The organism is Streptomyces sp. NBC_00669, assembly GCF_036226785.1.
Taxonomy (GTDB): Bacteria; Actinomycetota; Actinomycetes; order Streptomycetales; family Streptomycetaceae; genus Actinacidiphila.
The window spans coordinates 1,880,589-1,938,259 of record NZ_CP109018.1 but is presented as its reverse complement, the minus strand read 5'-3'; the positions used below and the strand labels follow the sequence as shown (position 1 = coordinate 1,938,259).

General features: G+C 73.1%; 41 protein-coding genes and 1 pseudogene (2 of these 42 cut by a window edge). 24 read left to right on the top strand and 18 right to left on the bottom strand.

Annotation, left to right across the window (positions count from 1 at the left end; translation table 11 throughout):
• Positions 1 to 346, bottom strand: the 5' portion of a protein-coding gene (locus OG896_RS07775) for a radical SAM protein (protein WP_329363649.1). 563 nt of this gene lie to the left of the window's left edge; 346 of the gene's 909 nt are visible here — the first part of the coding sequence; its start codon is at positions 344 to 346; its stop codon lies beyond the left edge, outside the window.
• Positions 347 to 1,001: 655 nt separating this feature from the next.
• Here OG896_RS07775 and OG896_RS07770 point away from each other — a divergent pair.
• The gene (locus OG896_RS07770) at positions 1,002 to 2,213 is read left to right on the top strand and encodes a helix-turn-helix transcriptional regulator (RefSeq protein WP_329363648.1); all 1,212 of its coding nucleotides are present in this window, start codon (positions 1,002 to 1,004) and stop codon (positions 2,211 to 2,213) included.
• On the opposite strand, the gene OG896_RS07765 is transcribed toward OG896_RS07770, so the two are convergent.
• Entirely contained in the window at positions 2,210 to 2,926 is a 717-nt protein-coding gene (locus tag OG896_RS07765) for a hypothetical protein (RefSeq protein ID WP_329363646.1), read from the bottom strand. The two genes, OG896_RS07770 and OG896_RS07765, sit on opposite strands and share 4 nt — an antisense overlap.
• 110 nt (positions 2,927 to 3,036) lie before the next feature.
• On the opposite strand from OG896_RS07765, the gene OG896_RS07760 reads away from it, so the two are divergent.
• The 3 genes from OG896_RS07760 (at position 3,037) to OG896_RS07750 (ending at position 5,979) form a co-directional block, all read left to right on the top strand.
• Positions 3,037 to 4,140, top strand: coding sequence for a winged helix DNA-binding domain-containing protein (locus tag OG896_RS07760; protein ID WP_329363644.1), 1,104 nt, complete (start codon positions 3,037 to 3,039; stop codon positions 4,138 to 4,140).
• Positions 4,141 to 4,292: 152 nt separating this feature from the next.
• Positions 4,293 to 5,525 carry a helix-turn-helix domain-containing protein gene (locus tag OG896_RS07755; protein ID WP_329363643.1) on the top strand — a complete coding sequence of 411 codons (1,233 nt, stop codon included), beginning with the start codon at positions 4,293 to 4,295 and terminating at the stop codon, positions 5,523 to 5,525.
• A gap of 214 nt (positions 5,526 to 5,739) precedes the next feature.
• Positions 5,740 to 5,979, top strand: coding sequence for a hypothetical protein (locus tag OG896_RS07750; RefSeq protein WP_329363642.1), 240 nt, complete (start codon positions 5,740 to 5,742; stop codon positions 5,977 to 5,979).
• A gap of 170 nt (positions 5,980 to 6,149) precedes the next feature.
• Here the strand turns inward: OG896_RS07750 and OG896_RS07745 are convergent, their stop codons facing one another.
• Complete coding sequence (locus OG896_RS07745; RefSeq protein ID WP_329363641.1) at positions 6,150 to 8,171, bottom strand: sigma-70 family RNA polymerase sigma factor; 2,022 nt, start codon at positions 8,169 to 8,171, stop codon at positions 6,150 to 6,152.
• A 453-nt stretch (positions 8,172 to 8,624) separates the two neighbouring features.
• Between OG896_RS07745 and OG896_RS07740 the strand changes: the two genes are divergently transcribed.
• A complete protein-coding gene (locus OG896_RS07740) occupies positions 8,625 to 12,761 on the top strand; it encodes a beta-galactosidase (RefSeq protein ID WP_329373797.1) in 4,137 nt (1,378 codons plus the stop codon).
• 75 nt (positions 12,762 to 12,836) lie between these two features.
• On the opposite strand, the gene OG896_RS07735 is transcribed toward OG896_RS07740, so the two are convergent.
• From OG896_RS07735 to OG896_RS07715, 5 genes are all read right to left on the bottom strand, one after another.
• Positions 12,837 to 14,300: a cellulose binding domain-containing protein gene (locus OG896_RS07735; RefSeq protein WP_443056963.1), complete on the bottom strand. Its 1,464-nt coding sequence runs from the start codon at positions 14,298 to 14,300 to the stop codon at positions 12,837 to 12,839.
• Positions 14,301 to 14,402: 102 nt separating this feature from the next.
• Positions 14,403 to 15,950 carry a beta-N-acetylhexosaminidase gene (locus OG896_RS07730; protein ID WP_329363639.1) on the bottom strand — a complete coding sequence of 516 codons (1,548 nt, stop codon included), beginning with the start codon at positions 15,948 to 15,950 and terminating at the stop codon, positions 14,403 to 14,405.
• A 126-nt stretch (positions 15,951 to 16,076) separates the two neighbouring features.
• The gene (locus OG896_RS07725; RefSeq protein WP_329363637.1) at positions 16,077 to 16,916 is read right to left on the bottom strand and encodes a carbohydrate ABC transporter permease; all 840 of its coding nucleotides are present in this window, start codon (positions 16,914 to 16,916) and stop codon (positions 16,077 to 16,079) included.
• A complete protein-coding gene (locus OG896_RS07720) occupies positions 16,913 to 17,797 on the bottom strand; it encodes a carbohydrate ABC transporter permease (RefSeq protein ID WP_329373793.1) in 885 nt (294 codons plus the stop codon). Before OG896_RS07720 ends, OG896_RS07725 begins: the two co-directional genes overlap by 4 nt.
• Positions 17,798 to 17,999: 202 nt before the next feature.
• Positions 18,000 to 19,277 (bottom strand): extracellular solute-binding protein, encoded by a 1,278-nt coding sequence (locus tag OG896_RS07715; RefSeq protein ID WP_329363635.1) that lies wholly within the window; start codon positions 19,275 to 19,277, stop codon positions 18,000 to 18,002.
• Positions 19,278 to 19,529: 252 nt separating this feature from the next.
• On the opposite strand from OG896_RS07715, the gene OG896_RS07710 reads away from it, so the two are divergent.
• Complete coding sequence (locus tag OG896_RS07710; protein ID WP_329363633.1) at positions 19,530 to 20,291, top strand: GntR family transcriptional regulator; 762 nt, start codon at positions 19,530 to 19,532, stop codon at positions 20,289 to 20,291.
• A 30-nt stretch (positions 20,292 to 20,321) separates the two neighbouring features.
• On the opposite strand, the gene OG896_RS07705 is transcribed toward OG896_RS07710, so the two are convergent.
• From OG896_RS07705 to OG896_RS07685, 5 genes are all read right to left on the bottom strand, one after another.
• Complete coding sequence (locus OG896_RS07705) at positions 20,322 to 20,726, bottom strand: SAV_915 family protein (RefSeq protein WP_329363632.1); 405 nt, start codon at positions 20,724 to 20,726, stop codon at positions 20,322 to 20,324.
• Positions 20,727 to 21,030: 304 nt separating this feature from the next.
• Positions 21,031 to 21,750: a TetR/AcrR family transcriptional regulator gene (locus tag OG896_RS07700; protein WP_329363630.1), complete on the bottom strand. Its 720-nt coding sequence runs from the start codon at positions 21,748 to 21,750 to the stop codon at positions 21,031 to 21,033.
• A gap of 805 nt (positions 21,751 to 22,555) precedes the next feature.
• Positions 22,556 to 24,097 (bottom strand): MFS transporter, encoded by a 1,542-nt coding sequence (locus OG896_RS07695; protein WP_329363629.1) that lies wholly within the window; start codon positions 24,095 to 24,097, stop codon positions 22,556 to 22,558.
• A gap of 259 nt (positions 24,098 to 24,356) precedes the next feature.
• Complete coding sequence (locus OG896_RS07690) at positions 24,357 to 25,064, bottom strand: LysE family translocator (RefSeq protein WP_329363628.1); 708 nt, start codon at positions 25,062 to 25,064, stop codon at positions 24,357 to 24,359.
• Between the two features lie 430 nt (positions 25,065 to 25,494).
• Positions 25,495 to 26,379 (bottom strand): helix-turn-helix transcriptional regulator, encoded by an 885-nt coding sequence (locus tag OG896_RS07685; protein WP_329363626.1) that lies wholly within the window; start codon positions 26,377 to 26,379, stop codon positions 25,495 to 25,497.
• Positions 26,380 to 26,464: 85 nt separating this feature from the next.
• On the opposite strand from OG896_RS07685, the gene OG896_RS07680 reads away from it, so the two are divergent.
• Both OG896_RS07680 and OG896_RS07675 read left to right on the top strand, forming a co-directional pair.
• Entirely contained in the window at positions 26,465 to 28,147 is a 1,683-nt protein-coding gene (locus OG896_RS07680; protein ID WP_329363624.1) for an AMP-binding protein, read from the top strand.
• Positions 28,148 to 28,176: 29 nt separating this feature from the next.
• Complete coding sequence (locus tag OG896_RS07675) at positions 28,177 to 29,829, top strand: AMP-binding protein (protein WP_329373790.1); 1,653 nt, start codon at positions 28,177 to 28,179, stop codon at positions 29,827 to 29,829.
• Between the two features lie 79 nt (positions 29,830 to 29,908).
• Here the strand turns inward: OG896_RS07675 and gcl are convergent.
• From gcl to OG896_RS07655, 4 genes and pseudogenes are all read right to left on the bottom strand, one after another.
• Positions 29,909 to 31,675: pseudogene (gene gcl, locus OG896_RS07670) on the bottom strand (glyoxylate carboligase); the annotation flags it as partial.
• 292 nt (positions 31,676 to 31,967) lie between these two features.
• Positions 31,968 to 32,699 (bottom strand): hypothetical protein, encoded by a 732-nt coding sequence (locus OG896_RS07665; RefSeq protein WP_329363622.1) that lies wholly within the window; start codon positions 32,697 to 32,699, stop codon positions 31,968 to 31,970.
• A 287-nt stretch (positions 32,700 to 32,986) separates the two neighbouring features.
• On the bottom strand, positions 32,987 to 33,886 hold the full coding sequence (locus tag OG896_RS07660) for a 2-hydroxy-3-oxopropionate reductase (protein WP_329363620.1): 900 nt from the start codon (positions 33,884 to 33,886) through the stop codon (positions 32,987 to 32,989).
• 142 nt (positions 33,887 to 34,028) lie between these two features.
• On the bottom strand, positions 34,029 to 34,850 hold the full coding sequence (locus tag OG896_RS07655) for a TIM barrel protein (protein ID WP_329363618.1): 822 nt from the start codon (positions 34,848 to 34,850) through the stop codon (positions 34,029 to 34,031).
• 585 nt (positions 34,851 to 35,435) lie between these two features.
• Between OG896_RS07655 and OG896_RS07650 the strand changes: the two genes are divergently transcribed.
• From OG896_RS07650 to OG896_RS07610, 9 genes are all read left to right on the top strand, one after another.
• Positions 35,436 to 36,578, top strand: a complete 1,143-nt coding sequence (locus tag OG896_RS07650; RefSeq protein ID WP_443056960.1) for an AfsR/SARP family transcriptional regulator — start codon at positions 35,436 to 35,438, stop codon at positions 36,576 to 36,578.
• Positions 36,579 to 36,583: 5 nt separating this feature from the next.
• The gene (locus OG896_RS07645; protein WP_329373788.1) at positions 36,584 to 39,046 is read left to right on the top strand and encodes a TOMM precursor leader peptide-binding protein; all 2,463 of its coding nucleotides are present in this window, start codon (positions 36,584 to 36,586) and stop codon (positions 39,044 to 39,046) included.
• Positions 39,036 to 41,018: a TOMM precursor leader peptide-binding protein gene (locus OG896_RS07640; RefSeq protein WP_329363617.1), complete on the top strand. Its 1,983-nt coding sequence runs from the start codon at positions 39,036 to 39,038 to the stop codon at positions 41,016 to 41,018. The genes OG896_RS07645 and OG896_RS07640 overlap by 11 nt, the downstream gene beginning before the upstream one ends.
• 226 nt (positions 41,019 to 41,244) lie before the next feature.
• Positions 41,245 to 42,900 carry a nitroreductase family protein gene (locus tag OG896_RS07635; protein WP_329363615.1) on the top strand — a complete coding sequence of 552 codons (1,656 nt, stop codon included), beginning with the start codon at positions 41,245 to 41,247 and terminating at the stop codon, positions 42,898 to 42,900.
• 27 nt (positions 42,901 to 42,927) lie between these two features.
• Positions 42,928 to 45,999 carry a lantibiotic dehydratase gene (locus OG896_RS07630; RefSeq protein ID WP_329363614.1) on the top strand — a complete coding sequence of 1,024 codons (3,072 nt, stop codon included), beginning with the start codon at positions 42,928 to 42,930 and terminating at the stop codon, positions 45,997 to 45,999.
• Positions 45,996 to 47,150, top strand: a complete 1,155-nt coding sequence (locus OG896_RS07625; RefSeq protein ID WP_329363613.1) for a lantibiotic dehydratase C-terminal domain-containing protein — start codon at positions 45,996 to 45,998, stop codon at positions 47,148 to 47,150. The genes OG896_RS07630 and OG896_RS07625 overlap by 4 nt, the downstream gene beginning before the upstream one ends.
• Before the next feature lie 1,382 nt (positions 47,151 to 48,532).
• Positions 48,533 to 49,462 (top strand): ABC transporter ATP-binding protein, encoded by a 930-nt coding sequence (locus tag OG896_RS07620; RefSeq protein WP_329373787.1) that lies wholly within the window; start codon positions 48,533 to 48,535, stop codon positions 49,460 to 49,462.
• Positions 49,459 to 50,379, top strand: a complete 921-nt coding sequence (locus OG896_RS07615) for an ABC transporter permease (RefSeq protein WP_329363611.1) — start codon at positions 49,459 to 49,461, stop codon at positions 50,377 to 50,379. The genes OG896_RS07620 and OG896_RS07615 overlap by 4 nt, the downstream gene beginning before the upstream one ends.
• Positions 50,376 to 52,382: a TOMM precursor leader peptide-binding protein gene (locus tag OG896_RS07610; RefSeq protein ID WP_329363609.1), complete on the top strand. Its 2,007-nt coding sequence runs from the start codon at positions 50,376 to 50,378 to the stop codon at positions 52,380 to 52,382. Before OG896_RS07615 ends, OG896_RS07610 begins: the two co-directional genes overlap by 4 nt.
• Before the next feature lie 121 nt (positions 52,383 to 52,503).
• On the opposite strand, the gene OG896_RS07605 is transcribed toward OG896_RS07610, so the two are convergent.
• A complete protein-coding gene (locus OG896_RS07605) occupies positions 52,504 to 52,692 on the bottom strand; it encodes a thiazolylpeptide-type bacteriocin (RefSeq protein WP_093711265.1) in 189 nt (62 codons plus the stop codon).
• A 216-nt stretch (positions 52,693 to 52,908) separates the two neighbouring features.
• On the opposite strand from OG896_RS07605, the gene OG896_RS07600 reads away from it, so the two are divergent.
• The 7 genes from OG896_RS07600 to OG896_RS07570 all read left to right on the top strand — a co-directional run.
• Complete coding sequence (locus OG896_RS07600; RefSeq protein WP_443056957.1) at positions 52,909 to 54,195, top strand: amidohydrolase; 1,287 nt, start codon at positions 52,909 to 52,911, stop codon at positions 54,193 to 54,195.
• A gap of 65 nt (positions 54,196 to 54,260) precedes the next feature.
• Positions 54,261 to 54,512 (top strand): hypothetical protein, encoded by a 252-nt coding sequence (locus tag OG896_RS07595; protein ID WP_329363605.1) that lies wholly within the window; start codon positions 54,261 to 54,263, stop codon positions 54,510 to 54,512.
• Positions 54,513 to 54,568: 56 nt separating this feature from the next.
• Positions 54,569 to 54,889, top strand: a complete 321-nt coding sequence (locus tag OG896_RS07590; RefSeq protein WP_329373783.1) for a helix-turn-helix domain-containing protein — start codon at positions 54,569 to 54,571, stop codon at positions 54,887 to 54,889.
• 82 nt (positions 54,890 to 54,971) lie between these two features.
• A complete protein-coding gene (gene uraD / locus OG896_RS07585) occupies positions 54,972 to 55,475 on the top strand; it encodes a 2-oxo-4-hydroxy-4-carboxy-5-ureidoimidazoline decarboxylase (protein ID WP_329363603.1) in 504 nt (167 codons plus the stop codon).
• Positions 55,472 to 55,951, top strand: coding sequence for a hydroxyisourate hydrolase (gene uraH / locus OG896_RS07580; protein WP_329363601.1), 480 nt, complete (start codon positions 55,472 to 55,474; stop codon positions 55,949 to 55,951). The genes uraD and uraH overlap by 4 nt, the downstream gene beginning before the upstream one ends.
• A gap of 2 nt (positions 55,952 to 55,953) precedes the next feature.
• Complete coding sequence (pucL, locus tag OG896_RS07575; protein WP_329363599.1) at positions 55,954 to 56,862, top strand: factor-independent urate hydroxylase; 909 nt, start codon at positions 55,954 to 55,956, stop codon at positions 56,860 to 56,862.
• Positions 56,863 to 56,876: 14 nt separating this feature from the next.
• A protein-coding gene (locus OG896_RS07570; RefSeq protein WP_329363598.1) for an 8-oxoguanine deaminase crosses the window boundary here: on the top strand, positions 56,877 to 57,671 show its 5' portion. Its footprint extends 600 nt past the window's final position; only the first 795 of its 1,395 coding nucleotides appear in the window; it begins with the start codon at positions 56,877 to 56,879; its stop codon lies beyond the right edge, outside the window.

Sequence of the window (57,671 nt, the reverse complement as noted above, 5' to 3'; positions counted from 1 at the left end):
AGTAGTACGACGTGGCGAGTTTGACCCCGCAGTCCGTGAAGGTCTCCCACAGTTCCGGCCGGATGTGGGTCATGTTCGAGAACACTTCCACGGACAGCCCGGAACCGTGCGTGTGCCGGATCAGCTCCGGAAGGTGCGGGTACAGCGTCGGCTCTCCGCCGATGAACTGAACGTCAAGCGCGCCCATGCCCGAAAGCTGGTCGATTACCCGCGTCCAGTCCTGCACGGTCATGGTGCCGTGCGTTCCCTTCGGTGACGAGTCCGCGTAGCAGTGATCGCAGAACTCGTTACACAGGCCCGTCACCTCCAACCATGCAAATTTCAGCGCGCTTTGAGCAGCACCCATCCCACGACTCCCTACCATCGGATTGGCTCTCTATCGCCGCCCGCACAGACCGGGCATGACACCTTGCACGTGTTCTTGCATGTCTCGCACCCGAAAAAGCCGTAACAGTCGGGGCACCAGATGTCGCGCCATCCAGCGCAGCATCCGCAATAGGTCTCGGCCTTCTCCGCCTTCGCGCTGGCGGTCACGGCCTCTCCAGATGTCGCCTGATCGCGTCGGCCAACTCTTCGGCGCGCCTAGCTAACTCCTCAAGGGAAGGCAGCGGTTCTTTCTGGCCTCCCTCTTCCTTCGGCGCTTGTGTAGGGCTGTCCGCGCTCACAGCGTCTTCGCCTCTTTGTCCGGGCATTTGGGGCTACCGCGCTGACACTTCGGCCACTTGGGAACGTCCCCCGGGAGGGATGGTGACTCCGGCCGCAGCGCGACCACAAGACCCTTTCCCACGCTGACGAAAAACCGCCCTGCCCCTCCCGCCCCGTTACCAACGTTGCCCAGCGCCCGTCTACTATTCGCCATGGCTGCCTGCCCAATCAGGTGGTCCATGCCCCCGGGCCGGTCGCACGGTCGCGGGGGTCTTGCGTGCATCTCCCAACGTCCCCTTGACCTGGGTTGGCGCATAGCGGCCACCTGTCGGCCAACCGTCGGCCAGACTGGACCCATGGGGACGAACATCGGGGCCAACATCCGGCGAGAGCGAGACCGGCTCGGGTGGAGTCAGTCACGGCTAGCACGCGAAGTGTGCCGGGCCGCTGGCATTCCCGGTGATCCGGTCGGCCGTCAGGAGATCAGCCGATGGGAGACAGGGAAGCGCACGCCCCGCGAATGGCTGCCCTTCCTCGCTACGGCTCTTGGCGTCCCCGTGGAAGCCCTCACGGGGCCGTCTACGCCCGCTGAGCCGCCCTTGCCGACCCTGGCTGACTTCCTGCCCGAAGAGGACCTGCTGAGCCCCCTAGAAGGCCGTACGGTGAGGCGCGTCGGAATGGGCACTGTGGATGAACTACAGCAGCGGGTACATGGGCTCAGGTTGGCTGATGACGTGCTGGCAGGCGGGGACCTAATCCGCCCGGCACTTCGGGACCTTCGGCGCGTTGTGAAGCTGTACCGAGAGAGCACACACACGGGCGAGGTAGGGCGGCAACTCCTACGGCAGATTGGGGAACTGGCACAGATTGCCGGATGGATTGCCAGCGATGCCGGACAGCATGAAGAGGCAGAGCGCATATACCGGCTGGGGATCAGCGCCGCACGGCAGGCGGAAGACCTCACCCTTGCCGGGAATCTCGCCGGATCACTCGCCTACCAGATGAGCAACACAGGACGCGAAGGCGAAGGGCTCATCTTGGCTCAGGCAGCGTTCCGCGACTCACAGGCAGAAGCACCCCCGAAAGCCCGCGCGCTGTATCTGGACCGTGTGGCATGGGCTCACACGAAGGCAGGGGGAACAGAGAACGGGCAACAGGCCATGCGCGCGCTGGGGGAAGCTGGGCAGGCGCTTAGCGAAGACACCCCAGGCACGGAATCACCTGCCTATCTGTACTGGGTGGACGCAGGGGAACTCAGGGTCATGGAATCCCGGGTCTACACGGAGCTTCACAGGCCCTTGCGCGCAGTGCCGTTGCTCCGAGAAGTCCTCAGCGCCTATGACGCCACGCATACCCGTGAGATGGCGCTGTATCTCTCATGGCTAGCCGTGGCGCTGGCGGATGCCAACGAACCAGAAGAGGCAGCCGCAGTAGCGGAACGGGTCATTTCTCTGGGAGCTGACACACCGTCAGAACGGGTGGCTGAACGGGTGCGCGTAATCCTCGGCCGGTTGCAGGGATATGCGAGCGTACCGGAGGTGCGATCGATCCTCGATAGTGCAGCTTAAAATCTTCGCGCCGGCGGCTCGTAGAGCCCGGTGCCGAGGGCGCAACGGGCCGCGGTGGCGAACGGATCGTCGCGCACCAGCACGTCGTCCACGTCGTAGGGCAGGTCGAGCAGGGCCCGCAGCCGGCTCAGGCATGCCTCGGGCTCGTCGAGACGGGACGGCCGGCCGGGCGCCCGGACCATGGAGCGGCAGCCCGTACGGACGGCGAGCGCGGCACGCACATACCGCAGGAAGGGCCCGCGCTCGCTCTCCGGCAACTCCTCCAGCGCGGCGAGCGGCAGTTGCAGGGCCCGCTCCCCGTGCGCCCACGGTCCGTACGGACGTGGGCCGTTGCCCACGTTCCCCAGCGCGAGCGCGAACAACTCGTGCACCTGCCCGGGCGACCACCCGCAGCGTGTCGCCGCCAGCGCCCGCCCCACGTACCACTCGACGTCGTCGGCCTCCAGGCCGGCGCGCTCCTGCTGTAGCCGCAGCGCGATCCGGCGCCGCTCGTCCTCGGCGAGCCCGGCCACCAGTGCCGCGCAGTGGTCGAAAGGCGGCAGCGAATCGCCACGCACCTTCAACGGCTGCCGCTGCCAGGCCCGTTCGTCCTTCCTGGAGGCTCTGACCAGCGCCCGGGACAGGCTGCGCGGCCGCAGCGGTTCGCCCGATCCACGGTTCCAGGACCGTGGGAAGTGCCGACCGCTGTACGGGCGGCCTCCGCGGCTCCACATCGCCCTCACCTCGCCTTCCCGTGAACGCCCGGTCGGGTCCCTCGGCCGCGCGCCGCGCCGACCCGCCTTGCGGACCGTGACTGTCCGCAAGGCGCCGTACCGTAACGACCATGGTCATCGAACCGGTCACCCGGCGCACCCTGAACCGGACTCTGCTGTCCCGCCAACTCCTTTTGCAGCGGGCGGACATGAGCCCGGCGGACGCCGTCACGCACCTGTTGGGTCTCCAGTCGCAGAACGCCACCTCCGTCTACCCGGGGCTGTGGACCCGGCTGGCCGGCTTCGACTTCGCCGCGTTCGGCCGCCTCCTCGCCGAACGCCGCGTCGTACGACTGGCGTTGATGCGCAACACCGTGCATCTGGTGACGGCGGCGGACGCGCTGCGGTTGCGGCCGTGGCTGCAACCCGCCCTCGACCGGGGGCTGCGCTCCTCCGCGTGGGCCGCGGGGATCGCCGGGGTTGGCCGGGACGCGCTGCTCGCCGCCGGGCGCGAGGCGCTGGCCGAACAGCCGCTCGGGCCCTCCGAGTTGCGCACCATGCTCGGTGCGCGGTTCCCCGCCGCCGACCCGGCCTCGCTGGTCAACGTGCTACGGACCTGGGCACCGCTCGTGCAGGTGCCACCGCGCGGCGTGTGGGGCGTACCCTGCGGCGTCCGGTACGCCTTCGCCGACGACTGGCTCGGCGCGCCGCTCGCCGCCGACCCCGACCCGGCCGGGCTCGTCCGCCGCTACCTCGCCGCGTTCGGCCCCGCCGGTCCCGCCGACATGCAGAAGTGGTCCGGAGCCACCGGCCTCAAGCGGCTGTTCGCCGATCTCGACCTGCGGACGTACGCCGCCGAGGACGGGCAGGTCCTTTACGACCTGCCCGACGCCGAACTCACCGACCCCGACACCCCCGTGTCCGCGCGCTTCGTCGCCGACTTCGACAACCTCCTGCTCTCGCACGCCGACCGCACCCGCATCCTCGGCGACGTGCCCAAGTCCCGGGTGATCTCCGTCAACGGGATCGTCAGCGGCACGATCCTCCTGGACGGGTTCGTCGGGGGGACCTGGCGGTTCGAGCGGGCCAAGGGTGCCGCGGCGGTCGTCGTCACCCCGTTCGCGCCCCTACGGGCGCCCGACCGCGACACCCTTGAGGCGGAGGGACTCCGCCTCCTCGCCACCGCGTACGAGGGCGCCCCCGAGGTCCGCGGGGTCCGCTTCGCGCGTGCGTAGTCCGAGTGACGCCCCCGGGTGCGCCGTACCCTGGAACCGAGGGCGGCCCGGGTGGTTTGCCTGTTGGAGTGGGCGGTGGCGAGGCCGGTGACGGGGGGCTTGCGGCGCGTACTCTGGTGCGGGGGGCTTGACTTCGTTCCGGGAGCCGCATCGTGACTGATCCGTCCATCAACGGAGAACTGACGACCGGTGAGTTGATCCGCCATCATCGTGAGCGGCGAGGAATGTCGCGTCCGGTGCTGGCCGGGTTGGTCGGGCGGTCGTCGGACTGGTTGAAGAAGATCGAGAACGGGGACCGCGATCTGCGGTCACTGCCGATGCTCTTCCGGCTGGCGCAGGCGCTTCGGCTGGATGACGTGGCCACGCTCACGGGTGGCGATGCCACCATTCCCGTCGATCACTGGGGCAAGCTGTCACACCCGGCGGTGCCGGCGCTCAGGGACGCGGTGCACGCGTCGATCTTCCGTCGCTCCCCGTTCGAGGCGAGCAGTGTGCAGGAACTGGCCGGACGGGTGCGGCAGGCGTGGTCGACGTGGCATTCCTCGCGTCGGCAGCGGACCGAAGTAGGGGCGGTGCTTCCTGATCTGCTGACGGCATGCCACGCCGCCACCAGGGGAACCGAGGGAGCGGAACGTCGGCGCGCCTACCTGGTCACGGCGGAGGCTTACGCGCTGGCCCAGCAGTTCGCCGCGCACACCACGGAACCGGAGCTGTACTGGCTGACCGTGGACCGGGCCCGGATGGCGGCGGAGGAAGCGGACGACCCCGTTCTGCTGGCTGCCGCCGCATGGATCGTGGGCAACGGCCTCCGGGAGAACGGCCACACGGAAGAGGCACTGCGTCTGGTCGCCGAGGCGGCGGCCACCCTCCGCCCGCGCCTTGAGGACGGGCCCGACATCCTGCGCGGGACCTTCGGGGCGCTGTGCCTTCACGCGGCGGTCACCTCCGCGCGGGAGGGGCGCGACGGTGACGCCTGGCGGTGGTGGGACGAGGCGAACGCGGTCGCACAGCGCATGCCGGACTACGCCCACCCCTGGACGATGTTCGGCACGGGCAACGTGGCGGTTCACGCGGTCACCATCGGCGTCGACCTGCACACTCCCGGCGCCGCGCTCCGCCGTGTCTCGGAAACCGTCCCCGAGTCGATTCCGTCAGTGGAGCGCCGCTCTCGTCTGTTCCTGGACGCAGCCCGATCGGAGTACGCCCGCAAGGAGCCGGCCGGTGCGCTGCACTACCTTCAGCGGGCAGTGGAGACGTCGCCCGACGCGATCAGGTACGTGCCGTCAGGGCGGGCGCTGGCCGCGGACCTCGTCCGCTCCGTGCCTCGGCCGCTGCGCGCCGAGGCCGCCGAACTCGCCTCTTCCGTAGGCGTCTTGGCGGCGTAGCCGCTCCCTTGTGCAGGGGGACAGTTTGTCCCCTTTCGACCGGTGGATCGGTCCTATCGTCGTCCTCATGACGGCTGAGCACCGAGACCGAGCACCGCTGCGCCCTGACTCCCCTTTACAGCAACGGGAATCCGGCACCGTTCGACGCCTCCCGTGGCCGGGGCCGGACGGAGGTGCGTGCTACCTCCGGTCGGACGGGTGCCGTGCTTCGGCCTTGTGGCGGCTGGCCGACGAGATGGAGTCGGTGCAGCTCGGGATGGGTCGGGAACTGCTGGGCTTTGTCCGTCGGACGCTGGCGGAGTCGACGCCTTCGGACTGCGAACTCCAGGGCATGGTGGCGCACTTGTGCACGGCGCTGTCGGACGCGTTGCGGGTCGCCGACAGCCGCGGGGCGCTGCTGGGCCTGCCCGGAAGCAGGGATCAGGTGGGATCGGCGGAGAACGTCACCCTTTGATCGGGTCCGGCTTTGACGCGTGAACTCCCCCTTGTGGCTCAGCCGGTGAGAGCCCGGGCTGTGTCGCACCCTTCTTCCGTTCATGGGTGCGGGCCGGCCAGATGAGTCCGGTTCGCCGCCGGGCAACCCGTCCCGCTCCACCCCGTTCCGGCCCGCCCCCGTTCCATGGGTCAGCGGGCGCGTTCGAAGGCGCGGCCCTCGGTCGTGATCACGGGGCCGCTGTGGAAGAGGCCGGTGCTGGGGGCGCCGTCCTTCGCGGGGAGGCCGAACCAGGCGTACCGCTGGAGGTAGGGCAGGCCGTCGAGCATGGTCGCGGCGGCCGTGAGGAAGGCGGCCTGCTGCTGGTCGGTGGGGTAGCGGGCGGTGCCGCCGGAGAAGTCGGTGAGCGCGAACTCGGTGAGCCAGATGGGCTTGTGGTAGCGGTCGTGGACGGCCTGGAGGTAGGACTTGAGCTGGGCGACGGCGTCGGGCGTGGTGAAGTCGCCGCCGTACCAGTGCAGCGTGATGAAGTCGACGCGGTAGCCCTTCTGCCGCGCGCCGGTCATGAAGCGGTCGAGCCAGCCCCCGGGCGTGTCCCCGCCGTACGCGACGGCGGGACTGCCCAGCACCTTCCCGGCGGACTCCAACTTCGGCCACAGCGTGAGCGCTTGGTCGACCGTCATGTTCGACTGCCCTGACATGTCGGGCTCGTTGAAGCCCAGCAGGTACGGTCCCGCGGCCTTCGCCTGCGCGAGCGCGGCCGAACTCGCGCTGTCCGCACCCCAGATCATCGGTACGAAGCCGGGGCCGCTGATCCCGGCGTGGGTGGTGGACCAGGTGTAGTACCAGCTCGCGCCGGACTGCCGGAGCGCGGTGTTCACGCCGTCGAAGGTCCACACGCCGACGCCCTTGCGGGTGGACGTCGCCGGTGCGGCGGGCGGTGGCGGGGCCTTGACCGGGGTGGGCGTGGTCGACTTCGGAGTCGGCTTGCGGGTCGTGGGTGTGGCGGTCGAGGGCGTCGTCGGCGCAGGGTTGGTGGGTGCGGCAGCGGGGGCCGTCGCCGTGGGCGGGGCGGACGGCGCGGCCTCGGCGGCCGGCGCGGACGGGTCGGCGGCGAGGTGCACCGCCAGCAGCGCGCCCGCCGCCACGGCCGCGACCGCGCTCACCGCGGCGGCGGGCCCGGCGAACGGCCCGTGCAGCAGCCGCGGCCGAAGCCGGTGGACTCCCCGGTGCGCACCGCTCCGCTGTGGGGGGTGGGAATGCGGAGCGGTGCGCTGGGTGGGGGGCGTGGGGGGCATGGGGGAGTGGCCCGCGGGCGCGGGCGCAGAGGATGGTGCGGGTGCGGGCGTCGGCGCGTGAGTGGGCGGGGCCGGGTGGTGCGCGGCGGACGGCAGATGCCCGGGGGCGGGCGGCGGCCCAGGGTGCGGCGCCGCCAGCGAGATCGGTACGGGCAGCAGCGGCAGCCCGCTGAGCAGCCGCTCCATCGGCAGCAGCACCTTGCCGAGCCGCCCGCACGCGTCGCAGCCGCGGACATGCCGGGCGAACCGCTTGCGCCACAGCGGGCTGGGCACCCCGTCCCAGCCGGCCGTCAACTCGGCCAGCTCCGGGCAGCTTTCGACCGCGCCGAGCGCGCGCACCACGGTCCGCGACGTCTCCAACTGCTCCTTCATCCGCTGGACCTTCACCGCCGCGTGCTGCCGGGACAGCCCGAGCGCGTCGGCCAGTTCGGACCGGCCGATGTCGCCGGTCTCCTCCAGCCACCACAGCGCCAGCAGCGTGCGGTCGTCGTGGTCCAGCCAGCGGGTCGCCTCGGCGATCTCCCGGCGCTGGTCGGTCAGGCCCAGCCGCAGGATGGTCACCGACGCGAAGTCCGAGGCCGGGTCCGGTATCAACTCGGCCGCGTCCAGGCCGGTCTGATGGTGCCAGGACGCCTTCCGGGCCTGCTCGCGGTCGCGGACCTGGCGGACCGCGATCGCCACCAGCCAGGACCGGAAGGCGGCCGGGTCGCGCAGGTCGGCGAGGCCGCGGACCACCCGCAGGAGCGTCTCCTGCACCACGTCGTCCACGTCGTCGTTGCCGTCCAGGGCCCGCCCGACGATGTTGTAGACCAGCGGCAGGCACTGCGCGACGAGCAGGTCGAGCGCCTGCTCATCGCCCGCCCGCGCCGCGGTCACCATCTCCGGGTCGGGGCCGCTCCGGTCGCCTGCACGCATTCGCTCCGCCGTTCCTTCGTCGCAAGTGGCTGCGCCTACACAACAGGAGACGGTGCCCCGGGCGGGCCGATAACGGAAATCCGCGGACGGGGTCGGCGGGGGCCGTGAGCGCCGCGACGGCGGAGGTCGTGTACCGGCCCCAGCCCGGTGGCCTGCCGGTCGCGCGGTTCCCCGCGCCCCTGCACAGCCGCGGCTCCTTCCGCGGAGGCGCGGGCACCCTCCACCCGTGGGGGAACACAAACACACGGAAACGAACAGGTCGTCGCACAGCTTCCTGTGTCCGACCTATTGTGCGGCCCCGCACCCGCTCCTATTGTTCGACTTCGATTGATTCTGTTGGGAGTTGGCCCTTCGGGGAACGTGGAGGTCGCAGTGCGAAGTCATCCGACCGGTGGCGTGTCCGGCAGATCCCAGCGGCGCCGAGGGCGGTGGTGGGCGGGTCTGGCCGCGGCGATGGCGATCGCCCTGTCCGCGGGCACCACCGCACCCGCCATGGCGGCAGGCGCCGCGCACACCGCGGCCGCGAAGACGGCCGACACGGCCACGACGGACAACGCGGCCAAGGGACACGCCGGTTCGAAGCCCCACACCGTGACCTTCGACGGCTACTCCTTCCTCGTCGACGGCAAGCGCACGTACCTGTGGTCGGGCGAGTTCCACTACTTCCGGCTGCCGAGCCCGGACCTGTGGCTGGACATCTTCCAGAAGATGAAGGCCGCCGGGTTCAACTCCACCTCCCTGTACTTCGACTGGGGCTACCACTCGCCGAAGCAGGGCGTGTACGACTTCACCGGGGTGCGGGACGTCGACAAGCTGCTCGACATGGCCCAGCAGGCCGGCCTGTACGTGATTGCCCGCCCGGCGCCGTACATCAACGCGGAGGTCGACGGCGGCGGTCTGCCCGGGTGGCTGACCACCAAGGAGGAGAAGAACCGCACCGACGACCCGCAGTTCCTGAAGTACTCCGACGAGTGGCTGACCCAGATCGACCGCATCCTCGCCCGCCACCAGCTGACCAACGGCACCGGCACGGTGATCGCGTACCAGGTCGAGAACGAGTACTACAACGGCTCCGCGTCGGCCCGCGCCTACATGAAGCACCTGGAGGACAAGGCCCGCGCCGACGGCATCACCGTGCCGCTCACCGGCAACAACAACGGCACCTTCAACTCCGGTGACGGCGCCCTGGACGTGGACGGTCCGGACTCCTACCCGCAGGGCTTCAACTGCTCCAACCCCACCCAGTGGAACGGCGTCCCCGACCTCAGCTACGACCACCCGGCCGGAAAGCCGCTGTACACCCCGGAGTTCCAGGGCGGCGCCTTCGACCCCTGGGGCGGCCCCGGCTACGACAAGTGCGCCCAGCTGATCAACGACCAGTTCGCCGACGTCTTCTACAAGCAGAACATCGCCGTCGGCGCGACCGCCCAGAGCTTCTACATGACCTACGGCGGCACCAACTGGGGCTGGCTCGGCGAGCCGGAGAACTACACCTCGTACGACTACGGCGCCGCGATCCGCGAGACCCGCCAGCTCGACCCGAAGTACGACGAGGACAAGCTGATCGGGTACTTCACCCAGTCGGTGGCGCCACTGACCAAGACCGACCCGATCAAGGCGTCGCCGCCGGACGACACCGCCGTGGTCGACACCGCCCGGATGAACCCCGACACCAAGACGCAGTTCCACGTGTTGCGGCACGGGAACTCCACCTCCACGGCCACCGACAAGACCCACATCGCGCTGGACTTCAACGCGCAGCCGGTCGCCGACACCAGCTACACCTGGGACGACCCCGACTCCGCGCTGCAGTACTCGGGCAGCTGGTCGCACGTGTCGGGCCAGAGCTACACCACCGGCGACTACAAGGACACCGAGTCGTTCTCCAACACCACCGGTGACTCGGTCACCGTCCCCTTCGACGGGACCGCGGTCCGCTGGATCGGGCCGAAGACCAACAACCACGGCTACGCCGACGTCTACCTCGACGGCACCAAGGTCGCCACGGTGGACGACTCCGGCAGCGAGAACCAGGCGGTGGTCTTCCAGAAGACCGGCCTGACCGCCGGCGCGCACACCCTGAAGATCGTCGTGGACGGCACCCACAGCACGGGCTCCACGGACAACTTCGTCTCCATCGACGCCATCGACGTGCCGACCGCCGCCGACGTCCTGCCGACGTACCCCGTGGTGCCGCAGCAGCCGGGCACCGCGATCACGCTCGACGGCCGCGACTCGCACATCATCGTGGCGAACGACAGGCTCGGCGACTCGCAACTCCAGTACTCCACCTCCGAGATCATGACCACCGCGACCATCGCCGGCCGGGACGTCTCCGTGCTGTACGGGGACGCGGGCAGCGACGGCGAGACCGTGCTGCGGTACACCTCGAAGCCGACCGTGACCAGCACCGGCGGCCAGGTCGCCACGACCTGGGACGCGGCCACCGGCGACCTGCGGCTGAACTACACGCACAAGGGCCTGATCCGGATCAGCATCAGCGGCGGCGGGTCCCGCCCGAGCCTGCTGCTCGTCGGCGACAAGCCGACCGCCGAGACCTTCTGGCGGCAGGACACCGCGACCGGACCGGTCCTGGTGCGCGGCAGCCACCTGCTGCGGACGGCGACCAGCCTGGACGGCGGCCGTACGGTGGCGCTGACCGGTGACAACGGCGACGACAAGGACATTGAGGTGTTCACCTCGGCCGACCACGTCACCTGGAACGGCCGCGCGCTCGACGGCCGTACCGCCGCGGGCTCCGGCTCCGCGGGCCGGACCGGTCAGATCCCCGTCGCCGCCCCGGTGAAGCTCCCGGCGCTGACCAACTGGAAGCACGCCGAGGAGTCCCCGGAGTCGGCCCCCGGCTTCGACGACTCCAGCTGGCAGACGGCCGACAAGTCGACCACCAACAGCTCCTCCGGCGTCAACTCGCTGCCGGTGCTCTACGCCGACGACTACGGCTTCCACACCGGCAACACCTGGTACCGCGGGCGCTTCCGGGCCGGCGACGGCGAGACGGGCATCCACCTGGTCTCGGACTCCGGCGGCGGGGCGCAGGCGTTCTCCGCCTGGCTCAACGGCACCTTCCTCGGCAGTTCGACCACCGGCAGCGCCGACTTCACCTTCCCGGCCGGCGCGGTGAAGCCGACCGGCGACAACGTCATCTCCGTCCTGACGGTGAACATGGGCCACGAGGAGGACTACAACTCCTCCAACGGCAACAAGACCGCGCGCGGCCTGACCAGCGCCTCCCTGATCGGCGCACCGCTCACCCCCGTCACCTGGCGGCTGCAGGGCGTGCGGGGCGGCGAGGACCTGATCGACCCGGTCCGCGGCACCCTGTCGACCGGCGGTCTCTACGGCGAGCGGGCCGGCTGGTCGCTGCCGGGCTACCCGGACGCGAAGTGGGCGAACACCACCCTGCCGGCCACCGACACCCGGCCCGGCGTCTCGTGGTACCGCACCGACGCCAAGCTGAACCTGCCGCACGGCCAGGACACCTCACTCGGCCTGACCTTCACCGACGACCCGTCGCGCAAGTACCGGGCCGAGATCTTCGTGAACGGCTGGCAGGTCGGCAACTACGTCAACTACCTCGGCCCGCAGCACACCTTCCCGGTGCCGAACGGCATCCTGAACCCCGACGGCCACAACTCCATCGCCATCGCGGTGTGGAACCTGGACGGCAAGACCGGCGGGCTCGGCAAGGTCGCGCTGACCGACTACGGCAGCTACGCCTCCTCGCTGAAGGTGGCGCAGAACGACAGCCCCGGCTACAACCCGGTGAAGTACGCGATGCCCGCCGCGCCCGGGGTCACCACCTCCCTGGACGTGCCGAACACCGCCAAGTCCGGGCAGGCGTTCACCGCCACGTCCACGGTGCGGGTGCCGGCCGGGCAGCCGGCGGCCAGTGCGCTGACCGCCTCGCTCGCCCTGCCCGACGGCTGGACCGCGAAGGCGGCCGGCGCCGGGACGGTGGCCCGTCTCCAGCCGGGGAAGTCGGCCACCTTCAGCTGGCAGGTCCAGCCGCCGAGCGGCACTCTCGCCTCCGCCGCGGTGCTCGCCACCACGACGCACTACGTCCAGCGCGGCCGCAAGGCCACCAGCTCCGACGAACGGGTCATCGAGTCGGTCCCGCCGGTCCCGCCGGCCGGGCAGAACGCCGTCAGCGACCTGCCGTTCCTGTCGTCCACCAACGGCTGGGGCCCGGTGGAGCGCGACAGCAGCGTCGGTGAGCAGGCGGCCGGCGACGGCCGGCCGATCAGCATCGACGGCGTCGGCTACGCCAAGGGCCTGGGCACCAACGCGGTGAGCGACGTGCAGCTCTACCTCGCCGGCCAGTGCACCCGCCTCACCGCGCACGTCGGGGTCGACGACGAGACCGGCGGCGGGGGCACCGTCACCTTCTCGGTGATCGCCGACGGCAAGACGCTGGTCACCACCCAGACCCTCCGCGGCAAGCAGGCGGCCGTGCCGATCGACGTCGACGTCACCGGCGCCCAGGTGGTCGACCTCAAGGTCGGCGACGGCGGCGACGGGAACGGCAACGACCACGGCGACTGGGGGGCGCCGACCCTGACCTGCTCGTAGCGGACACCGGCGGCTCACGGCGGTTCCCCGCGCCCCCCTTCGAAGGTCGGGGCGCGGGGAACCGCCGTTTCCGGCTCAGCTCGCGGGGACCGTGTCCTCGAACGCGGTGCCGTCCCCGCGCAGGCCCGCCACCGCGGACTGCACCTGGGCCGGCGTGAGCACCTGGTCCTTGACGAAGTACACGTAGTCCACCTGCTCGTCGTAGGAGCGCGGGGTGGAGCCGGTCTGCCCGGCGAGGTCGATCAGCCAGTGGTTGAAGTCGATGAACTGGCCGCCCTCGGGCAGATACGGCTCGCCGTGCTGGGCCACGACCTGGCCGTCGATGAAGTACGTGATGTACGTGTCGTCGATGGTGATCTGGAGGTCGTGCCAGCCGTCGTAACTGGCGTACTGCTGGCCGTGCGTGTTCACCGCGTTCCAGGGGTCGGGGTTGTACGTCTCCCAGGACGTCTCGTACATGATGTTCTGCGTCTCGCCCCAGCCGCCGTTGGGCAGGTACTCGAAGTCCTGCTCGCTGTAGTCCGGGTCCATCGGCGCCTTGAGCGGGGTGAAGTTGAAGAAGGTCTGGTTGACGTGGTCGCCGTCGGGACCGCCGGTGGGCGTGTCGTCGAACTTCACCCGGGCCGCGTAGGTGCCGTTCCTGAACTTCTGCGCGGTGGTCTGGATCTCGGTCTCGCGGGTGCCGGCCGCCGTGCCGTCGGTGGTCAGCTTCAGGTCCATCACCGTGTTGCCGGCGCCGCCGGAGCTGTCGGGCACGAAGGTCAGGTCGGACGGCGACCAGGTGGCCCCCGCCACGCCGGGACCGCCCTGCCCGGACTTCACGGTCCAGCCGTGCTGCTGGACGGCCGGGTCGGAGCTGCTCGGGTAGCTGAAGTCGTCGAAGAGCGTGGGACCGTCGGGCGTGCCGCCGCCACCGGGCGGGGAGGTGGGCGGCGAGGTCGGGGGCGTGGGGTCGTTGCCGTCGGGCGCGGTGCCCCAGACCAGGGCGCCGTCCTGCTGCACGGTGACCTTCGGGGCGTTCGCGTACGAGGTCTGCGTGCCGTCGAAGGAGTAGTCGTCGGACTGGGTGAGGGGCTGCCAGTCCGAGCGGTAGAAGCGCAGTTGGAGGTCGCCGGTGGACTGGCCGGGCGCGAGGGAGCCCGCGCCCGCGGTGAAGCCGATCTCCAGGTAGCGGTCGGCGGTCGCGGTGGGGTGGGCGAGGGTGCCGAAGGTCCCGGTGACGTTCGCGCAGCCCTTCACCGCCCAGGAGCAGGCGAAGCGGTAGGACGCGGTGGGGCTGTCGGAGCTGAAGTAGTACCGCAGCGTGACCTGGCTGAGCGGCACCGACGTGGACCCGCTGTCGGTGACCTCCAGCCACGGTTCCGCCTGGTCGGCGGTGGCCCCGCCCGCGCTCGTACGGTACTGGGCGGTGAGCGTGTCCTGCGCGGCGGAGGCGGGCAGCGCGGTGAGCGCGGCGCAGGCCAGGCCGGCGGCCGAGCACACGGCGAGCGCGGCGCGGAGCCGAAGGGGGAGGCGGAGCGGACGCTTTCTTCCTGACACGGTGGTCCCTTTCCGGTGGTGGGGGGTGATCCCCGGGTGGGGTGGGGTGGGGTGGGGGAGTCGGAGGTGCGCGGACGAGCCGCCGGACACGGTGCGGCGCTGTCAGGCCGTCGCGGTCCGGGGGCGGTCGAGGGGGCGGTGGCGTACGCCGAGCGCGGCCAGCCGCGCCTGGTGCCCGCGTACCGCGGGGAGGAAGTCGGTGGCCCAGTCGGCGGCCGGGTTCCAGGCCCGGTCGGCGAGCGCGCACAGCCGGGGGAAGGCGAGGTACTCGATGTCGGCGGGCGTCTGTGCGAACTCCGTCCACAACTGCGCCTGGGTGCCGAGCACATGGGCGGCGGCCTCGGGCGGCCAGTCGGCGGGCACCGGGTCGTTGGCGTGCACGGCGCGCAGGTCCACCACCGCGCCGGCCTGGCCGAGCGGCTCGCCGGGCCCGTCGGCCTGCGGGTAGTCCAGGTAGGTGGCGCGGTGCGGCGCCATGACGACGTCCTGGCCGGCCAGCGCGGCGGCGAGGCCGTGGCCGGCGTCCCGCCACGGCATGACGGTGAACTCCGGCGGCAGCGCGCCCGCGGCCCCGGAACCGTCGGCCCAGCACACCGGCCGCCGCCCCGCCGCCAGCAGGAACTCGCCGATCCGGCCGAGGAACCAGCCGTGCAGCGCGGCCGTGCCGGCCAGCCCCGCCTCGGCGGCCCTGGCCCGCGCCCGCGGACTCTCGGCCCACTCCGCGACCGGGCACTCGTCACCGCCGATGTGCACGTAACGCGACGGGAAGACGTCCAGCACCGCGCCGAGCACGCTCCGGCAGAAGTCCAGCACCTCGTCGTGCACCCCGAACACGGCGTCGGACACGCCCCATTCGGTCCACACCTCCAGCGCCCGCCCGGGCACGTTGCCCAGCTCGGGGTAGGCCGCCAGCGCGGCCCGCGCGTGCCCGGGCATCTCGATCTCGGGCATCACCTCGACCCCGCGCGCGGTCGCGTACGCCACCAACTCCCGCAGTTCCGCGGCGGTGTACGCGCCGGCGTGCGGCTCGTCGTCGTACCGTCCGCTGCCCGCGCGGCCGCGCATCGACCGGGACCGTACCCCGCCGACCTCGGTCAGCCGGGGGTAGCCGGGCACCGGCATCCGCCAGCCCTGGTCGTCGGTGAGGTGCAGGTGCAGCACGTTCAGCTTGTGCAGCGCGAGCAGGTCGACGAACCGCCGCAGGTAGCGGACGGGTTGGAAGTGCCGGGCCACGTCGAGCAGGACGCCGCGCCAGCGGTGCCGGGGCACGTCGGTGATCTGGACCCCCGGGAGCCACCAGGCCACGCCGGGCACCGGACGCTCCGACAGCGCCTCGGGCGGCAGGAGTTGGCGGATGGTCTGCACGCCGCGGAGCAGCCCCTCGCCGGTCGCCGCACGCAGCAGCACCGCGTCCGGGCCGACGGTCAGGCCGTAGCCCTCGGTGCCGAGGCCGCCGAGCAGCGGGTCGACGGCGAGCACCACGCTCCCGCTCGGCGAGTCGCGCAGCGGCAGCCCGGTGGCGGGCCGCAGCAGGGTGCGCAGCAGCCGGGCGGCGGGCCGCGCGGCGCCCTCGGCGCGTACGGCGGTGGCCGGGTCGAAGGTGAACCGGCCGGGGATGCGGACGGCGTGGGTGGGGTGCGGGATGATCACGGCGGGGCCTCCAGGGGTGGGAGCGGGCCGGTGGCGGGCGGAGCCCGTACGGTGCGAGGCGGTACGGCGGGGGTGCCCGGCGGTGCGGCGGGGGTACGGGGGCCGTGCGGTGCCGCTTCGGGCGGGTCAGCCCTTCACGGCTCCGGCGGTCATCCCGGTGGTGACCCGGTTCTGGAGCAGCAGGAACACCGCCAGGACCGGCAGCATGAACAGGCACGACGCGGCCATCGTGGCGCCCCAGTCGGTGCCGAAGACGTTGCTGAAGGACGACAGCCACACCGGCAGGGTGCGGGCGCTCTGGTTCTTGATGATCAGCGTGTTGGCGAAGGCGAACTCGTTCCAGGCGGTGATGAATCCGAACAGGGACGTCGACAGCAGCCCCGGCGCCAGCAGCGGGAAGGTCACCCGGCGGAACGCCTGCGGCCGGGTGCAGCCGTCGACCTGGGCGGCCTCCTCCAACTCCGCCGGGATCGCGGCGAGGAAGCCGCGCAGCGTCACGATCGTGAACGGCAGCGTCGTCATGAAGTAGACGAGGGTGAGCATCGACAGCCGGTCGAGCATGCCGGTGTCCCGCGCGATGATGTACATCGGGATCAGCAGCGCCTCCCAGGGCGCCATCTGCGCGGTGAACACCAGCAGCAGGAACGCCCGCCGGCCGCGCCAGCGCATCCGCGCGACCGCGAAGGCCGCGAGCAGCGCCACCACCAGGGCCATCAGCACCGCGCCGAGCGTGACGACGAGGCTGTTGCGCCAGTATCCGGCGAAGCCGTCGGCGCGTACCGCGGTGCGGAAGTGCGCGAGGGTGGGGTGCAGCGGGAAGAACGTCGGGTCGGCGCCCTCGATGTCGGCGGTCGGCTCGAACGCGGTGACCGCCATCCAGTAGACGGGGAACGCGGACAGCACCAGGACCAGCAGGGCGGCGGCGTTGAGCGGCAGCCGGCGCAGTCCGCGGCGGGCGGCGGTCATGCGGTGCCCTCCTTACCTTCCTGGCGGAACATCCGGCGCAGGTTGAACACCAGCGCGGCGAGCAGGATCAGCACGGTCAGCGTGGAGACCGCCGACCCGAGGTCGTACTTGTGGAAGGACTGCGCGATCTGGAACGCGTACACCGGCAGGGTGGTGGTGGCGCCGTCCGGGCCGCCCTGGCCGATCACCCAGATCTGGGTGAAGCACTTGAAGCACCAGATCACTTCGAGCGAGGTGACCAGGGCGAACAGCGGGCGCAGCATCGGGAAGGTGACCAGCCGGAAGGTCTGCCAGGGCCCGGCGCCGTCGATCCGCGCCGATTCGTACAACTCGGCCGGGATCGTGGTCAGTCCGCCGTAGAGGGTCAGCGCGGCGAACGGCACCGACTGCCACACCACCAGGGTGACCAGGATCGCGAAGGTGGCGCCGCCGTGCGCGAACCAGGTGTAGTCGCGGTAGGAGGTGAAACCCAGCTTTACCAGTGCCCAGTTGACCACTCCGAACCGGGACTGGAAGAGCCACTGGAAGACCGTGGTGGCGGCGATCACCGGGGTGGCCCAGGCCAGCACCAGCGAGCTCATCACCGGCAGCCGCAGCCGTCGGCCGAGCCGGACCAGCAGCAGCGCGACCAGCGTCCCGATCAGCATGATCAGCACGACGTTGAGCGCCGTCCACCACACGGTGCGGCGCACCACCGTCCAGAACTCCGGGTCGGTCAGCGCCTCGCGGTAGTTGGCCAGGCCGACGAACGAGGCCCCGCCGTTGATGAGTTCGGCCAGCCGGTAGTGCTGGAAGGACATCACGGTGTTGCGGACCACCGGGTAGACCAGCAGGAAGGCCGCGCCCACCACGGTGGGGGAGACCAGGAGGTAGGGCCACAGGGCGGCGAGCGCGCGGCGCGGCCCCGAGCGCGGGCGGGGGTTCCCGGGGGTGGTCCCGGACGGGTGGCGGGCGAAGCGGCCGCGGCGGCCAGGGCGGCCGGACGGCGGGCCGCCGGGGCCGCCTCGCGGGTCGGCCGAGTCCTGCCCGGCGGCGGTGGGTGCGGTGAGCACGGCGGTCTCCTGGGTGATCCGGGGCGGTCGGTCAGGACGAGGTGTTGAGCGCCTTGGCGATGGCCTCCGACGCGGTCCTGCCCGCCTTCGCCGGGTCGGCGCCGGTGAGCACCTGGGTGAGGTACTGCTTGATCGGGTTGTCCGCCTCGACCGCCGCCCAGTTGGGGGAGTTGGGGGTGGCGTGCCCGTCGGCCGCGCCGGCCGCCATCGCGGAGGCGCCCGGGTCGCCCTTCAACACCCCTGCCAGCGAGGTGCGGTTGGGGACGTAGCTCATGGCCTTGGCGATGCGCGTCTGCCACGTGGTGCCCGCCAGCGCCTTGACCACCTGGTAGGCCATCGCCTGGTGCCGGGACGCCTGCGGGATGACCAGGTCGGAGCCGCCGGTGAAGACCGCGCCCGGCCGGTCCGCGGTCTTGCCGGGGATGGGGAAGAAGCCGAGCTTCCCCTTGAGCGCGGGGTCGGCCTCCGTGATGGCGGCGGCGCCGCCCGGGGTGGAGATGATCTGCGCGACGTCGCCCTTGGCGAAGACGTTCGCCTGGAGCGGCTTGGCCTCGTCGGAGTCCTTCGGGCCCTGGCCGAGCGCCTGGAGCTGCCGGTAGAAGGCCGCCGCGGCCCGCGCCTGCGGGGTGTCCAGGCCGCCGCTCCAGGTCCCGCCGCTCTTGGTGGCGAGGTCGCCGCCCTCGTCCCACAGGAAGCCGGCGTAGGTGTACCAGGACTGCCCCGGCAGGTAGATGCCCTGGTTGCCGCCGGTGTCGAGCTTCGTGGTGTCGGTGATCCACTCGGCGCGGGTCTTGGGCGGCGCGGTGATGCCGGCCTTGGCGAAGAGGTCCTTGTTGTAGATCACCACGCGGTTGGCGGCGTACCACGGGATGCCGTACTGCTTGCCGTCGATCCTCCCGGGCTCGGCGAGGCCGGGTATCCAGTCCGAGCCGTGCAGGTCGGCGACCTTGCCGGTGAGGTCGTCCACGCCGCCGCTGGCCGCGTACTGGGCGACCTGGGTGTTGCCCACCTCGATCACGTCGGGGGCGTCGTTGCCGGCCAGCGCGCTGACGATCTTCGCGCCGATGCCGTCCCACTCCTGGATCTGGAGGTCGAGGGTGGTGCCGGGGTGGGCCTTCTCGAAGTCCGCGGTGAACGCCTTGAGCACCGGGGCGGCCACGCTGTCGCGCATGATCCACACGGTGAGCCGGGCCGGTCCGGCGTCGTCGCCGGAGCCCGATCCGGAGGAGGAGCCGCACGCGGTGAGACCGGTGAGGCCACTGATGCTGATGAGGAGCGCCGCGGCGCCGGGAAGCAGTCTGGATCTCACGGAGTAGTCACCTCAGAGGAAGCGGTGGAACTTACCACTGGTCAACTGGTCTGGTGTTGACGGAGAAGGTGGCATAGACCACTGGTGACGTCAAGAGGTCGCGAGAAAGCCGTAAGAGGGCTCGTATACGGCCGAAGATCAGGTGTTCTCACCCTCCTCGCGCGATACCGACGGGGCCCGACCGCACTGGCGTACTGGTCAACATCTGGATAACCTCCCCTTGACAAGTACTTCGGGGAAAGGGCACCGCACATGGCCAGCGAGCCGCCGCGCCTGGCGCTGAAACGCGAACGGGTCCGTGACTACCTCATGGAACTCGTCGAGTCCCGCGCCCCCGGTGACCCGATCCCCTCCGAACGCACGTTGTGCGACCGACTCGGCGTCTCCCGGCCGACGTTGCGCTCGGCCGTCGACGAACTCGTCACCAACGGGCTGCTGCTGCGCGAGCACGGCCGGGGCATGTTCGTCGCCCGCGCGAAGATCACCCAGGAACTCGCCCAGGACCACGACGTGTTGCGCCTGCCGCAGGCGTCCGGCACCTGGACCAGCCGGGTGCTGGAGTTCGCCACCGTGCGGGCCGGCGCCCGCGTCGGCCGCAAGCTCCACCTGTCACCCGCCGCCGACGTCGTCTACATCGCCCGGCTCCGGCTGGTGGACGGGGAGCCGATGGCCATCGAGTACCTGCACGTCCCGGCCGCCCTCGTACCCGGGCTGGCCCCCGCCGACATGGAGTCCGGCGACTTCTACGACACGCTGCGCGACCAGCACGGGGTGCGGGTGCACGAGGCGGTCCAGTCCATCGAGCCCACGGTCACCAACGAGGAGGAGGCGCATCTGATCGGCGTGCCGGTGCTCTCGCCCGCGCTGCTCTTCGAACGCCTCACCCACGACGAGACGGGGCGCCCCGTCGAGTACGTCCACTCCGTCTACCGCGGCGACCGCTACCGGATCGTCTCGCGGCTGACCCTGTCGCACTCGGCCACCGCGTGGCGGTACACCGGGCCGCCGGGATAGCGGGCGGTCCGGGGGTGGGCGCGGGAACGGTCAGGCGGGGGGAACGGGGAGGGCGCCGCGGGACGGGCGGGCGGCGCGCGGCTCGGTGGTGCGGGTGGGGGCCGGGGCGGGGGCCTCGGGCGCGCCCCAGGAGGCCGGCGGCCGGGCGGTGAGCACCGGGTCGATCGTCACGTGCCGCGCCCCGAGCGGCTCGGCGAGCCGCCGCAACGCGGACTCCGAGAGCCGAATCCACGGCTGGGTCGGCCCGAGCACGGACCGCAGCCGCCGGTCGGTGGTGAAGGCGACCGCCGTACGCGTGCCGAAGGGCGTGCGCCACAGCCGCACGATGTCGCCGGCGGGCCCGCGCCGCACCGGGACGTAGAGCGCTCGGCCGGCCGCCCCGTCGGACTCATCGGCGACACCGGCGACGGACGGCTGGTGCTGGCTCACGTGCATGTCCTTACGGTAACCCGCCGCCGTCACCTCGTCCGCGCCGGTCCTGGCATCCCACACCGCCCCGCGGCCGGGCCGGTGGCCGTCCGGGCCGTACCGCCGGCCGGATTCGCCCACGGCCCATGACCAGGCCAGGCGCCCCGGACGGCCGCCGCCCGCCGGACACCCGATCCGCCGCTGCCGCCCGAACGAGTGAAGCCCGCGCCGATCCGGCGGCCGGCCCGGACGTGCTCAACGTCACTGCCCGATGTACGGCCCGGCGGCCCCTCAGGGCGGGCCCGGGGGCGGAGGAACGGTCCGGACGGCGTCAGGCGCGGGTGTCCGACACCGCCGCGAGACCGGTCAGGTATCCGTGCAGCACCGTCTTGAACTCCTGTGCCAGCCTGGCCTGTTCGCACGCGGTCGCGCCATCGAGCGCCGGCAGGATGGCCTTGGCGATGTGCACCACGACCGTGGCGGAGCGCTGCCGGTTGGCGGGGGTGAGGTGGGGCGCGGCGGCGCCGACCACCGCCTCCATGACCTGCTGCGCGCCCGTGTTGAGGGAGGCGACGCTCCTGGCCGGCGGCGCGGTTCCGGCGAAGAGGGGCCGGAAGGCGGGGCTCGCCTGGCTGAACGCGAGCATCGGGTCGACCATCCGGTCCACCAGTTCGCCGATCGGCATCCCGTCGAGCGCGGGGTCCCGCAGGAAGCCGAAGACGGCGCGGAGTTGGGCGGCGCAGCGCTCCGCGAGGGCCCGCGCCATCGCCTCCTTGTTGGGGAAGAACTGGTAGAGGGTGCCGGGGGAGGCGCCGGCGCGGGCGGCGATGCTGTTGGTCGTCGCGGACTCGTAGCCGACCTCGGCGAACTCCTCGGCCGCGGCGTCCAGGAGCTGGGCGATGCGCTTCTCGCCGCGGGCCAGCCGTCTCTTCGGCGCGGTGCCGGTGCCGCCGGTCGCGGTGCCGGCGGTGTGGTCGGCGGCGGTGTCGGCAGCGGTGGAGCGGCCGGCTGCCGTGGTGGCGGCCTGGGCGTCCGGTGGTGTGCGCGGCATTCACATCTCCCGGGTGCGGACCGCGGCCGGTCGTCCGTGCCCGCCTGCCCGGGAGCTGTCCCGGGGACGGACCGGCCGACCGCCGCGCGGGTCACGGCGGCCCTGCCAGCGTAACGCGCCGGGCCCAACGAGCATGGTCCGAAAGGTGATTGACAGCGGTGGGGCGCACTCATACGCTGACGCCGTTACGAGTGAAGACTCGTAAGTGGAGTGGTCGCACCGCGGGCACGGCCCGCCCGGGAGTGCGGCCGAGCGGTCCCCCGGGCCGCGTGGCGCCGTCGCACCCCGTACGTGGCGGCCCCGGACCCGGATGTGGCGGGCGCCTGCTCCGCGCCGAGCCGTCGGGATCGCTCACCCGGCCCCGTCCCACGCCTCCCCGCGAGGCGAGGGCGGGGCCGTACCCGTGCCGGCGGGCCGAACCCGGAGCATCCGTAGGCGGAACGGCGCCAGTTGCGGTGTCTCGTCGGGGTCGCCGAGGAACCGCGCTTCGGGCGGCCCGCACACGCCACCGCCCCGTCGGCGCGCACGGGGGCGGCGCGCCGACGGGGCGGTGGTGGTGTCCAGAGGGCTTGGTGACCGGGTGTCCCGTCCCCACGATGACCCGGTGACCAGCCCCCTGGGGCCCCGGCCGCGTTCCGCTCGGTTCGCGTCGGGGAGTCGGAGGTGCTGATCGGACGGTGCTGACCAGATGGTGCTGCCGGACGTTCCGGAGGCCCGGAAGACGCGGCTCGATGTTTGCGGGGGTAAGGGGCGTGTACCTGGGTGCGGGCCCCTTACCCCGCGCGCGGCTGCGACCGAGCCGGACCTACATGTGCACGGCCTTCGGCTCGCCCTCGGGCGCCAGCTCCGGGCGTCCGCTGCGGAACATCACCGCCGCGATCACGGTGCCGACCGCGAAGAACGCGGCGGACCACCAGTACGCGGTGGAGTAGCTGTGCAGTTGGGCGTGTGCGGCCACCAGCTTGCTCGGCGGGTTGGAGGTCGCGTGGTGGGTGATGTAGCTGGTCGCGGCGCTCGCGGCCAGCGTGTTGAGCAGCGCGGTGCCGATCGAACCGCCGACCTGCTGCATGGTGTTGACGGCGGCGGAGGCGACACCCGCGTCGTCGGCCCGCACACCCGCGGTGGCCACGCTCATCACGGTCGGCATCACCAGGCCGAGGCCCAGGCCGATCACGATCAGCGGCGGCAGCACGTTCGCCGCGTAGGTGCTGTTCAGGTCGAGCGTGGTCAGCCAGGCCATGCCGACGGCGGCCATGCCCATGCCCACCGGCACGATCGGCCGGGGGCCGAACCTCGGCAGCAGGTTGTTCGTCGCGAGCTGCGCGGAGACCATCAGCGACGCGATCATCGGCAGGAAGGCCAGGCCGGTCTTCACCGGGTTGTAGAGCAGCGACAGCTGGAGGTAGTAGGTCAGGAACAGGAAGACACCGAACATGCCGATGCCGGAGATCCCGAGGATCGCGAACGACGCGCCGCGGTTGCGGTCGAGCAGCACGCGCAGCGGCAGCAGCGGGTGCGCGGTGCGGCCCTGCCACCAGCCGAACGCGGCCACCAGTACCACGCCCAGCAGCAGGAAGCCCCAGGTCAGCGGGGAGCCCCAGTCGTGGCTGTCGGCGTTCGAGAAGCCGTAGACGACGCTGAACAGACCGGTGGTGACCAGGATGGTGCCGGGGACGTCCAGCCGGGGCCGGACCGCCGGGGCGCCCTTGCGGAGGAACGCCATGCCGCCGACGAAGGCGATGACGGCGAAGATGAGGTTGACGTACAGGGTCCAGCGCCAGCTCAGGTGCTCGGTGAGCACGCCGCCGAGCAGCAGGCCGATGCCGCCGCCGGCGCCGGCGATGGCGCCGTAGATGCCGAACGCCTTGGCGCGTTCCTTGGCGTCGGTGAACGTGGTGTTCAGCAGGGACAGCGCGGCCGGCGCGAGCATCGCGCCGAACAGGCCCTGCAGGGCGCGGCCGCTGACGAGCACCGCGAAGTTCGGGGCGGCGCCGGCCAGCGCGGAGGCGACGGCGAAGCCGACGACGCCGATCAGGAAGACCACCTTGCGGCCGACCAGGTCGGCGAGCCGCCCGCCGAGCAGCAGCAGGCTGCCGAACGCGAGCGAGTAGGCGGTGACGATCCACTGCCGGTTGCCGTCGCTGAAGCCGAGCGCGTGTTGAGCGGAGGGGAGTGCGATGTTCACCACGGTGGCGTCGAGCACGACCATGAGCTGGGCGATGGCGATCACCGCGAGCACCCACCAGCGGTGGGAGGGATGCTCCTCAGGGGCCTGCTTGTCCAGCGCTACCGGGCTGGCCGGTGCCGAATCGCCGACGTTCACGTCGGGCGCGGACTGAGTCGACATATTCGTGACTCCTGGAAGTGGGACGGGCGGCGAACCGCTGGGAAGAACGAAACCGTTTCGTACTCTGTCGTATGGATCGACCGTACGACTCGTCATATCGAAACGCAAACGTTTCGCTGCCCTCGGCGATGTGCGACTGCTCACAGGTCAGCGGCTCAACCCGGGTGCCGCCCGGGGGCGTCCTTCCATCAGCCTGTCAGCGCGCTGTGTGCCCCAGGAGCGCGCCCCCCTCTTCCTCAGGAGGTGCTCGACACGGTGCCTACGTGTCCGCGCGGCCGGTCACCGCGACCGCCACGCCCAGTCCGATCATCGCGAGGCCGCCGGTGCCGCCGATGGCCGCCATCCGGCGCGGTGAGCGGGCGAACCAGGTGCGGGCCGCCGACGCGGTCAGCGCCCACACGCTGTCGCAGACCAGGGCGATCACGGTGAAGACCAGGCCGAGCAGCAGCATCTGCTGGTGCACCCCGCCCGCGTTCCGGTCCACGAACTGGGGGAGCACGGCGGCGAAGAAGATGCAGGTCTTGGGGTTGGTCACGCCCACGACGAAGCCTTCCCACAGGGTGCGGGCGTCGCTACGGGTGCGCGGCGCCGCCGCGGTTCCGGTCTGCGCGGTTCCGGTTTGCGCGGTTCCGGTCTGCGCGGCTTCCTCCGCTCCCGGTACGGCGGTCGCCGTCGACAGGTCCGCGCGGTGGCGCCACGCCTTCACGCCCAGGAAGACCAGGTAGACCGCGCCCACGAGTTTCACTGTCGTGAACACCGCGGCCGAGGTGGCCATCACCTCACCCAAGCCCAGGGAGACGGCTGCCGCCAGCAGGTACGCGCCGATCGCGTTCCCCAGGACGCTGCCCAACGCGGTCCGGCGGCCGTGCGCCAGCGCCCGGCCCAGGACGAACAGCACGCTGGGGCCCGGGATCAGCACCAGCACCAGCGATATTCCGGCGAAGCCGAGCAGACGGTCGACCGACACGGTAACTCCTTTCAACGGGAGGGGGGTTCCGCGTGAGCGTAAGCCGCCCAAGGGTGCCCCGTCCCCGGAGTTTCGAGTGTCCGTCCGTGCGGGCCCCTGCGGGGTGGCTGAGCCGTCCTGTCCGCGGGCCGGTGGCCTGCTGGTCGCGCAGTTCCCCGCGCCCCTGGGTGGGTGCCCTTTTGTGGTGCGTTGTTTGTCTGCGGGTGCGTGGTGGCTGGTCGCGCAGTTCCTCGCGCCCCTGATTTGGGTTGCTCGCCGTTGTCGGCGAGCTGTGCGCTGCGGAGCAGCCGCACGTACTCAGGGGCGCGGGGAACTGCGCGACCAGCCGGAGCGCACCGGGACCCGGGGGCCGTGGGGAACCGTTACGGCGGGGGGCCGTACAGCACCCGGGGGGAGCCGCAGCGGCACCCGGGGTGGTGGGGGGCCGTGCTTACGGTAGGAGACCGGCGCGCCTCGCGGCGACCACCGCTTCGAGGCGGGTATGCGCCCCCAACTTCCGCATGGCGGACCGCAGATAGCTCTTCACCGTCTCGGGCCGCAAACGCAGCCGGGCCGCCGCCGCCGCATTGGTCGCCCCGGAGGAGATGGAGCTGAGGACGTCCAGCTCGCGCGGCGTGAGCTGGGGCGCGCCGCGCGAGGAGCGCCCGGGCCGGGTGGACGCGGGCGGCGCGCCCGCCGCCGCGAGCCGGGTGCACGCACTGAGCAACTCCTGCCGCAGATGCATGTCGGGCACCTGCCCGGCCAGCGCCCGCAACTCCGCGTGCGCCTCGCGCACCTCCTCCCAGGCGCGCGGATCGGCCGGCAGCGGCGCCTGCGCGAAAGACAGCAGCCGCTGCGCCTCATCCCTTATCACCAGCGCCTGCTCCAGCTCGCGGGCCGCGTCCAGCGCCACGTTCAGCGGCCGGTCACCGAGCGAGAAGGGCTGCCGCAGCGCCCCGTAGAGCACCCCGCGCACCCGGCGCTGCACGACGATCGGCACCGCCAGCACCGAGCGCAGCCCCTCGCCCGCCACCGCGGCGTCGTACTCGTGGCTGATCACCCGGGAGTCGCGGTACTCGGTGACCGCGTAGGGGCGGCCCATCGCGAGCGTCTTGCCGCCCAGACCGTTGCCCGTGGTGATCGAGAGCCCGCGCAGCGACTCGGTGGCCGTGCCCGCCAGCTCGCTGATCCGGAACTGCCGCGCCCCGTACCCGACCGGCAGCCCGCCGCCGCCCGCCACCAGCCCGCCGAACGACACCGCCAACAGCCCCGACCTGCGCATCCGCAACAGCGCCGCCCGCACCTCGACCGCCTCACCGTGTCCGTTCACCCGCATCACCCCCTCACCCCCTTCCGGGGGTAGTGAGACCCACGTCACTACCGGACGATGCTACTCAGGGGTCCGTCGACGAGGAGGACACATGGCGGCATCGGACGCGACCGGGATGTTCCGGGACGCCAGGGACTTCCTGCTGCGGCACCGTGAGGACTACCAGGCAGCGTATGACGGTTTCGGGTGGCCGAGGCCCGAGCACTTCAACTGGGCGCTGGACTGGTTCGACGCCGTCGCCGCCGATCCCGCGCGCGCCGACCGGCCCGCGCTGTGGATCGTCGAGGAGGACGGCAGCGAGGCGCGCACCACCTTCCGGGAGATGTCCGCCCGTACCGACAGGGTCGCGAACTGGCTGCGCGGCCTGGGCGTGCGGGCCGGCGACCGGGTGCTGCTCATGCTCGGCAACCAGACCGAGCAGTGGGAGACCGCGCTGGCGCTGATGAAGCTGCGGGCGGTGGCCATCCCGGCCACCCCGCTGCTCGGCCCGGCCGACCTGCGCGACCGGATCGACCGCGGCGGGGCCCGGCACGCGGTGGTGCGGGCCGCCGACACCGGGAAGTTCGCCGACGTGCCCGGCGACTACACCCGGATCGCGGTCGGCGGCGCCACCGGGCCGTGGCGGGCGTACGAGGACGCGTACGCCGCCGACCCGGTCTTCGTGCCCGACGGGCCCACCCGCGGTGACGACCCGCTGATGCTGTACTTCACCTCCGGCACCACCGCCCGGCCCAAGCTGGTCCAGCACACCCATCTGTCGTACCCGGTGGGGCACCTGGCCACCATGTACTGGATCGGGCTGCGCCCCGGCGACGTGCATCTGAACATCTCCTCGCCCGGGTGGGCCAAGCACGCCTGGTCCAGCCTGTTCGCGCCGTGGAACGCCGAGGCGACGGTCTTCGTGCACAACTACACCCGGTTCGACCCGGCCCGGCTGATGGCCGAGATGGACCGGGCCGGGGTGACCAGCTTCTGCGCGCCGCCCACGGTGTGGCGGATGCTCATCCAGGCCGACCTGCGGGCGCTGGCGCATCCGCCGCGCGAGGTGGTCGCGGCCGGCGAGCCGCTCAACCCCGAGGTGATCGAGCACGTCAGACGGCTGTGGGGGGTGGTGATCCGGGACGGGTTCGGGCAGACCGAGACCGCCGTGCAGGTCGCCAACCCCCCCGGGCAACTGGTCAAGGCCGGCTCCATGGGCCGCCCCACCCCCGGCTACACCGTCGCCCTGGTCGATCCGCAGACCGGCCGGCCCGGCGACGACGGCGAGATCTGCCTCGACCTGTCCACCCGCCCGGTCGGCCTGATGACCGGATACGCCGGCGACCCGGAGCGCACCGCCGAGGCGATGGCCGGCGGCTACTACCACACCGGCGACATCGGCCACCGCGACGCGGACGGCTACATCACCTACGTCGGCCGCAGCGACGACGTCTTCAAGTCCTCCGACTACAAGATCTCCCCGTTCGAGCTGGAGAGCGCGCTGCTGGAGCACGAGGCGGTCGCCGAGGCCGCCGTGGTGCCCGCACCCGACGACCTGCGGCTGTCGGTGCCGAAGGCGTACGTGGTGCTCGCGGCCGGCTGGGCGGCCGACGGCGAGACCGCCAAGGCGATCTTCGCGCACTCCCGGTCGGTGCTGGCGCCCTACAAGCGGGTGCGGCGGCTGGAGTTCGCCGAACTCCCCAAGACCGTGTCGGGCAAGATCCGCCGGATCGAGTTGCGCGAGGCGACCGCGCGCGACGGCAGCCACGAGTACCGCGAGGAGGACTACCGATGAGCGACACGGGCACGGATACGGGCACGGGCATGGGCACGACCGGGGCCGGGGCCGCCGCCGGCACCCCGCCGGCCGAGCCGTCCTACGCGCACGGCACCGGCGGCGCCCCGCTGCTCGGCGACACGATAGGACGCAACCTCGACCGGGCGCTGGCCGCTCACCCCGACCGCGAAGCACTGGTCGACGTGGCCAGTCAACGGCGCTGGACCTACCGCGAGTTCGGCCGCGACGTGGACGCGCTGGCCCGGGGCCTGGCCGCCCACGGGGTGCACAAGGGCGACCGGGTCGGCATCTGGGCGGTCAACTGCCCCGAGTGGGTGCTCGTGCAGTACGCCACCGCCCGGCTCGGCGCGATCATGGTGAACATCAACCCCGCCTACCGGCTGCACGAGTTGGCGTTCGTGCTCAAGCAGTCCGGCATCGAGGTGCTGATCGCCTCCACCGAGTACCGCAGCAGCGACTACCGGGCGATGGCCGCCGAAGTCCGCGACGACTGCCCGCGGTTGCGCGAGGTGGTGCACATCGGCGACCCGGAGTGGGACGGGCTCATGGCGGCCGGGGCGGACCTGCCGGCCGACTACCTCGCCGTCCGGGAGGCGTCGCTCAGCTGCGACGAGCCGGTCAACATCCAGTACACCTCCGGCACCACCGGCTTCCCCAAGGGCGCCACCCTCTCCCACCACAACATCCTCAACAACGGCTACTTCGTGGGCGGCACGGTCGGCTACACCGAACAGGACCGGGTCTGCCTGCCGGTGCCCTTCTACCACTGCTTCGGCATGGTGATGGGCAACCTCGGCATCACCTCGCACGCCGCCTGCATCGTCATCCCCGCGCCCGCCTTCGACCCGGCCGCGACCCTGCGCGCCGTCGAGCAGGAGCGCTGCACCTCGCTCTACGGCGTGCCCACGATGTTCATCGCCGAGCTGGGCCTGCCCGACTTCGCCTCCTACGACCTCAGTTCGCTGCGCACCGGCATCATGGCCGGCTCGCCGTGCCCGGCGGAGGTGATGAAGCGGGTCATGTCGGAGATGCACATGGCCGAGGTGTCGATCTGCTACGGGATGACCGAGACCTCGCCGGTGTCCACCCAGACCCGCCGGGACGACGACCTGGAGCACCGCACCGAGACCGTCGGCCGGGTGCTCCCGCACATCGAGGTGAAGGTCGTGGACCCTTCCTCGGGTGTCACCCTGCCACGCGGAACCCCGGGTGAACTGTGCACCCGGGGCTACTCGGTGATGCTCGGCTACTGGGACGAACCGCAGCGCACCGCCGAAGCCGTGGACGACGGGCGCTGGATGCACACCGGGGACCTCGCGCTGATGCGGGAGGACGGCTACGTCGCCGTCGTCGGCCGGATCAAGGACATGATCATCCGGGGCGGGGAGAACATCTACCCGCGCGAGATCGAGGAGTTCCTCTACACCCACCCCAAGATCGCCGACGTGCAGGTGGTCGGCGTGCCCGACGCCCGCTACGGCGAGGAGATCCTCGCCTGCGTCATCCCGCGCGACCCGGCCGACCCGCCCACCCTCGCCGAGGTCGCCGGGTTCTGCGCCGACCGGATCGCGCACTACAAGGTGCCGCGCCAACTGCGCGTGCTCGACGCCTTCCCGATGACGGTCAGCGGCAAGGTGCGCAAGATCGAGCTGCGCGAACGGTTCAGCGCACCGCGGTGACGGCGGCCGAGGCGGTGGCGCCGGCCGGGGTGGTGCCACCGGTCGCGGCGGTGGCCGGGGCGGGCGCGGTCAGCGGGATGACCGCGGTCGGGGCGTGCCAGGGCTCGGTCGCCACCTCCTCGAACTCCACCACGTTGCCGATGTCGGCGGTGGTGGACATCGAGATGTTCGTGACCCGCTCCAGGATCGCCTCGACCACCACCGGCACCCGGTGCTCGGCGGCGAGCTTCTTCGCCTGCGCGAAGGCCGCGCCCAGCTCGCCGGGCTCGGTGACCCGGATCGCCTTGCAGCCCAGGCCCTCGGCGACCTTGACGTGGTCCACGCCGTAGCAGCCGATCTCCGGCGAGTTGGCGTTCTCGAACTCCAGGTTCACCTGGAAGTCGATGTCGAGGCCGAGCTGCGCCTGCCGGATCAGCCCGAGGTAGGAGTTGTTCACCAGCACGTGCACGTAGGGGATGCGGTGCTGGGCGCCGACCGCCAGTTCCTCGATCATGAACTGGAAGTCGTAGTCCCCGGACAGGGCCACCACCTGGGCGTCCGGGTCGGCGGTGGCGACGCCCAGCGCGGCCGGGACGGTCCAGCCGAGCGGACCGGCCTGGCCGCAGTTGATCCAGTGCCGGGGGCGGTAGACGTGCAGCATCTGGGCGCCGGCGATCTGGGAGAGCCCGATGGTGGACACGTAGCGGGTCTCCGGGCCGAACGCGCGGTTCATCTCCTCGTAGACCCGCTGCGGCTTCATCGGGACGTCGTCGAAGTGGGTGCGGCGGTGCAGCGTCGCCTTGCGCTCCCGGGCCGAGGCGGCCCACGCCGAGCGGTCGGGCAGCAGCCCGGCCTCCTTGGCCTCCCGCGCCGCGGCGACGAACAGCTCCAGCGCGGCCTTCGCGTCCGAGGCGATGCCGTAGTCCGGGGCGAAGATCTTCCCGATCTGCGTCGGCTCGATGTCGACGTGCACGAAGGTGCGGCCTGCGGTGTAAACGTCGAGCCGGCCGGTGTGCCGGTTCGCCCAGCGGTTGCCGATGCCCAGCACGAAGTCCGAGGCGAGGAACGTCTCGTTGCCGTACCGGTGCGAGGTTTGCAGGCCGACCATGCCGGCGTTCAGCGGGTGGTCGTCGGCGATCGCGCCCCAGCCCATCAGGGTGGGCACCACCGGCACCCCGGTCAGCTCGGCGAACTCCACCAGCAGGTCGGCCGCGTCGGCGTTGATCACCCCGCCGCCCGCGACGATCAGCGGGCGTTCGGCCGCGCCGAGCATCGCCAGCGCCTTGGCGATCTGCGCGGCCGAGGCGGCCGGCCGGTAGACCGGCAGCGGCTGGTACGTCTCGGGGTCGAACTCGATCTCGGTGAGCTGCACGTCGATCGGCAGGTCGATCAGCACCGGGCCGGGGCGCCCGGAGCGCATCAGGTGGAACGCCTGCTGGAAGACGCCCGGGACCTGCGCGGCCTCCAGCACGGTGGTGGCGGCCTTGGTGACCGGCGCGGCGATCGAGGCGATGTCGACCGCCTGGAAGTCCTCCTTGTGGATCACCGCGGTGGGGGCCTGGCCGGTGATGCACAGGATCGGGATCGAGTCGCCGATCGCCGAGTACAGGCCGGTGATCATGTCGGTGCCCGCCGGACCCGAAGTCCCGATGCACACGCCGATATTGCCCGGCGCGGTGCGGGTGTATCCCTCGGCCATGTGCGAGGCGCCCTCCACGTGCCGGGCGAGCGTGTGGGTGATCCCCCCAGAGGCTTTCAGAGCCGCGTAGAAGGGGTTGATGGCCGCTCCCGGGACTCCGAAGGCCACGTCCACGCCTTCGAGTTCGAGGATCTCCACGGCCGCGCGCGCGGCGGTCATACGGGTCATGAGGACTCCCTGCGGGGCTTCAACGGGGGTGGGGCGAGCTGAGCGCTCGACATACTGTTTTCCGTAATACGGAAAGTAACTTCTGTTATGTGAAATGAGGCTAGGTCGCCGACGGATGGGCGTCAAGGCGTCGGATGAGGGGGTGCGGTGCCGTCGCTCGCGCAAGGAGCCGGCAGATCCAGGGGTGCTGGGGGCGCCGGCGGGCGAAGCCAGGGGGAGGGACGGCGCGATCAGCCCACGACCTGGCCGAGGGTCCGGGAACCCGCAGGACGGGGCGGTGCGGGCGGACCGCCTACTCGGGCCCCCGCCGGGTCAGTTGCTCCGCGGCCTCGTTGACCGGCTGGGGCGTCCCCGTCAGGTCGAGGACGTACAGCGGCACGGCGAGCCGGTCGGCCCGCAGCCGCGCGTCGTGGGCGTACCCGGCCAGCGAGAAGAACGCGCCGGTGGCGTCCTCGTTGACGCAGTTGAGCCACAGGCACTCGACGTCCCGCAGCGGGGTGGGCAGCGTGGTCGGGTCCACCTGGGCGACCAGCCTGTCGCCGCGCAGGTCGATGCCGTTGGCGGTACGGTCCCCGGCCAGCCGTACGTTCCCGAAGCCGAGCCACTTGAGGTAGTGGGCGGCCGCGCTCAGCGCGTCCCGGGCGGTGCGGATCGTGACCGGGCGGAACGGCGGCCGGCGGGTGGTCGGCGGCGGCACCGGACCGGTCGGCTCGGGTGCGCCCTCCTGCGGCGCGGGCACCTTGCCGTCACCGGAGTCGGCGGCGCAGGCCGCGACCGGCAGCCGCACCAGCGCGCCGCAGGCGCAGTCGTACTCCGGCTGCGGCCACTGGTCGGAGCGCCCGCACTCCGGGCAGCGCAGCCGTATCCAGGACTCGTCCCAGGAGTGGTGCAGCACCTGTACGGGCCGGCCGCCGGCCAGCACCGGCGGGGCGAGCGGGTTGCCGCAGGCGCACGGAAACGTCGGGGCGGTGTAGCCGTGCTCCCGCCCGCAGGCGGGGCAGCGCACCGGCACGCTCTCAGCCATCGCTCGCAACTCCCGTCCGGCCCCGGCGGTTCGGGCCGAGGTGTCGTGCACCCATAGTGCAGGAAGTCGGCGCCGCTGTGACCGTTCCCTCGCACCCGGTAAGCGTACGAGGGAAGTCGCGGGCTTCGGGGGTGGCCGCCCGGCGGTGCTCCCGCGGCCGTGCGGCCGTACGGGCGCCCCCAGGCGCGACCCTTGTCGGGGCACGCACCGCCGGGCGGGGTTCGGGGTGGCCGGGCGGGCCCTTCGCACCGGTGGTACTCGGCGCGGGCCCGGCTGCCGACCCGGGCTCAGCCCTTGACCGGCAGGCCGGAGAGCCGTTCCACGCCCCGCAGCAGCGCCGAGTGGTCCAGGCCGCCGTCGCCCTGCGCGCGCAGCGAGGCCACGAGGTTCGCGACCACCGCGCCGACCGGCAGGGCCGCGCCGACGGTGCGGGCCGCGTCGGTGACGATCCCCATGTCCTTGTGGTGCAGGTCGATCCGGAAGCCGGGGGCGAAGTCGCGGTCGAGGAAGTTGTCCTTCTTGCGGGCGAGCACGGTGGAGCCGGCCAGGCCGCCGCCGAGGACTTCGAGCGCCGCGGACAGGTCCACGCCGGACTTCTCCAGGAAGACCACGGCCTCGGCGCATGCCTGGATGTTGACCGCCACGATGAGCTGGTTGGCGGCCTTCACGGTCTGGCCGGCGCCGTGCGGGCCGCAGTGCACCACGGTCCTGCCCAGCGCCTCCAGCAGCGGCCGGGCCCGGTCGAAGTCGGCCGCCTCGCCGCCGACCATGATGGACAGCACGGCCTCGACCGCGCCCGCCTCGCCGCCGGAGACCGGCGCGTCGAGCACGCGGATGCCCTTGTCCGCGGCCGCCTTCGCCAGGTCGATCGAGGTCTGCGGGGTGATCGAGGAGGTGTCGATCAGCAGGGCGCCCCGGCGGGCGTGCGCGAGTATGCCGTCCTCGCCGTAGGCGATCGCCTCGACCTGCGGGGAGGCCGGGACCATGGTGACGATGACGTCCGCGTCGCGGACGGCCGCGGCGATCGAGTCGGCGGCGGTGCCGCCGTTGGCGGCCAGCCGGGCCAGCTTCTCGGCTTCCAGGGTGTAGCCGGTCACGTCGTAACCGGCCTTGATCAGGTTCTCCGACATCGGCGAACCCATGATGCCCAGCCCGATCCAGGCGACCTTGGGCAGTGTGGTGCTCATCTTCTTGCCTTCCGTGGGTGCGGGCCGGATGCGGCGCCGGCGCGGCTCAGGGGATGGGGATGGGGAGGGGCGGGGGATGGATACGGGGATGGGGAGGGCGAGTTGAGGGGAGCCGGGGGTGGGGACCCGGTGGTTCGGCGGGTCAGCGGGGGAGCCAGCCGAAGGCGGCCGCGGAACCGGCGGGTGAGGGCTTGTACTCCAGGCCGGTCCAGCCGTCGTAGCCCTTCGCGCGTAGGGCGTCGAGGAGGGCGCCGAGCGGGAGGGTGCCGGTGCCGGGCGCGCCGCGGCCGGGGCTGTCGGCGATCTGCACATGGCCGGTGAGCGCGGTGTGCCGCTCGATCACGGCGGGCAGGTCCTCGCCGTTCATGGCGAGGTGGTAGAGGTCGAGCAGGAAGCGGGTGTTGTCCAGTCCGGTCGCCTCGTTGACCTGACGGACGACGTCGACGGCGGCGTCCGCGGAGACCAGCGGGTAGCGCGGGGACTCGGGGGCGTTGAGCGCCTCGATCAGCAGGGTCGCGCCGATCTCGTCCGCGGCGCGGGCGGCACGCACCAGGTTCTCCAGCGCGAGCGCGTCCTGCGCGGCCGGGTCCACGCCGTCCACGCGGTTGCCGTAGAGCGCGTTGAGCGCGCGGCAGCCCACGGACGCGGCGAAGCCGGCGGCGACCTCGACGTTGGCGCGGAAGCGGTCGGACTCCTCGCCGGGTACGGACAGCGCGCCGCGGTCGGGCCCCGGCAACTGCCCGGCGTAGAAGTTGAGGCCGACCAGGCGGGTGCCGGCCGCCTCCAGGGCCGAGCGCAGTTCGTCGAGGCGGACCTTGTCGGGCGCGGGGTCGTCGATCCACGGCCACCACAGTTCGACGGCGTCGAAGCCCGCGGCGGCGGCCGCGGCCGGCCGCTCCAGGAGGGGGAGTTCGGTGAAGAGGATCGAGAGGTTCACATCGAAGCGCGCGTCGGCGAGACCCACGAAGCGGCTCCTTCCAGAAGGTCGATATTTCACATTGCGGAAGTTCATTTCTGTCTTGTGGAACAGTGAAGCAGGCTCGGCCGTGGTGTCAAGCGATCCCGGCGCGGGGCGTGGCCGCGGGTCGCCGACGCGGGTCGCGTGCGCGGGGTGCGGCCAACGGGTCGCCTCGTGCGGGTGCGGCCGGGCGCCGGCGGCAATCGCCGCGGACTTTTGGTTCTTTTGTCCGTGCCATTACTTCGGCCGAGTTGTCCTGTGATGTCGGGGCGTCCGATCCTCCGGAAAAACGATATTCACCCGCTCGTAATACTGTGAGGGATGTCCGTTTGCCCTCCAGTGCTGCCGCGGCATACCGTCCCGGAGTGTCCTGATTGCGCCGGTTAACGGGCGTTCAGGCACCCTGGACAGCTAAACGGAGCTGCCGTATCCTCATCCGAGATCGCCGATAGTCTGGGCCGTATCCGGCCTTTGTCTCTGCTCGGTGCACACTTGCCGGGCCGTCGGTGTCACGGGGCTACGGGGACGGTGAAGTGTGTGTTCCGAGCAGACGCGCGCGCGGCACGAAGAACGACGAACGGCCATGGTCCGATGACCTCCGCCGAGCCGCCGACGGGCGAACGAGGCGGTACGCACACCCGGTTCACCGTTCTCGGCATGCTCACCCTCGCGGACGGCAGGGAATCCGTCGTCCTCCAGCCGTCGCGGCCCGCCGCTCTGCTCGCCGCATTACTTCTGCACGCGAATTCCGTGGTCACCGCTGATTTTCTGCAGCAGGTTATCTGGGGCGCCGACACGCCCGCACAGGCGAAGGCCGCATTACACAGCTGCGTGTTGCGGCTGCGCCGGCTCTTCAGTAAATACGGCGTCGCCGACAACGCCATCGAGGCAGTTCCCGGCGGTTACCGGCTGACTGCGGACGCCGCCGCACTCGACCTCGTGGAGTTCCGCGAACTGCTCGGCCGGGCGTATTCCGCGGCGGAACCGGAAAAGGAACTCGGGCTGCTGCGCACCGCGCTCGCGCTCTGGCGGCCGCCGCTGCTGTCGAACGTCCACTCCGACCTGCTGCACCGCGACGAGGTCCCGCGGCTGGAGGAGGAGTGGCTGCGCGCCATCGAGCGGGTCTTCGACCTCGAACTCGCCCGCGGCCGCTACCGCGAGGCGGTCGCCGAGATCTGGCCCACCGCCCGCGCCCACCCGCTGCACGAGCGCTTCACCGGGCAGCTGATGGAGGCGCTGTACCGGACCGGCCGCCGCGCGGAGGCGCTCGCCGAGTACCGCAAGGCCAAGGAGCACCTCGCCCAGCAACTCGGCGTGGACCCCGGCCCCGACCTGCAACGGCTCGAACTCGCCATCCTGCGCGGCGCCCACGCCGACGGACCCCGGCCCGCCGCCGCGACGTCGGCGGCCGGTTCCACCGACGGCCCCGACGACGCCCAGGACAGCCAGGACCCCCGGGGCACTCAGGATGCCCAGGGCACTCGGGACAACCAGGACTCCCTGGACGGCGCCCTCAGCGGTGCCCGCGTGCTCGACCGGCTGGTCGGCGCGGGGCTGCTGGAGGAAGGGCCGCGCGGCCACTACCGCATGCACGACCTGCTGCGCGTCTTCACCCGGGCCGCCGCCGCCGACGGTGTCGGCGCCCGGGCCGCACGTACCCCTCGCGCCAGCGGGCGCACCCCCCACCCGTCCCCCCGGCCCGGCGCCGCGGAACTGCACCCCACGGAGGCGTGACCGACATGGTGTCACCGTACGAGGAGATCGCCGCGACCCGGCCGCGCATCCGCCGGGACGTGCTCTACACGCAGACGCCGACCGGAGTCCACTTCCACAACGCGCGCGGCGGATTCAGCGTCGTGATGCCGTCGGCCTACCGCTTCGCGTCCCTGATCGTGCCGCACCTGACCGGCGACAACACGGTGGCCGCGCTCTGCGGGGGCCTCGGCGACAAGCAGCGCGACATGGTGGCCCGACTCGTCGGCACGCTCTACGCGCGTGGCTTCGCCAGGGACGCGGTCCCGCCGGCCGCCGACGCGCCGGTGCCCGAGGAGGCCGTGGCGCGGCGGTTCGCCGCGCAGATCGCCTACGTCGACCACTACACCGATGACGCGGCGGCCCGGTTCCTGCGTTTCCGGCACACCCGGGTGGCCGTGGTCGGCGACGACGCGCTCGCCCGCTGGGCGGCGCTGTCGCTGGTCCGCAACGGCTGCGCGCGGGTGGCCGTCACGTCCGCGGCGGTCACGTCCGAGGCCGTCACGTCCGCGACCGATTCCGCCGTCCCGTCCGCGACCGATTCCGCCGCCGCCCCCTCGGCGTCCGAGGAGGCCGCGGCGTTGCGGGAGGAGGGCTGTCCGGTAGTGCTCGACGTGCTCGAACCCGGCCGCGGGACGGGCGAGTTCGGTTGGGCCGACCTCGACGGGTACGACCTCGTGGTGGTCACCGGTGAGCGCGGCCCGCGGCAGGTCGCCGCGCTGTCCGACGCTGTCCCGGCCGGGAAGAGGGTGCTGCCCGCCTGGATGTTCGGCCGGTCGGCGGTGGTGGGGCCGCTGCTCACCGGCGGGCCTGGTGAGGCGGATGCGACGGTGGCGTCCGACGGGTCCGGTGGCTCCGCCGAGACCGTCGCGTCGGCCGGCTGCTGGACCTGCGCGGCGCTGCGGCTCGGCGCCAACGGGGACCCGGCCGACGCCGCCGACCTGTGGAGCGGGCTGGCCCCCGGCGGCCCGCGCGACCAGCCCGGCGCGGCCTCCCTGAGCGGTCCGCTCGCCGCCATGCTCGGCAACCTCCTCGGCTACGAGGTGTTCCGGCTCACCACGGGCGCGCTGCCCGCGGAGAGCGAGGGCCGGCTGATCGTCCAGGACACCGACTCGCTCGACACCGTCACCGAACCCCTCCTCCCGCACCCGCGCTGCCCGGCCTGCGCCCCGCTCGCGGCACCGCCCGCCACGGTCACCGACCTGGAGCAGCTCGACGCGTCCGGCGACGCCGCACCGGCCGGGGACCTGACCGCCGCGGTGGGGGACGCCGACGCCGGGCAGGCCGCGCTCGCCGAACTCACCGACCGGTCCGCGCTCGTGGGGCCCGTCGCGGGCGTCTTCCAGGCGTACGCGGACGAGACGTGGGCGCAGACCCCGCTCAAGGCCGCCACGGTGCGGCTCGGCCTCGGCCACGGAGTACGGCGGGAGATCAGCGCGTTCGACGTCCACCACGTCGCCGGGGCGCGGTTGCGCGCGCTGCACCGGGCCGCCGAGGTCTACGCCGAACACGTCGTACCGCCGGCGGAGCCGCTCACGGGTGCCGCGCTCGACGCGGCCCGGGAGAAGTGGCGGGCGGTGGACCCCGCCGACCTCGCCACCGCGGCCGGGCTCGGGTACGGCGCCGGGGCGGCCACCGCGTGGTGCGCGGCCACCTCGCTCCTGGGCGGCGGCGGCAGCGTGCTCGTACCGGCCGCCGCGGTACGCCCGTTCGGCCCGTACAACCGGGACCGGCTGGTCGAGCCGACCTCCGCGGGAACCGGCGCCGGCCGTACCCCGGCCGAGGCCGCCGCCCGCGGCGTGCTCACCGCGCTCGGCCACGCGGCCCTGCGCGCCGCCCTGCGCGGGACGACCGAGGTCCGCGCGATCGACCCGGCCGCACTGGCGGAACGCGTCGGCCCCGAGGACGGCGACGACGCCGAACTCACCTTCCTGCTGCGGTCGGCCGCCAACCTCGGCGCCGACCTCGACCTCCTCGACCTCGGCGCGCCGGACGCGCGGCCCGCCCCCACCGTGCTCGCCCGCGCGGGCGGGAGCTGGGCGCTGGGCACCGCACCGCGCGGGCGCGACGCGGCACTCGAAGCACTCCGCGACCTGCTCGGCACTCTCCAACTGGCCGCCGAGGAAGCCGGATCGGGTGACGGCGCCGCGTCGGGCGCCGGTGCCGGAGCGGGTGGCCGTGCCGGCGCAGGCGATCGCACCGCCTCCGCCCGCGTCGACACCGGCGACCCGCTCATGAAGGACCTCGCGCCCGCCACGATCGCGGCCACCCGGGTCCCCGGACCCGTGCCGCTGACCGAGCGGACCGACTGGGCCACCGTCGCCGCCCGGCTGCGCGCGGCCGGGCAGGACCTGCTGGCCGTCCCGGTGCACGCGCCCGACCTCGCGGCCGGCCGGCTGCACGTGACCCGCGTCCTGCTGACGTCGCCCCGGGCCTCCGATGCGCACTGACGTTCGCCCGGCGCCCGTCGCCGCGCCGCCGCCGGCCGAGCGGGCCACCGACACGTCCGCCGGGCCGTCCGTCGTCGGCGCCCTGGCCGCAGCCCTCGGCGCCGCCCTTGCCGGCAGTCCGGCCGCGCACGGCATTCCCGCTCCCGCCGTCCATCCGCTGGGCCTACGGGACGAGTTGGCGGTTCCGGGCGGCGACGAACCGCGCGCCGTCCACGTGTACGGGCACCACGCGCTGGTGGGGCCGTTCGTGCCGGGCGGCGGCCCGGCATGCGCCCGGTGCCTGGCGCGGCGGTGGCAGGCGGTCCGGGCCCGGGGGTTGCGGGAGGCGCTGGAGTCGGGCGCGGACACCCGGGCGGCGGGCGCCTCGCCGTGGCAACTGCCCTTCGCCGCGGACGCGTTGGCCGCGGTGCTCGCGGCGCACACCGCGGCGGCGGCCGGCACCGCACGGGAGCGGTTCCCGTACGCGTACCTGCTGGACCTGGAGACGCTGGGGGTGACGCGGTTCCCGGTGGCTCCCGACGCGGAGTGCCCCGCGTGCGGGGACGCGCCGCCGGACACCGCGCCCGCCGCCGCCGTTCCGCTGCCGGCGACGCCCAAGCGGTCCGCGACGGACTTCAGGAGCCGGCCGGCGGACGCGTACGACGTGCCCCTTGAGGTCTTCGTCAACCCGGTGGCGGGCATGCTCGGCCCGTCCGTGGTGCCGGACCTGGTGTCGGCGTCGACGTCCTCCACGGTCGGCTCGTTCCTGCTGCGCTCCGGCGACTACCTGCGCGAGTGCTTCTGGGGCGGGCACACCCCCCGCTACCGCTCCAGCGTCCGGGTCGGCCTGCTCGAAGGGCTGGAGCGCTTCGCGGGGATGCGGCCGCGCGGCAAGCGCACCCAGGTCGTCGCGGCGTACGACGAACTCGCCCGCACCGCACCGGTGCTCGACCCCCGCGCGTGCGGCCTGTACGACGCCGGCTTCCACCGCGCGGAACCCGAGGTGCGCCCGTTCGATCCGGCGCGGCCGATCCCGTGGGTGTGGGGCTACTCGCTGCGCGACCACCGTCCGCTGCTGGTCCCGGAGATCACGGCGTACTACCACGCGCCCGGCGGCCTCGCCAACCGCTTCGTGCAGGAGAGTTCCAACGGCTGTGCGTCCGGCGGAAGTTGGGCCGAGGCGGTGTACTTCGGGCTGATGGAGGTGATCGAACGCGACGCCTTCCTGCTCGCCTGGTACGGCCGCGCCCCGCTCACCGAGATCGACGGCTCGGCCAGCCGCCGCCCCGAAACCCGTTCGATGATCGACCGGTTGGCGATGTACGGCTACCGGGCCCGGTTCTTCGACACCCGGATCACCTTTCCGGTGCCCGTGGTGACCGCCGTCGCCGAGCGCGTCGACGGCGGAACCGGCCGGCTGTGCTTCGGCGCGGGCGCGAGCCTCGACCCGGAGGCGGCGCTCGCCGCCGGGCTGTGCGAGATCGCCACCGACGCGGTCAACCTGCGTGCCAGGACCGAACGCGACGCCCCCCGACTGCGGGCGATGGCCGAGGACTTCACGAAGGTGCGGGTGCTGCACGACCACCCGCTGGTGTACGGGCTGCCGGAGATGGCCCGGCACGCCGACTTCCTGCTGGGCACGTCGGGCCGGCCCGGCAACCGCAGGCCGCCCCGGATCACGCCGGCCGCGCTCGCCCGCGACACCGTCGCCCCCGGCGACGACCTGCGCGACGACGTCGAGGCGTGCGTCGCGCAGGTCGCCAGGGCCGGGTTCGACGTGATCGCCGTCGACCAGACCGGGCCGGAGCAGCGGGCGCTCGGATTCCGCACCGCCGGGGTGATCGTGCCGGGACTGCTCCCGATCGACTTCGGCTGGAACCGCCAGCGGGCCCGCCACATGCCCCGCATGCGGAGCGCGCTGCGGGAAGCGGGGCTGTGCGAAAGGGACTTGGCGGCCGATGACCTCAACCCGGCGCCACATCCGTTCCCTTGACGCCCTTCACGCCCTTCACGCCCTTGGCGAGGCGACCCGGAATGGACGGCGGAGCGGCAAGACGGCAGTACGGCGGTGAGGCGGCACAGCGGCAAGGCGGCACGGCAGTACGGCAGTTCCGCGCGACCCGGCAGGACCCGAGGCAGCACCCAGGCAGCACCCGCAAGGACCGCAAGGACCGCAAGGACCGAGAGGCCCGAGAGGCCCGATGAGGAAAGGACCGCCCGTGGGATTCGCCCATGAGTACGCGACCGCGATCGTCCGGCGCGGCCGGTACCCGATGGAGCCGGCCGACTGGGTGCCCGACTGGGCGGACCGGCCGCGCAAGGGGAAGCACTTCCCCGGCGCCGAGAGCTTCCCGCTGCCGCACGCCACCCCCTCGCCGCCGCCCGGCGCGACCGTCGAGCGCGGCCTGTACGGGCCGCGCGGCGGCGGCGCGTTCACACTGCCGCTGCTCGCCGGGATGCTCCAGGACTCCTACGGCCTGACCGGCCGCCGGCTCGCCGTCCAGGCCAACTCCGACCTGGGCACGCTGCCGATGTACGCCGAGGCGAACTGGTCGCGGGGCAGCGCGTCCGGCGGCGGCCTGTACCCGGTCGGCATCCACTGGGTCAGCGGACCCGGCGGCCCCCTCACCCCCGGCGTGCACTACTACGACACCCGGCAGCACGCGCTGCGCCGCCTGCTCACCGGTGACGTCACCCCGCAGGTGCGCGCGGCGGTCGGCGAACCGGCCCTCGGCCACGACCAGTTCCTCGTGCTCACCGTGCGCTTCTGGCAGAACGCCTTCAAGTACAACAGCTTCAGCTACCACGTCGTCACGATGGACACCGGTGCCCTGCTGGCTACGTGGCGGATCTGGGCCCGCGCCCACGGCCTGCACGTCGGCCCCGCCTTCTGGTTCGACGAGCCCCGGCTCGGCGCCCTGTTCGGCCTGACCGACGACGAGGAGGGCGTCTTCGCCGTGGTGCCGCTGACCTGGCAGCCCTCCACCGCGCACGCGACGACAAACGCGGCCGCGGCGGCCGGCACCGGCACCGGGGCCGCGGAGGCCGAAGGCACGGGCTCCGGCGCGATCTCCGGCGCGGCATCCGTGCGGGTAGGGCATGCCGACCAGGAGCGTTCGGGGTTCACCACGACGTTCGAGACGGTGCGGCGGATGCACGCGGCGACGGTCGAGGGCGCGACCCGGCGGCCGGCGGCCGGCGCGCTCGCGGCGGCGTCGGCGCGGCCGGTCGAGGCGGGCGGCGAGCGGGTCGCGCTGCCCGCGCGGGAGCCGCTGGAACGCGGGGTGCGGCAGGCGCTGCGGGCCAGGCGCAGCAGTTTCGGCAGGTTCCAGGCGGCGCGTCCGCTGGCGGCGCGGGAACTGGCGACGGTGCTCGCCGCCGCGGACGCCGCCGGCACGCTGGACAGCGACGCGGAGCCCGCTGACGCCGAACCCCTCACCCGGCTGCTGGTGTTCGTGAACCACGTGGCGGGCGTGCCGCAGGGTGCGTACGCGTACGACCGGGCCGACGGGTCGCTGCGGCTGCTGCGGGCCGGCCGCCCGGGGGAGTTCCTCCAGCGCAACTACTTCCTGGCGAACTACAACCTGGAACAGGCCGCGGCCGTGATCGTGCCCGCCGCGCGCACCCACGCCGTGCTGGACGCCGTCGGGGACCGCGGCTACCGCCTGGTGAACGCGGTGGTCGGCGGCATCTCCCAGGCCGTGTACACCGCGTCGAGCGCGGCCGGCCTCGCCTGCGGAGTGGCGCTCGGGTTCGACGCGATCTCCTTCACCGAGGAGTTGGGGCTCGACGCGACCGGCGAGATCCCGCTGCTGATCATGATGATCGGCCACGAACGGCCCCGCCCGGCCGACTTCCGCTACGAGATCGCCTGAGCGCCCGTGATGAGAGATGTGGACGACGTGAGTGAGGCGAGCGCCACGCGCGCGAGCGATACCAGTACCAGCATCGGCACCAGTACCACTACCGGCACCAGCACCGGCACCACGGCAGGAGACGGCGCGGCGCGGAACTGGCTGCTGCACCGCCGCTTCGTGCTGCGCGTGGCCGGCCTGCCGGTGGAGGCCGTGGAGCGGCTGCGCGACCCGCGGGCACGCGCCTGGGCCGAGCAGGTGCTCGACGCGCAGGACCGGATCGACGCGCTCGCGGACGCGTTGGCGGACCCGCTGACCGCGCTGGTCGTGGCGACCGACGACGAACGGCAGCGCCGCCGTGTACTGGCCCTGCGCCGGGAGGTGTTCAACGGCAGGGTGCCGCGCGATCCCGACGCCGTACGGGAGTTGGCACGAGCCGCGGGCGGCGGAACCGGCGAACTGCTGGAGCGCTGGCTCACCGCTCGGCGCGAACTCGCCGGGGCCCTCGCCACCGGTGGCGGCCTGGTGGACGACGGACTCGCCGCGGCCCGGGCCGAGTTGCGGCGGCTCGCGGCCGAGGAGCGGCTGCGGCTCGGCCTGGTGCTGGCCTCGCCGACCCTCGACGGGCAACTGGACGCGTTCATCGCGGAAGGCGCGGCGGGGCCGGTGCCCGCACCGGACAAGCGGGCCCGGAAGAAGGAGCGGTCGCTGCTCTCGTACCTGTACCGCACGGCGTGCAAGACCAGCCCGTTCAGCACGTTCACGGCAGTGGCGGCGGGGGAGTTCGAGGAGCCGTCCGGCCAAGCGGACGAAGGGGCGACGGACGCGCGGGGCGAGCTGGGCGACGGCTGGAGCAGCCATCCCCGGCTGAACGTGGTGGTGCTGGCCCGGCTGGCGGAGCTGGTCGCCGCCGACCCGGACCGCCGCGCCGACCTGCCGGTCGCGGTGTCCGCCGGCTGGAACCTCGACGACGACCGGCTGCGCTACGTGCGCCGCTCGGTGACGACGGGCGACGACACCGCGGCGGTCAGCTTCGACGCCGCCCACGACCGGCTGTTCTTCCTGCGCCGCAGCGGCACCCTGGAGCGGATGCTCGGCCTCTTCGCCGGCGGCGCGACGCCCCGGTACGGCGACCTCGCCGACTGGCTCGCCGCCGAGACCGGTGCCGCGCCCGAAGAAGCCGCCCGCTACCCCGCGACCCTGCTGGATCTCGGCATCCTCCAGATGACCGGCCTTGACACCGACGTCCACACGCCGGACCCGCTGCGCTCCTTCCGGGCCGCGCTGCGGGCCCTGGACCGCCCCTGGGCCGATCGCGTCGCCGCCCGCCTCGCCGGCGCCGCCTCCTGCGTCGAGCGCTACGCCGCCGCCGACCTCGCCGGACGGCGCGCCCTGCTGCGTACCCTCCGCGGCGAACTGATCAGCGTGCAGAAGGAGTTGGGGGCCGACGCGCCGTCGCTCCCGCAGACGCTGCTCTACGAGGACGTACGCGCCGAGCCCGTGGGCGCCGACCTGGAGCGCTGGACCGAGCTGGCCGCGGCGCCGCTGCACGCCCTGACCCGGGTACTGCCCGCCTTCGACGTGGCGCTGCCGCAGCGGCTGGTGCTGAAGGGCTTCTTCCTGGCCCGGTACGGCCGCGGTGGGCGCTGCGACGACGTGCTGCGGCTGGTGCACGACTTCCACGAGGACATCTTCACGCAGTACCTCCAGTTCACGTCCACCAAGTCGCCCTGGGCGCCGGACGGTTCGGCCGCGCCGGAGGAGAACTGGCTGGGCCTGCCGGAGGTCACCGCGCTGGACCGGGCCAGGGCGGAGTTCACCCGCCGGATGCGCGAGGCGTGGCACGACCACCCTCCCGGCGCATGGGAGTTGCGGCTCGACGAAGCCACCGTGGACGCGGTCGCCGCCGAACTCGCCCCGCTCGCACCCGGGTTCACCCCGCACAGCCACTTCGTGCAGCTCGCCGAGCGCGACGGCGACCCGCTGGTGGTCCTCAACAACTCCTACGGCGGCCTGTGCTTCCCCTTCACCCGCTTCACCCACTGCTTCGACGGCGCGGAGGGCACGGGCGCGGACCCGGCCGAGGTCCCCGCCATCGGAACTCCCGCCGCCGGGACCCCTGCCGCCGGGACCCCCTCCACCGGCCCGGCCGCCGACGGCCTCAGCGCTGAGCTGCGCCGCACCCTGCGTGCCTGGCAGCCGCCCGGCGCGGTCTTCGCCGAGGTCACCGCCGGCTCCGCGACCACCAACCTCAACCTGCACGGGCGGCTCACCGACCACGAGATCGTCTGCCCGGGCGAGCGCGGCACCGGGTCCGCCGGAGCGCGGATCGACCTGGACGACCTGTACGCGGAACACGACGAGGCCACCGACCGGCTGGTGCTGCGCTCGCGCCGGCTCGGCCGCGAGGTCGTGCCGCTCTACCTCGGCTACCTGGTGCCCATGGTGCTGCCCGAAGTGCCGCGCACGCTGCTGCTCTTCTCGCCCACCTCCCGCGCCCGGCCCGACCTGTGGCGCGGTGTTCCGCAGGGCCCGGCGGTCGACGGAGTCACCGCCCGGCCCCGGGTGCGCTACCGCGGTCTGGTCCTGCACCGGCGCAGCTGGACCGCGGCGCCGGGCGCGCTGCCGGTGCGCGAGCCGGGCGCGGGCGAAGCCGCGTACTACCTCGCGTGGCAGCGCTGGCGGCGCCGGCACGGCCTGCCGGCACGGGTGTTCGCGACGGTACGGGAGGAAATGCCCGGCGGCGGGGGGCCGGCGGCGGCCTTCGGGGGCGGCGCCAAACCCGGCTACGTCGACTTCGACAGCCCGCTGTCCCTGATCGCTCTCGAAGCGCTCACCGGCGGCGGCCGGGCCCGCACGGTCTTCGAGGAGATGCTGCCGGCGGCGGACGAGCTGCACGTCCGCTCCGCACGCGGCCGCCATGTCGCCGAACTGGCCGTGGAGATCGTCCCCCGTCCGGCGGCGACCGCACCCACCCCGGCACCCACCCCGGCACCGACCCCGGCACCCGCCCCGACCCCGGCACCCGCCCCGACCCCGGCACCCGCCCCGACCCCGGCAGCCGCATCGGCGCCGGCACCCGCACCCGACCCGCACGGAAGGCAGGGCACGCGCGTATGACGACGATCCCGCACGGCGGCAGCACCGGCCCCGCCCCCGGCACTTCCGTGGCAGCCGACCCCGCCGGACCCGCTGACCCCGCCCGCCCGGCCGGCCCTGCCCGCCCCGCCGGGCCCGCCGATCCCCGGGGGGACTGGCAGGCGTACCACGTCTTCTACGCCGCCAGCACCCGCCCCTTCCTGCTCCAGTGCGCCCGGCCCCTGGTCGCCGAACTCACCCGCGACGGACTGCTGTCGGGGTGGTTCTTCATCAACTACTGGCTGGAGGGGCCGCACATCCGGCTGCGGCTGCGCCCCTCCTCGCCGCAGGCCGGGCCCGAGGTCGCCGCCCGCGCCGCCGCGGCCGTCGAGGACTTCCTCAAGCGCCGGCCCGCCCTGTACGAGGTCAAGGACGGCTTCCTCGCCGAGCTGTACAACACCCTCTTCGAGCTGGAGTACCCCGGCGGCGAGCGGGACCGCTTCACCGACGCGGCCGGCCGGATGCGGCTGCGCCCCAACAACTCCTTCGCCGCCGAGCCCTACGAGCCCGAGTACGGGAAGTACGGCGGCCCGGCCGGGGTCGAACTGGCCGAGTGGCACTTCCAGCGCTCCAGCGAGCTGGTGGTCGACGCGGCGGCCACCATGAACCTGCACGTGCGGACCGTACTGCTGGGCACGGCCGCGCAGTTGATGATGACCATGGCCGGGTGCCTGCTGCCCGGCGAGACCGCGCTGCTCACCTTCCTCGACCGCTACCACGAGTTCTGGAACTCCGCCTTCACCGGCACCAACTTCACCGCCAGCGACGGCTACGACCGCGCCTACCAGGCCATGGGCACCGCGCTGCCGCACCGCTTCCAGGAGATCCGGCGGGCCACCGCGCGGCCCGCGCTCGACCGGCTGCCCGGCTTCCTTCGCGGCTGGGCCGAGCACGGCCTCGAACTGCGCGAGCGGGTATCGGAGTTGGCCCGCTCCGGCGACCTGGTCTTCCGTTCCTGGGACGGCAGCCGGGACCTGCCGGTGGACGACCCCGATCAGGCCCTGCCGATGCTCGCCTCGCCCTACCTGCACATGACCAACAACCGGCTGTCGGTCAGCGTCCGCGACGAGGCGTACCTCTCCTACGTGCTCGGCCGCGCGCTTCGCGAGCCCCGCCCCGCGGTGACCCCGTGACGACCGTCGGCGGCTTCCTCGACATGCGGCCCGCCGTGCGCGACGACGTGACCGTCGGGCCGGCCCTGACCCGCGGCCCCAAGGTGGTCCACCTCGTCAAGGACCCGCTGACCGGGGCGCGGTTGGAGGTCGGCGGGAAGGAGCGGTTCCTGATCGTCCGGCTGGACGGCTCGAAGTCGCTCACCGAGATCGGCGCGGAGTACGCCGCCGCGTACGGCACGCGGCTGGGCGAGGCGCAGTGGACGCAGATCCTGCGGATGCTCTCGCTCCGGGGCCTGCTGGCCGCCGCCCGGCCGCCCCAAACGCCCTCGGGTGCGGCCGAGGACCGGGCGAGGGCCGCCGACACCCGCCCGCGGCAGGGGAGTTGGCTCGGCGGGCGGACGCGGCTGGTGGCGGACGCCGGGTCGGCGATGGACCGGCTGCACCAGGCGACGGGGTTCGCGCGCCGGCCGGCGGTGCTGGGCCCGCTGCTCGTACTGTGCGCCGCGCTGCTCGTCGCGGAGGCCGTCCGGTTCGGTCAACTGGCCGACGCCACACGCCGGTTGTTCCAGCAGCCGGTGGCGCTGGTGGCGGTCGGCTGCGTGCTGTGGCTGAGCCTGGCGCTGCACGAACTGGCACACGGTCTGGTGGCCCGCGGGTACGGGCTGAAGGTGGCCGAGATCGGCCTGCGGCGCCGCGCGGGCTTCATGACGTACCTGTACTGCGAGGTCGAGGACGTCCAGTTCCTCGGCCGGCGCGGGCCGCAGGTCGCCGTGGCGATGGCCGGGGTGGTGGCGAACCTGGTCTACCTGCTGCCGTTCTGGGTGGTGTGGGCGCTGCTGCCGGGCGGTGCCCAGGCGGAGCCCTTCTTCGGCGGACTGCTGCTGCTCGGCACCGCCATGGGACTGCTCAACCTCGTGCCACTGCCGCCGCTGGACGGCTACAAGGCGCTCGGCTACGCGCTGGGTGCCCTGCGGCTGGCCCCGGAGAGCCGCGCCTACCTGCGGCTGGCGGTCTCCGCCGCGCTGCGCCGCCCGGGCGCCCGCGCGGCGACCGCCGCCTACCCCGCCAGGTCACGCCGCGTCCTCGGTGGATACGCCCTGCTGGGCGCCCTGTTCACCCTCGCCGCCCTCGCCGCGGCGGGCCTGCTGTGCGCGGTGGCCCTGCCCGCGCGCTACGACACCTGGACGCCCTTCCTGCCGCTCGCCGCCGTGGCCGCGGCCCTCCTGCTCCGCCCGCTCGGCCTGCGCGCCGCCGCCAGGCGCGCGTCCGCCACGCGGACCGCTGCCGACCCCGACCCGGGCGGCCCTTCGGCGCCGGCCGCCGCGGCGCCCGCCCGGCCCGTCCCGGCCGGCGGACCCAGCAGCCCCGTACCCGCCCCGCAGACGCGAGAGAAAGGCCGTATGAACAGAGCCGACGACCCGTCACCACCCGCTGTGGTGCTGGACGGTGTGACGAAGAGCTACGACGGGGTGCGTGCCCTGGACGGGGTGTCGCTGACGGTGGGCCACGGCGAGTTCTTCGGGATTCTCGGGCCGAACGGCGCCGGGAAGACCACGCTGGTGGAGATCGTGGAGGGCATGCGGAAGGCCGACGCGGGCACCGTCGAGGTGCTCGGCCGGTCGCCCTGGCCGCGTAGCACCGCGCTGCTGCGGCGGATCGGCGTACAGACGCAGACCTCCGCGTTCTTCACCCGGCTGACCGCGGTCGAGCACCTGGAGACCGTGGCCGCGCTGCACGGCCTGGAACGGTCGGCGGCCGGCCGGGCCATCGAGTCGGTGGGGCTGGCGGCCAAGGCCCGCAGCCGGGTCGACGACCTGTCCGGCGGCCAGCGGCAGCGGCTCGCCCTGGCCACCGCGCTGGTGCACGACCCCGAGCTGATCTTCCTGGACGAGCCGACCGCCGCGCTGGACCCGGAGGCCCGCAGGTCGCTGTGGGGGCTGCTGCGCGAACTGCGCGGCCAGGGCCGCACCATCGTGTACACCACGCACTACCTCGACGAGGCCGAGGCGCTGTGCGACCGGGTGGCGATCATCGCGGGCGGGCGGGTGGCCGCGCTGGACACCCCCGCCGCCCTGGTCCGCTCGCTCGCGGCGCCGGCCCGGCTGCTGGTGCCCGCCGACCGGATCACGCCGGAGCAGGCCCGCGCCATCGAGGGCGTGGACCGGGTGCTGGTGGAGGGCGGCGAGGTGGTGATCGAGACCCGCGTGGCCAACCGGGTGCTGGTCGCGGTCGGCGCCTTCGTGGACATGGACGCGATCCGGACCAGGACCGCGACCCTCGAAGACGCCTACCTGCGGCTGACCGGAGCCGGAACGGAGCTGGGCAGATGACCGCCACGACCCCGAGCACACCGAGCACACCGAGTACACCGAGCAACCCGAGCACCCCCACCGACCCTGACGAGTCCGCCGACCTCAAGGACCCCACCGACCCGAGCACATCGAAGGGCTCCACCCCCGGCCCCACCCCCGGCGGCAGCACGCGCGGCACCCGCAGCACCGCCTATGCCGCGCTGACCAGAGCCGCGTTCCTCGCCTCCGTCCGCGACCGGACCACGGTCTTCTTCACCTTCGCCTTCCCGCTGGTCTTCCTGGCGGTGTTCGGGCTGCTCTTCCGCGGCCAGAAGGTCGACGGCGGACTGCCGTACATCAACTACGTGGCGCCGGGCGTGCTGTCGTGGGGCGTCGGCAACGCGGCCCTGTTCGGGCCCGCGTTCGCGCTGATGCACTGGCGGCGCGACGACATCCTGCGGCTGGTGTGGCGGACCCCGACCCCGCTTCCCACGGTGCTCGGGTCGCGGTTCGCGGTCGCGGTCGGAGTGGGGCTGTGCCAGGCGGTGCTGTTCACGGCGGTGGCGGTGCTGCCGGTGTTCGGGCTGCACCTGGCGGGCGACTGGCCGCTGGCGCTGCCCTTGCTGGTGCTCGGCGTGGCCGCGTTCCTCGCGCTCGGCCTGGTGGTGGGCAGCCTCGCCAACACCCCCGAGGCGGTCGCGGCGATCGCGAACTTCGTGATGGTGCCGATGGCGTTCCTGTCCGGCGCGTTCTATCCGGCGGACCTGCTGCCGGGCTGGATACAGGCGTTCTCCTGGGTGCTGCCGCTGCGCTTCCTCGACCACGGGCTGACCGACGTGCTCGCCGGCCGCGACGGGCTCGGCCGCTACGCCCTGGACTGCGCGGGCCTGATCGGATTCACCGTCCTGTTCGGGCTGATCGCGGCCCGCGTCTTCCGTTGGAGCAACCGGACATGACCGCCCCGACCGCAGCACTCCCCGCCGCCGCGTGGGCCGCAGCCCCGGGCATCGAAGCAGCCGGGCGGGAACTGGAACGGCAGTTGGCGGCACGCGCCGCCGCTGCCGGGCTGCCCGCGCCCGCGGTGGCCGTCATCGGCGGCCACGACCTGTTGCGGCCCGACCCCGAACCGCCCGAGCAGGCCCAACGCCGGGCCGCGGCGACGGTGCACCTGGCCCCGGACGCGGTGCTGGTCGGCCCCTGGGGCGCGGGGCCGGATGCCACCGCGCCGCACGCCGGCGAACCTCGGCCCGGCGGTGACGGCGCCTGCGGCTGCTGCCTCGCCGTGCGCTGGCAGCGGCTGCGCACCCGGACCGAGCGGGAGGCGCTGGAGGCCGGGCGGAGCGGCCTGACCGCGGCGGGCCGCTGGCCGGTGCTCCCGGACTGCACCGTCGACGCCGTGTGGGCGCTGTACGTGTGGGCGGTCGCCACCCCCAGGCCGCCCCATGCCGACGGTCTGGCCCGGGTCACCCGGCACGACCTGGAGACCGGCCGCCCGCACACGGTGCCGCTGCTCGCCGACCCGCTGTGCGCCCACCACGGACCGGCGTCGTCCCCCCACCCCGGCGAGCGGGGCGGTTCGGGGATCTCACCGCGGCCGAAGCCCGCCGCCGACCGGTACCGGCTGCGCACCCCGGAGTCGTACGCGCTGCCGACCGAGGCGCTGGCCAACCCGGTCTGCGGGGTGCTCGGCGCCGGCACCTGGAACGACGTGACCTCGCCGACCACCGCCCCCGTCGCGGGCTCGGTCTTCATGCGCGGCTACGCCGGACTGACCGACGTGACCTGGAGCGGCCAGGCCAACTCCTTCGCGGCCAGCCGTGAACTCGCCTTCCTGGAGGGCCTGGAGCGGTACGCGGGCACCCACCGCCGGGACCGTACGGCGCCGCGCGTCGCGTCCCTCGACGACCTCGCCGCACGCGGCGAACCGGCCCTGGACCCGCGCAACTGCGGCCTGTACGCGCCGCGGACCTACCGCGACGACCCGATGGTGCACCCCTTCGACCCGGGCCGGCCGATCCCGTGGGTGTACGGCCACTCGCTGCGCGACGACCGGCCCGTGCTGGTGCCGGCCCGGCTGGCGTACTACAGCGCGGGCACCGCCGCCGACGACTTCGTCTACGAGTGCTCCAACGGCTGCGCGATCGGAAGCTGCCTGGAGGAGGCGATCCTCTTCGGACTGCTCGAACTCATCGAGCGCGACGCCTTCCTGCTCGGCTGGTACGGCAACGCGCCGCTGCCGGAGATCGACCTCGCGTCGTGCGACAGCCGGGTGCTGCGCGCGATGATCGACCGGGCCGCCCTGTGCGGCTACGACGTGCACGTCTACGACAACCGGATCGACCTGCCGGTGCCGGTCGCCACCGGGCTCGCGGTGCGGCGCGACGGCGGGCCCGGCACGTTCGCGTTCGCCGCGGGGGCCGCCCTCGACCCCCTCGCCTCGGTGGAGTCGGCGGTCTCGGAGATCCTCACCTACCTGCCGCACCTGCCCCGCCAGGTCGCCGAGCGGCCGGCCGAACTCGCCGCGATGGCCGAGGACTTCACGCTGGTGCGCCGACTTCCCGACCACGCCGCGCTGTTCGGGCTGCCGCGGATGCGCGAGCACGTGCGCGGCTACCTGGAGCCGCCGGTGACCAGGACGTTCGCCGAGACCTACGACGGCTGGGAACGGCGCCGGCCACGCGGCCTCGACCTGCGGGAGGACGTCCTGTGGTGCACCGGCGAACTGGCCGCGGCCGGGTCCGACGTGATCGTGGTCGACCAGACCACCGCGGAGCAGCGGAGGTTGGGCCTGCGCACGGTCTGCACGATCGCGCCCGGGCTGCTGCCGATCGACTTCGGCTGGACCCGGCAGCGGGCGCTGACCATGCCGCGGCTGCGGACCGCCCAGCGCCGGGCGGGGATGCGCGGCGACGACCTGGCGGAGGAGGAGGTGCGCGCCGTGCCGCACCCGTTCCCGTAGGGCCGTCGGGAGCGTCGGGGCCGCCAGGACTGCTGGGGCCGCGACGTGACTGCGCCGAATCATGCGGAGGGGCCCGCGGGCCGGTGTTCCCGGCGCGCGGACCCCGTGTCGGCCCCGACGATCAGGCGGTGCAGCTGGTGGTGCTGGTGGTGCTGGAGCAGGTGCTGGTGCTGGAGCAGCTCGTGGAGGAGCCCAGCATGACCTCGCTCGCGTCGGAGTAGTCGGTGATCTCGAACGTCTCGGACTCCAGCTCCAGGATCTCCTGGGCAAGGGAGGCGAGCGGCGTGTCCAGCTTGGAGATGTCAGCCATGGTGACTCCTTCTCGTCGACAGCGGGCCCGGCCACGTAGCGGCCGCAGCGTCCTTTCTACGCGCGTCCACTGGCGGAACCGCCCGCCGACCGCTGTCACTTCGCTGGCACGCCCCGAACCGGCCCCCGCCGCAAGGTCCACCGGCCCGTTGCCCACCGGCCCGCGGCCCGCCGTCCGCTCCGCCGTAGCGCCCGACTGCCGTGCAAGGAGAGCCACTTGAGCCCGCAGGAGACGTTCGAGGAGGCCACCGCGAACGTGCTCGGGCCGGCCGCCGGGTTCTACGCCGACGTGCACCGCCACCCCGAGCTGTCCGGCGCCGAGCGGCGCACCGCCGACCGCTTTGCGCGCTGGCTGTCCGGCGCGGGGTACGACGTCACCCCGGGGGTCGGCGGGCACGGCGTGGTCGGGGTGCTGCGCAACGGCCCGGGCCCGGTGGTGCTGGTGCGGGCCGAACTGGACGCGCTGCCGCTGCGCGAGGAGACCGGGCTGCCGTACGCGAGCACGGTGGGCGATCCGGCCCCGGCGATGCACGCTTGCGGGCACGACGCGCACCTGGCGTGCGCGGCGGGCGCGGCCACGGTGCTCGCCGGGGCCGCCGACCGGTGGCGCGGCACCCTGGTGGTGGTCGGCCAGCCCGCGGAGGAGACGCTGACCGGCGCCGCCGCGATGCTCGCCGACGGTCTCTACGAGCGCTTCCCCGCCCCCGGCGTGGTGCTGGCGCAGCACACGGTGCCGCTGCCCGCCGGGATGGTGGCGCACGGCGACGGGCCGCTGCTGGCGGCGAGCCGCACGGTGGAGATCGTCTTGCACGGACGCGGCGGGCACGCGGGGGCGCCCCAGCTGGCGGTGGACCCGGTGGTGGCCGCTGCGGCGCTGGTCGGGCGGCTCCAGACGGTGGTGTCCCGCGAGACCGGCCCGGGCGAGCCGCTGGTGCTCACCGTGGGCGCGCTGCACGCGGGCGGCGCCGGGAACGTCATCCCGGACCGGGCCACGATGGAGGTCACCCTGCGGGCCTTCGCCCCGGCCACCCTGGATCGCGCCCTGGCGGCCGTGACCCGGATGGCGCATGCCGAGGCCGCCGCCGCGGGGGCCGAGCGGCCGCCGGAGCTCCGGGAGCTGTCCGGGTCGGCGGTGACCGCGAGCGACCCGGGCGTGGCCGCGCGGCTGCGGCAGGCGCACGAGGCGGCCTTCGGCGCCGGCCGGGTCACGCGCTGGCAGCCGTCGACGGCGACCGAGGACTTCCCGCTGCTGGGCGCGGCGGGCGTCGATCTGCACGGCGTGGCCGGCGTCGCGACCGGCTACTGGATGCTCGGCAGCGTCGGGCCCGGCCAGTGGGCGGCGGCCGGCGACAGCGCCGAGCGCCGGCTCGCGGAAGTGCCGGGCAACCACTCCGCCCGCTTCCGCCCGCACGCCCGGTTGACGCTGGTGACCGGCATCCGGGCGATGGCGGTCGCCGCGGCGGCCCACCTCGCCGGGCCGGACGGCGGACCCCAGGTCGGTTAAGGTCGCCTGCGAGTCGCCCTCCGCGGTGGAGGGCAGAAGAAGCCGCAGCCACCGTGGGGGCCGTCGTGAGAATGAGGCTGGAGTTCACCACCGAGCCGTTCGACCTGGAGGAGCCGCCCGCACACGCGTTGGCGGCGCGTGAGGTGCTGGGGGCCGGGACGCTGGAGGCGATCGACGTCGGCCCGTTCGGCAACACCGCCGAGGGCACCGAGGACGCGGTGGTCGAGGCGGTCGCGGAGCTGCTGCGCCGTACCGCGGCGGCCGGTGCCACCCGTATCTCGCTCCAGGTCAGCGTGCTCGGCGAGGAGCCGCGGTGAGCGGCGACGCGCAGCGGCACGCCTTCGTCGCCGCCGTGCAGCCGCTGGTGGACGCGATGGGCGGGCGGGCGCTGCCGCCCGACCAGGCCCGCGGCGACGACGTGGTGCTGAGCTGGGAGGGCGAGCCGGCGGTCGCGGTGCGGCTGCCGCATCTGGCCGACTCGCTCGACCACCTGCTCGCCGACCTGCGCCGCCGGCACGGCCCGCTCGCCGAGCTGGGCCGCAAGGAGAAGCAGACCGTGGTGCGCATCCTGGAGGAGCGCGGCGCCTTCTCGGTGCGACACGGCGTGGAGACCGTCGCGTCGGCCCTCGGGGTCAGCCGTTTCACCGTGTACAACTACCTGAACAGGGAGAACGCGGCCCGCGACCCGAAGTGACCGCGCTGCGAGCCGTGTTCGCGGCCAGAAGTTTTTCAACAAACTGTTGACGTCCGCGCGCGACGGCTCGTAGCTTGCGGGGGTGACAACCAGCGCTTCGCCGGGCCTGGCCCGGTTCAACGCGGCCCCCGACCGCGCCGCCGCCGACCTGCTGCACGACGTGTGCGCCAGCCGGGCCTGGGGCGCGGCGGTGTCCGCCGGACGGCCGTACGCCCGCCTCGACGACCTGCTCGCGGCGAGCGACGATGCGATGGCGGCGCTCACCGCCGCCGACCTCGGCGAGGCGATGTCCGGCCATCCGCCGATCGGCCGCCCCACCCCGGGCGACCCGACGTCGGCGCGCGAGCAGCGCGGGGTCGGCGACAGCGAGCGGGCCGAACTCCTCCGGCTCAACCTCGCCTACCAGGACGCCCACGGCCATGTCTTCCTGATCTGCGCCACCGGCCTGACCGGGGCGCAGATGCTGGCCGCCCTCAAGGAGCGGATCGGCAACGACCCGGACACCGAACGCGAGATCGTCCGGGCCGAACTGGGAAAGATCAACCGGATCAGGCTCACCCGCCGCACCGAGGAGGACCCGGCATGACGGCAGCGCAGGACCCGGCGACCCCGGCGACCCCGGCAGGCCCGCCCGACGCGGCGGCGGACGGGACCGGCCCGGCCGCCCCGCGGCACCCCGTCTCGGTGTCCACCCACATCCTCGACACCAGCGTCGGGCGGCCCGCGGCCGGAGTCGGCGTCGAACTGTCCGTCAGGACCGGGCCCGACGCGCCCTGGAGCGCGCACGGCGCCTCGGCCACCGACGCCGACGGCCGCTGCAAGGACCTGCCCGACCCGCCCGAGCACACCACGCACGTACGGCTCCGCTTCGCCGTGGAGCCCTACCTCACCCACCAAGCCGAGGCCCAGCAGGACGCCCCCCGCGCGGACCGAGCCGGTCCAAGGGACAGCGGAGTGTTCTTCCCGGAGGTGGCGATCGTCTTCGCGGTCGCGCCCGGCGAGCACTATCACGTACCGCTGCTGCTCAATCCGTTCGGCTACTCCGTATACCGAGGGAGCTAGCGATGACCGCAGAGACAAGCCCTGCCCGCCTCACCCGCCTTGGCCAGAACCAGTACGGCAAGGCCGAGGTCCGGGTGGTCCGGGTGGTCCGCGACGGGGACACCCACCACCTGAAGGACCTCAACGTGTCGGTGGCGCTGTCCGGCGCCATGGACGCCGTCCACCTCTCCGGCTCCAACGCCAACGTGCTGACCACCGACGCCACCAAGAACACCGTCTACGCCTTCGCGCAGAAGCACGGCGTCGAGTCCGCGGAGACCTTCGCGATCCACCTGGCCCGGCACTTCGTCAGCAGCCAGGACTCGATCCACCGGGCCCGCATCCGCGTCGAGGAGTACTCCTGGGACCGGATCGGCCCGCCGGAGCGCGGCCACTCCTTCGTCCGCGACGCCCGCGAGACCCGCACCACCGAGGTCGGCTACGACGGCGAGCGCTGGCAGGTGATTTCCGGCCTGAAGGACATGGTGGTGCTCAACTCGACCGACTCCGAGTTCTGGGGCTACGTCAAGGACGACTACACCACCCTGAAGGAGACCTACGACCGCATCCTCGCCACCGAGGTCAACGCCCGCTGGCGGTTCGCCTGGAGCGGCGACGACCAGCCCGCGCCGGCCTGGGAGGAGGAGTACGCGCGGGTCCGCGGCCACCTGCTGGCCGCGTTCGCGGAGACGTACTCGCTCTCGCTCCAGCAGACCCTGTACAGCATGGGCGCGCGGGTCATCGAGCACACGCCGGGCGTGGACGAGATACGGCTGTCGCTGCCGAACAAGCACCACTTCCTGGTCGACCTCGAACCGTTCGGCCTGAAGAACGACAACGAGGTCTACTACGCCGCCGACCGCCCGTACGGCCTCATCGAGGGCACCGTGCTGCGCGAGGGCGCCGAAGCCGCGATCCCGGTGACGGACTGAGAGAGGCGGACACCATGACCGAGCAGGACCCCGCGCGGCCGGCCCCGCGCCTGGTGATCGAGAACTGCGCGATCGCCACCGTCGACGCCGACGGCACCGAGTACGACTCCGGGCACGTCGTCGTGGCCGGCGGCGTCATCGAGTCGGTCGGCGCAGGACCCGCGCCCGCCGGACTCGCCGACGTCGCCCGCCGGATCGACGGCACCGGGCACCTGGCCACCCCCGGCCTGGTCAACACCCACCACCACTTCTACCAGTGGCTCACCCGCGGCCTGGCCCAGGACAGCAACCTGTTCAACTGGCTGGTCGAGCTGTACCCGACCTGGGCCCGGATCGACGAACCCATGGTGCACACCGCCGCGTCGGGATCGCTGGCGATGATGGTCCGCGGCGGTGTCACCACCGCGATGGACCACCACTACGTCTTCCCGCGCGGCGCCGGCGACCTGCTCGGCGCGGAGATCCGGGCCGCGGCCGACCTCGGCGTGCGCTTCACCGCCGCCCGCGGCTCGATGGACCGCGGCACGTCCGACGGCGGGCTGCCGCCGGACTTCGCGGTGGAGAGCACCGAGGAGGCGCTGCTGGCCACCGAGGCCGCGATCGACGCCCACCACGACGCGTCCTTCGGCTCGATGCTGCAGATCGCTGCCGCGCCCTGCTCGCCGTTCTCCGTCTCCACCGAACTGATGCGGGAGGCGGCCCGGTTGGCCCGCCGCAAGGGGGTGCGGCTGCACACCCACGGCAGCGAGACCGTGGAGGAGGAGAAGTTCTGCCACGAGCTGTTCGGCATGGGCCCGACGGACTACTTC

What these genes read in the sequence shown, in the direction of transcription:
- OG896_RS07770 (WP_329363648.1), top strand. Translation starts at nt 1,002, where the DNA reads ATGGGGACGAACATCGGGGCCAACATCCGGCGAGAGCGAGACCGGCTC.
- OG896_RS07765 (WP_329363646.1), bottom strand. Translation starts at nt 2,926, where the DNA reads ATGTGGAGCCGCGGAGGCCGCCCGTACAGCGGTCGGCACTTCCCACGG.
- OG896_RS07760 (WP_329363644.1), top strand. Translation starts at nt 3,037, where the DNA reads ATGGTCATCGAACCGGTCACCCGGCGCACCCTGAACCGGACTCTGCTG.
- OG896_RS07745 (WP_329363641.1), bottom strand. Translation starts at nt 8,171, where the DNA reads ATGCGTGCAGGCGACCGGAGCGGCCCCGACCCGGAGATGGTGACCGCG.
- OG896_RS07740 (WP_329373797.1), top strand. Translation starts at nt 8,625, where the DNA reads ATGGCGATCGCCCTGTCCGCGGGCACCACCGCACCCGCCATGGCGGCA.
- OG896_RS07725 (WP_329363637.1), bottom strand. Translation starts at nt 16,916, where the DNA reads ATGACCGCCGCCCGCCGCGGACTGCGCCGGCTGCCGCTCAACGCCGCC.
- OG896_RS07710 (WP_329363633.1), top strand. Translation starts at nt 19,530, where the DNA reads ATGGCCAGCGAGCCGCCGCGCCTGGCGCTGAAACGCGAACGGGTCCGT.
- OG896_RS07705 (WP_329363632.1), bottom strand. Translation starts at nt 20,726, where the DNA reads ATGCACGTGAGCCAGCACCAGCCGTCCGTCGCCGGTGTCGCCGATGAG.
- OG896_RS07700 (WP_329363630.1), bottom strand. Translation starts at nt 21,750, where the DNA reads ATGCCGCGCACACCACCGGACGCCCAGGCCGCCACCACGGCAGCCGGC.
- OG896_RS07695 (WP_329363629.1), bottom strand. Translation starts at nt 24,097, where the DNA reads ATGTCGACTCAGTCCGCGCCCGACGTGAACGTCGGCGATTCGGCACCG.
- OG896_RS07685 (WP_329363626.1), bottom strand. Translation starts at nt 26,379, where the DNA reads ATGCGGGTGAACGGACACGGTGAGGCGGTCGAGGTGCGGGCGGCGCTG.
- OG896_RS07680 (WP_329363624.1), top strand. Translation starts at nt 26,465, where the DNA reads ATGGCGGCATCGGACGCGACCGGGATGTTCCGGGACGCCAGGGACTTC.
- OG896_RS07675 (WP_329373790.1), top strand. Translation starts at nt 28,177, where the DNA reads ATGGGCACGACCGGGGCCGGGGCCGCCGCCGGCACCCCGCCGGCCGAG.
- OG896_RS07665 (WP_329363622.1), bottom strand. Translation starts at nt 32,699, where the DNA reads ATGGCTGAGAGCGTGCCGGTGCGCTGCCCCGCCTGCGGGCGGGAGCAC.
- OG896_RS07660 (WP_329363620.1), bottom strand. Translation starts at nt 33,886, where the DNA reads ATGAGCACCACACTGCCCAAGGTCGCCTGGATCGGGCTGGGCATCATG.
- OG896_RS07650 (WP_443056960.1), top strand. Translation starts at nt 35,436, where the DNA reads ATGACCTCCGCCGAGCCGCCGACGGGCGAACGAGGCGGTACGCACACC.
- OG896_RS07645 (WP_329373788.1), top strand. Translation starts at nt 36,584, where the DNA reads ATGGTGTCACCGTACGAGGAGATCGCCGCGACCCGGCCGCGCATCCGC.
- OG896_RS07640 (WP_329363617.1), top strand. Translation starts at nt 39,036, where the DNA reads ATGCGCACTGACGTTCGCCCGGCGCCCGTCGCCGCGCCGCCGCCGGCC.
- OG896_RS07625 (WP_329363613.1), top strand. Translation starts at nt 45,996, where the DNA reads ATGACGACGATCCCGCACGGCGGCAGCACCGGCCCCGCCCCCGGCACT.
- OG896_RS07620 (WP_329373787.1), top strand. Translation starts at nt 48,533, where the DNA reads ATGAACAGAGCCGACGACCCGTCACCACCCGCTGTGGTGCTGGACGGT.
- OG896_RS07615 (WP_329363611.1), top strand. Translation starts at nt 49,459, where the DNA reads ATGACCGCCACGACCCCGAGCACACCGAGCACACCGAGTACACCGAGC.
- OG896_RS07610 (WP_329363609.1), top strand. Translation starts at nt 50,376, where the DNA reads ATGACCGCCCCGACCGCAGCACTCCCCGCCGCCGCGTGGGCCGCAGCC.
- OG896_RS07605 (WP_093711265.1), bottom strand. Translation starts at nt 52,692, where the DNA reads ATGGCTGACATCTCCAAGCTGGACACGCCGCTCGCCTCCCTTGCCCAG.
- OG896_RS07590 (WP_329373783.1), top strand. Translation starts at nt 54,569, where the DNA reads ATGGGCGGGCGGGCGCTGCCGCCCGACCAGGCCCGCGGCGACGACGTG.
- uraH (WP_329363601.1), top strand. Translation starts at nt 55,472, where the DNA reads ATGACGGCAGCGCAGGACCCGGCGACCCCGGCGACCCCGGCAGGCCCG.
- pucL (WP_329363599.1), top strand. Translation starts at nt 55,954, where the DNA reads ATGACCGCAGAGACAAGCCCTGCCCGCCTCACCCGCCTTGGCCAGAAC.